The organism is Exiguobacterium sp. s152 (assembly GCF_018618335.1).
Classification (GTDB): Bacteria; Bacillota; Bacilli; order Exiguobacteriales; family Exiguobacteriaceae; genus Exiguobacterium; species Exiguobacterium chiriqhucha.
The window spans coordinates 170048-227035 of the sequence record NZ_JACSLX010000001.1; the positions used below are offsets into that span (position 1 = coordinate 170048).

Sequence of the window (56988 nt, forward strand, 5' to 3'; positions counted from 1 at the left end):
GAACTGGCTGCGCGAACGCGACATCATCTGAATCCGCTCCTCTGCCATCTTCTCGGCGGCGACATGCGTCGGCACCCCGTCGCGCTCGGCGATCTCGAAGACGCGCTGCATGTTGTCATAGATGAGTTCGACTTTCTTCATCGCCCGCTCACGGTTATAGCCTTCGAGCTCGTCGGCCACGTTGATGACACCGCCCGCGTTGATGACGAAGTCCGGCGCATACAGAATGCCGCGCTCTTCGAGCACATCCCCGTGACGATCCTCGGCGAGCTGGTTGTTGGCCGCACCGGCGACGATTTGAGCCTTGAGCATCGGAATCGTCTTGTCATTGATGATCGCACCGAGCGCACACGGGGCGAAGATGTCACAATCGACCGCATAAATCTCGTCCGGTTTGACGACCGTCGCTCCGAAGTCCGTCTCAGCGCGTTTGAGCGCCTCTTCGTTGATGTCGGTGACGACCAAGTGCGCCCCTTCTTCATGTAAGTGACGGCACAAGTTGTAGGCGACGTTGCCGACCCCTTGGACAGCGACTGTCTTGCCGGCGAGCGAATCCGAACCGAACTTCCATTTCGCTGCCGCCTTCATGCCGCGATACACGCCATACGCCGTCACCGGCGATGGGTTGCCGCTCGATCCGAACGCCGGGCTGACGCCGGTCACGTAATCTGTTTCCATGTGGATGAAGTCCATATCGGCGACAGACGTATTGACATCCTCGGCCGTGATATAGCGTCCGCTGAGCGATTGCACGTAACGACCGAATGCACGGAACAACGCCTCTGATTTGTCCGTCTTCGCATTGCCGATGATGACCGCCTTCCCGCCACCAAGGTTCAGTCCCGCCGCCGCGTTTTTGTACGTCATCCCTTTTGCGAGACGAAGGACGTCCGTGAGCGCTTCTTCTTCCGATGCATAGTTCCACATCCGCAGCCCCCCGAGAGCCGGTCCGAGTGTCGTGTCATGAATGGCGATAATCGCCTTCAGTCCTGACGCCTGGTCTTGGCAAAAGACGATTTGCTCATAGTCCTCGGCCTGCAAGACGTCGAAAATTCGAAAGCGTGGTTCCATGTTTGTTTCCATCATTGATGATTCCTCCATAAAATTTATTTTTTAGCGTGCAAGAGCGCGAATGCGAGTGAGTACAGTTTGGCCTCGGCCGTATCGGCCCGGCTCGTCAAAACGACCGGTGCGGCTGCGCCGACGACGATCGCCGCCACGCTCGCTTCGGCAAAGTACATCATCGACTTATAAAGGACGTTGCCGACCTCTATGTATGGGACGAGCAATAGGTCGGCTTGTCCGGCGACCTCACTCTCGATGCCTTTTTGTTTGGCCGCGACCATGTCGACGGCGTTATCGAGCGCAAGCGGTCCGTCGACGACACATCCTTTGATTTGGCCGCGACGGTTCATTTGGGCGAGCAGCGCCGCGTCTGTCGTGGCGGCCATCTGTGGATTGACCACTTCGACGGCGGCGATGGCAGCGACACGCGGTAGCTCGTACCCGATGTCTGTCATCGCATCGACCGCGTTGGCGATGATGTCCACTTTCTCTTCGAGCGTCGGCGCGATATGGATGGCCGCGTCGGTCACGCCGATTAATCGTTCCCGGTTCGGGATTTGAAATAAGGCGATATGGCTGAGCGTCCGATTCGTCCGGAGTCCTGCCTCGCGGCTGAGCACGGCTTTCATGAACGTCGACGTCGCGACCATTCCTTTCATGAGCACATCCGCTTCCCCTGTCTTGACCGCGAGCGTCGCCCGTTTGGCAATCTCTTTATCGCCTTTGACGTGGATGATATCGACCGCGTGATCTTCGATGCCGTGCTCGTCGCATAATCGTTTAATCTCCCGGGCATCTCCAATCAATTTAAATCGAGATAGACCGTGATCGGTCGCGAGTTTGACGGCGCGAATGACCTCCACATCGGCGGCCCCGGCAATCGAGACGGTTCGCCCGTCTAACTGCTTCGCCTTTTCGAGCATCCGTTCAAAATTCATGCATGTCCCCCCTTGCCTGTCTTCATCTACTAACAAGCAATTTTGTTTCCACTTTTGAAAGCGCTTTAATAGGTCGTTTAATCTGCACTTTTTTGCATGGCACGAAAAAAAGTGCAGGCAATTTATTGCATACGTTCAAGTTTATTATACAGTGTCCGAATCGAAATGTGTAATCGCCGGGCGGCCTCTGATTTGTTGCCGTCCGCCTCTTCGATGGCCCGTTCAATCAAATCACGCTCATAACGCGACACGGCATCCTGTAACGACAGCGCGTCGGTCGGTCGGGCCGATGCAACGCGCGGTGACAGCTGTAGGTGGTGCGGCGCGATCCACTGCTCGGAACTCGCCATATAGATGATCGCCCGCCCGAGGACATTCTCGAGCTCTCGGACGTTGCCTTTCCAATATTGATTCTTCAACAGCTCGGTCGCCTCGCGGTTCACCCCGCGCACGCTGCGGCCGTACTCTTGGTTCAGCTTGCGGACGATGCGTTCGCAGAGAGGCTCGATTTCTTCGAGCCGATCCCGGAGCGGCGGGATGTGGATCGGCATCCGGTTGATTCGATAATATAAGTCTTCACGGAACGTGCCGTCCGCCACTTTTTGTTCAAGGTCGGCGTTCGTCGCCGCGATGATGCGGACGTCGACCGGAATCGCATTCGTACCCCCGACCCGCACGATTTCATGCTCCTGCAGGACACGGAGTAGTTTGACTTGGACATCGACCGGCAGTTCGCCGATTTCGTCTAAGAAGAGTGAGCCGCCATCGGCCTCTTCGAAATAGCCGACCTTCCCACCACGTTTCGCCCCACTGAAGGCGCCGTCCTCGTAGCCGAACAACTCACTCTCGAGGAGCGTCGGGGAGATGGCCGCGCAATTGACGCGAACGAATTTCTTGTATTTGCGCGGGGACTCACCGTGGATGGCGTGGGCGAACAGTTCCTTGCCCGTCCCCGACTCCCCGCGAATAAGGACGGTGACCGGCGTGACCGCGGCGAGGCGGGCCTGTTCGATGACGAAGCGCATCGCGTCGCTCGACGCGATGATGTCGGCGAACTGGTATTTCGCCTCGAGGTTGCGGATGCGTGTCTTCGCTTCTTGCAGCTCGTCACGGAGCGCTCGGATTTGAGACACGTCCCGGATGACACCGACCGACCCGCGCAACTTCCCTTCGACGATAATCGGTTCGGCATTGACGAGAATGTCGCGCCGAGTCGCCCCGATTTGCATCCGGATATCGCGGACTCCTTGCCCGGTCGACAGCACTTTCAAGTGGACACTCTCCTGCATGCCGATGTCGGCCGTCGCCGGCTTGTCGACGACGTCTTCTTTCTTGAATCCCGTCAGTCGCGTATAGGACGGATTGATTAAAATCGTGTTCCCGTTGTGATCGGCGACCGAGATGGCCTCGCTCGTACAATCGATAATCGCCTCGAGCATCTGTTGATTTTGCTTCAGCCGTTCGACGACGATGCGGATGAACTCGCCGGGCAAGACGACCGCGTCGGCGAAATGTCCTTTCAACTCATCGAACGTCTCGGAGCGGCCCGTCGTCTCAATCACGAAATCGAGACGCTTGTCGGCACATGCCCGCCAATCCTCCGCCGTCATAATCCCCTGGTTCCGCGCGAGTTGCATCCCTTCGGCCGTCGGCTCCGGGTCGATGACGGCGACGACGGTGACGAGCGGCGAGTCGAGCAACATTTTCAGCACCTCGGTCCCGCCTTTCCCCGCACCGACAATCATCAATCGTTTATTCATTCAGACATCCCCCATTTTTACCGTTCTGCATTCATGCTACTGAACCTGAACTGATTTCGCAACCTCACAAAAAAGGCCGTGTCGAGCTATGTATTTTCTGGTAAACTTATGAGTGTTAAGGAGGAGATCTTATGCGTATCATCGCACTGTTGATCTTAATCATCCCTGGCCTCTTCGGTGTCTATGGCATCAAGTTACTTCGCGACAGTTTCTTCCTCAAGACGAGCGTCCCGTTCTCTTGGATCGAGTCGGTGGCAGCCGCCTCGATGTTACAAGGAACGTTTGGACTGTTGATCGCGATGGGCGGGATCGGTTTCGTGGCAGGTTATATCTTCAATCGTGACAAGAAAACAGGCAAAGTCCCACGAATAGATTCTTGAACACACAAAAAAGGTTCCCTAACTTGACTTCATTTCAAGTGCGGAACCTTTTTATTCGTATTGAATTGTGATCACTACGGATGATCTCCTCTCCTACTTGCTACAATCTTGTGACATGAGGCTCCAATGGTCTTCTTAATGAAGAAGTTTGAAAGAAAGTAGTAACTGCCGTCTTGCGTGAACGGAAACGTACCCATTCGAGTTACTAACGATTATTCATCGGGTCATGTCGAACCATCCATCGTGAAGTCGAACGCTTGCCATAAACTGTTCAACGGTTGACAACACTCCTTTTGGTCAACTGAACGATTCGTTTTCCCCGGACACGGTCCCTAGCTTCGAACTCGATGCCGGAATCGCCTCGCGAATGAGCGTACGTCGCGACCTCTCGTCGGGACGATGACGATTTGAGATGTCGTTCCCACCTCTGAGCTATTGACGGATAGCGGTCCGAGATGATTTCTTGCTCTAACACGTTCCGGAACGCGTTAGAAAGCGTTCATCTGACGCTCGTCCAAGTAACTTGGTACACCTTTATTATAACAAGTTCTGCATGATTTGCAAGCGCTTTCTTTCACAGAGTAAAAGAAAATCAGGAGGAGGGTCTCCTGATCGATTATTGCTGTTTAAACGATTGATATGTGACGAAATACGAGATGAATTCCGAGTTTTTCGGACTGCGCTCGCGCTCAGGGCGACCGTTGAACATCTCGTGGTCCCGCATCCCGTTCTCCCACGCCGTCTTGATGGCGTGGCGCATCGCCCGCTCGACGCGGGACGAGGTCGTCTCATGCTCTTTCGCAATCATCGGATAGAGCTCCTTCGTGATCAATCCGAGCAGCTCCTGACGCTCTCGGACGTAGACGACGGCTTGGCGGATATATTTGAACCCTTTGATGCGCGGCGAGATGCCGAGTTGTTGCAGCAAGAGCGAGATGTCGAGTTCTTCCGGCGACATCGCTTCGAACTCACGGCTCGAACCGGCGGCGAGTTCGCGGATTTTCGTGATCAATTGTTGAATGTTGAACGGCTTGACCAAAAAATAAGAAGCGCCGAGTTGAACTGCCTGCTTCGTGACTTCATCTTTCCCGAACGCACTGAGCATAATCACTTCTGGTTTAGCGTGCGCCAATTCCGTCTGTAACCGTTCGAGGACGCCGATGCCGTCTAAGTGAGGCATGATGATGTCGAGCAGCAGCACGTCCGGCTGGTGTGTCTTGACGACGTCTAAGCATGCCTCGCCGTCGTAGGCGGTCCCAACGACTTTTAAGTCGTCTTCGGACTCGAGTTGGCGGGTCAACAAATCGACGATTTCTCGATTGTCGTCCGCGATGCATAATGTGATCAATTAAGACACCCCTTCGATAAACTTCCGTTTTAATTGGAGAGACATAGTGAGCAGTTCCTCCACGTGTTGTTTCGTCAATTCCGTCATCTGCGCCCCGGCAATCATCCGTCCGAGCTCATCGACCCGTTCGGCATGCCCGAGCGGCGAGACGTTCGTCTTCGTGCGCTCATCCGTCTCCGTCTTCGTGATATACAAATGCTGGTCCGCCATGGCGGCCACTTGGGCCAAATGGGTGATGCAGAGCACTTGCGATCCGACCGATAACCGGAAAATCTTCTCGCCCATCGCTTGGGCAACACGTCCCGACACACCAGTGTCGACTTCGTCGAAAATGATGGATGCGACACCGACAGTGCGCGAGAAAATCGACTTCAACGCGAGCATAACACGGGACAGTTCTCCGCCTGAAGCGACTTTGGCGAGCGGCTTGAACGGTTCGCCGACGTTCGTCATCATATAGAACTCGACTTGGTCAAGTCCGTCCGCTTTGAACGACCCTTCTTTGAACCGGACTTCGAACTGGGTCTTCTCCATATACAATTCCTTCAATTCACGTTGAATCGCTTTCTCGAGCTCTGTTGCCGCTTGTTTGCGTGCCGCCGATAACGCCAGTCCGGTCGTACGCACTTTTTGTTCGAGCCGGGCGAGCCGGTCCGATAGTTCTTGCAAATGTTCTTCCCGATTCGTCATCGATTTTAACTCGTCGGCGATTTTCTCCCCATACGTGATGACCTCGTCGATCGTGGCCCCGTATTTCCGTTTCAACTGTTGAAACAAGGCGAGCCTCGTCTCAATCTCATCAAGTCGAATCGGGTCAAATTCGAGTGAATCGAGCTGGTCACGCAACTGGAATTTGGCGTCCTCGAGCAAGAAGTAAGCGTTCGAGATCGTCTCGGACATCGGCGCGAGCGAAGTCGACAATGAGGAAGCTTCCTCCATCTCGCGCATGGCGATTCCGATTTGATCGAGACCTTTCGCCTCATCCGCGACGGCCTCATACGATAACCGGACGTGCTGATGAATCCGCTCGAAGTTGGCGAGCTCGTTCCGTTCCTCGGTGAGCGCCTGTTCTTCCCCGACCTTCAGTTCGGCCGCCTCAATCTCATTCGTCTGGAACGCGAGCAGGTCCATGCGCTGGGCCAGCTCTTGTTCGCTTTGACTCAATCGTTTCAACTCGTCGGCGACGTTCTTCCAATCGACGTAAGCCTCTCGATAACGTTCGAGGAGCGGGGCAAGCTCGGTTTCGGCAAAACTATCTAAAATGCCGAGATGGTATTCGGCATCCATCAAGTGCTGGTGTTCATGCTGGCCGTGAATATCGACGAGCAGCCGTCCGAGCTCACGAAGCGTCGACAGCGGCATCATCTTGCCGTTGACACGGCAAACGCTCTTTCCGCTGCTATGTAGGTCGCGGCGCAAAATGACGGTCCCTTCTTCAATCTCGATGCCGTATTGGGTCGCCGCCTCGATGATCGGATGGTCTGGTTCGACGTTGAACAGCCCTTCGATCTCCGCCTTGTCTTGGCCATAGCGGACGAACTCGCTCGAACCTCGGCCCCCGACGAGCAGGCCGATCGCATCGAGCAAGATTGATTTTCCGGCTCCGGTCTCACCCGTCAATACGGTCATCCCACGGTTGAACGTGATATTCAGTTCATCGATGATCGCAAATTGTTTGATCGATAGTTCTGCTAACATACGATAGTTCACCTCATAACATTCCGAGTAGTCGTTCGATGATTCGCTTCGCCTGGTCTTCGTCGCGGGCAATCATCAAGATTGTGTCGTCCCCGCACACCGTTCCAATCAATTCATCCCATGACAAATGGTCAATCAAGACACCAATCGCATCCGCATTGCCCGGTAATACTTTCATGACGACCAAGTTTTGGGCCGAGTCGACCGAGACGAAACTGTCGCCGAGGATTCGTTTCATCTTGCCGTACGGATTGAAGCGTTGATCGGCCGGCAGACTATACTTATAGCGGCCGTCATTGAGCGGCACTTTCACGAGATGAAGCTCTTTAATGTCTCGTGACACAGTTGCCTGCGTCACTGGATATCCAGAGCGATGTAGCTCATCGACGAGCTCGTCTTGTGTCTCGATTTCACGATTGGTCACGATTTCTCGAATTTTAATCAAGCGCTGTCCTTTGTTCATACTCGCTGACACCTCATTTTATGTTTCGCATACTCAGTATCATTCTAAAGTATTGTCGAAAAAAGGTCTAGCTTTCGCGGGATGAATTCCCTGGATCGGCGAGCGGACACAAAAAAACTGCAGACAAGACGTCTGCAGCTCAAGCGTTCTTCTTCAATTGCGCGTGGGCGGCGTCGATGACCGCGTCCACGTCGATGGCTGGGTCGACACTGCCGACGCCGATGAAACGGGCGAACAATAAGAACTCGATATTCCCATCCCCACCGGTGATCGGCGAGAAGTCGAGTCCCGCAACTTCGAACCCTTCCGAGGCGAAGTAACGGACCATGTCGTCGACGACCCGTTCATGGATGGCACGGTCCCGGACGATGCCTTTCTTGCCGACATCGGCCTTCCCGGCCTCAAATTGCGGTTTGACGAGCGCCATGACGATGCCGTTAGGCTTCAAGATCGTCTTCAACGGCGGAATCATGAGCCGAAGCGAGATAAATGAGACGTCAATCGTCGCAAAGTCCGGCGCCACCGGAAACTGGTCCGCGGTCGCATGGCGGAAGTTCATCCGCTCCATGACGACGACACGGTCATCGCTCCGCAGCTTCCATGCCAATTGGTTATAACCGACGTCGACGGCATACATCTGCGCAGCGCCGTTTTGGAGCGCGCAATCAGTAAACCCGCCTGTCGATGAACCGATATCGATGCCGATGTTACCAGCCACATCGAACGGGAAGACTTGGAGCGCTTTTTCAAGCTTCAGTCCCCCCCGTCCGACGTATGGCAACACTTGGCCTTTCACTTCGAGCGGGATGTCGTCGAACACTTTGTCGCCGGCTTTCTCGAGCCGTTCAGTCCCGCTATAGACGAGCCCGGCCATGACAGACCGCTTCGCCTTCTCTCTCGTCTCCGCTAAGCCGCGGTCGACGAGGAGCACATCTAATCTAGTTTTCTTTCGTTTTTCCATAGTTCCTCACACATTCTGTCGATTTGTCACTTGAACGAACTGCTGAACCGAGTCAGCGATTTGCGTCGGACGGAGCCCGATTTCTTCGAGCAGCTGATTGACGCCGCCGTGTTCGATATAGCGGTCCGGAATGCCGAGTCGGAGCACACGCGGGAACTGCCCGGCATCGCTCGCATGTTCGAGCACACTGCTACCGAAGCCACCGGCGAGCGCCGCTTCCTCTAACGTGACGAGCGGGATGCCTTCCGCATATAAAGCGGAGAGCATAGCGTCGTCGAGCGGTTTAATCGTCCGAGCGTTGATGACGCGGACGCTCACTTGTCCTTCAAGCAGTGCGCGTACTTCGAGCGCGTCTTGTACTTGTGGACCGAACGTCAAGATGGCGACGTCCGTTCCGTCTGCAACCGTCTCCCAGACGTCGAGCGGCAATTCGCGAAGCGTCTCGCTCATCGGTGTGCCGATTCCTTCACCACGCGGGAAGCGGACGGCAATTGGACCGTCGTCATACTTCAGCGCTGAATAGACAAGATGTTGCAACTCTTCCTCGTCTTTCGCCATCAAGATGCGAATGTTCGGGACATGACGCATAAAGGCGATATCGAATACCCCTTGGTGCGTCTCCCCGTCCGCTCCGACGAGACCAGAACGATCGATTGTGAAGACGACGTTCAAGTTTTGACGGCAAATGTCGTGCACGAGCTGATCATAGGCGCGTTGGAAGAACGTCGAATAAATCGAGACGACCGGCTTCAATCCTTGTGTCGCCTGTCCTCCGGCCAATGTGACCGCATGTTGCTCGGCGATGCCGACGTCAAACATCCGCTCCGGGAATTGCTTGTTGAAGCAATCGAGTTTTGAGCCGACGCTCATCGCTGGTGTGATGAGTGTCACGCGCTCGTCCGTCTCGGCGACTTTCGTGATCGTCTCAGCGACGACCTTCGAATAGCTCGGTCCTTTGACCTTGCCTTTGATGACTTCTCCCGACTCGATTTTATACGGTCCGAGACCGTGCCACGTGCCGACACCATCGAGTTCGGCCGGACGATAGCCCTTGCCTTTTTTCGTGATGACGTGAACGATGACCGGTCCATCGATTTTCTTGGCGTACTCGAGCGTCTCGAGCAGGTCGCGTAAATCGTGACCGTCCGTCGGTCCGAAGTACGTGAATCCGAGCTCTTCGAAGAACGTCCCTGGGATGAGCGCTGATTTCAGCATATCCTTCACGCGTTCCCCGCTCCGTTCGAGCGAGTTGCCGACGATCGGGATATGTTTGATGAGCGTCTCGACTTCCTCACGGGCGTGTTTCAGTTTACGTGACGACCGCATCCGGCCGAGCATGTTGTGCATCGCGCCGACGTTCGGCGCGATTGACATCTCGTTATCGTTCAAGATGACGATGACATTTTGTTTCTCGGCGCCGATATGGTTGAGCGCTTCGAGCGCCATTCCCCCAGTGAGCGCCCCGTCCCCGATGATGGCGATGGCCCGGTCGTTCGAGCGTCCTTTCAACTCGTTCGCGATGGCGATTCCCATCGCGGCCGATAAGGACGTCGAGCTGTGCCCCGTCTCCCAGACGTCATGATCGCTCTCACAACGCTTCGGGAATCCGCATAAGCCGTTGTATTGACGCAGCGTATCGAACTGACTCGTTCGTCCTGTCAAGATTTTGTGGACGTACGCTTGATGCCCCACGTCCCATACGAGTTGGTCTTTCGGACTGTCAAATACACGGTGCAAGGCAAGCGTCAATTCGACAACCCCTAGGTTTGGTCCCAAGTGCCCTCCCGTTTCAGCCAATTTTTCAATCAAAAACCGTCTGATGTCTGCGCCGAGCGCTTCTAACTCGGGTACCGACATCTTTTTTAAGAATGACGGGTCTTGAATGGATGTCAAGTCCATGATGACCATCCTTTCTCCTGTCTTATTACTGATTCGTACCTTACATTTTACAAGAATGTGTCCATAGATGCTATACATTCACAAAAACAAAGGTGACACGATGTGCTCATCGTGTCACCGAGATTAATGATTGCGTCGTACGACGAAGTCGAGAAGCTCCCGTAAAAGCGGGGCCTCGACCGAAAGTTCGGCCAGTGCGGCCTCACTTTCCGTGACTTCTTGTTCCAGCGCTTTTTTCGCTCCATCGAGACCGAGCAGTTTCGGATACGTCGCTTTATCGTTTCCTTCGTCCGAACCGACTCGTTTCCCGATGAGCGCCTCGTCTCCTTCGACGTCTAAAATATCATCTTGGATTTGGAAGGCGACCCCGAGATGTTTTCCGAACCGTGCGAGCGCCTGACGATCCGTCTCGGAAGCGTCCGAAAGGATGGCCCCCGCTTCAAGGGCATACACGAGAAGCGCCCCAGTCTTCCGCTCATGGATTGATTGCAGAGTCGACAGTGTCACACCGCTCCGTTTTTCAGCGAGCATGTCATCGAGCTGACCGCCGACCATGCCGGCGCTACCTGCCGCTTCACTGAAGCGGGCGATGAGTGCGACGCTCTTCACTGGTTCGAGCTCCGCATGGGCCAGAATCCGAAACGCGTCCGTCAATAGGGCGTCGCCTGCGAGAATCGCGGTCGCCTCATCGAACCGACGATGATTCGTCGGACGCCCACGCCTTACGTCGTCATCATCCATCGCCGGAAGGTCGTCGTGGATGAGGGAGTACGTGTGAACCATCTCGAGGGCGACGGCCGCTTCATGACCGAGCGCCCGCGGACGTCCATATGTATCGAGGACGGCATAAAGGAGAGCCGGACGAATCCGCTTCCCCCCTGCCTCGAGTGAGTACGTCATCGATTGGAATAAACGTTCCGGCATCGACGACGCGTCAATGAGACGGCGTGTCGCCGTCTCGACTTCCTGTTTCCACTCTTGAAGATAGGCTTGCGCGCTCATACGGTGCCACCCTTTTCACGGAGCGTCCCATCGAGTTCGAGAATCTCGTCCATCTTCTGTTCCGCGGCCGTCAGTTTGGCCTGGCAGAGTGCCGACAAGCGGACACCTTCCTCATAGAGGGTCATCGCTTCTTCAAGGGCGACTTCTCCTGTCTCGAGTTGCGTCACGATTTCCTCGAGGCGGGCGAGTGCCGCTTCAAACGTCTGTTCTGCTTGTTGTTTCGCCATCATGTCTCTCCTTCACTTCCGCAACGGCTTGGCCATCCCGAAACCGGATTGTCACCAGGCCGTCATGTAGTTGTTTGACATCTTTCACGTACGTCCCATCCTGCTCAATCAACGTATATCCTCGAGCGAGCACGGCGAGAGGACTGACCGCGTTCAAGCGACCGACTTGGGCTGCAAAGCGGTCCGTCGGTCGTTCGAGTGGCCGGATGCGCTTGAGGCGACCGTCGAATTGTCGGTGTGTCTCCTCGTTGCGACGAAGCGTCTGCGCCAGCTTTCGGACATCGAGCTGTTGTCGGGACTGGGCAAGGCGATGTTTGGCATGTGTCACTTGTTTCGTGACACCTTGTTCGAGCCGAATCTCGGCTTGTTCGAACCGCTCCCGCTTTTGTGTGAGCGTGAAGCGGGGCGACTTTAAGCCGTAACTGTTCGTCGCCCGACCGAGCCGTTCCCGAATCGACGACATCTGATTCGTGACGGACCGGGTCAACTGGGCCGTCAACCGTTCGACGTCTTTTCGTTGCGCCTCGATCGTCGCTGTCGCGAGCTCTGCCGCCGCCGTCGGAGTCGCGGCTCGCACGTCGGCGACAAAGTCAGCCAACGTGAAATCGGTTTCGTGCCCGACGGCCGAGATGACAGGAATCCTAGATTCGTGAATCGCTTCGACGACGACGTCCTCGTTGAACGCCCATAACTCTTCAATCGACCCGCCACCTCGGCCGACGATTAACACGTCGCAATCGGTGCGTTCGTTCATCCATCGAATCGCGCTCGCCACTTGCGGGGCGGATTGATCGCCTTGGACGGCGACGGGCGCAAACGTGATGGCCACGTGCGGCGCACGACGCCTGAGTGTCGTGGCAATATCGTGGAGGGCCGCTCCTTTCGGCGAAGTGATAATCCCGATTCGCTCCGGGAAGGCCGGCAGTGGACGTTTCCGTTCCGTTGCGAACCATCCCTTCGCCTCAAGCTCACGTTTTCGTGCCTCATACCGTTCGAACAACATCCCGATGCCGTCCTGTCGCATCAGTTCCACGTAAAGCTGGATGTCGCCTGTCGATTCGTACATCGTCACGCGGGCGACGACGATCACATTCATCCCGTCTTTCGGTTCGAAGTTGAGCGTCCGGGCGTCACGAGAGAACATGACCGCCTTCATCCGCGACGATTCGTCTTTGAGGGTGAAATAACAGTGCCCGGAGGCGTAACGTTTGAAGTTCGAAATCTCGCCGATGACGGCAAGTTGTTGCAAAATCGGGTCATCGTCGAGCTGTCGCTTCACGTAACGGACGACTTCGGAAACTTGAATCGGATTATCCACGAGAGGCGACCTCGACCGTGTTGTGCATGAGCATCGTAATTGTCATCGGGCCGACACCACCCGGAACAGGGGTGATTGCGCTCGCGACATCACGGACACCTGCAAAGTCGACGTCCCCGACGAGACGGCTGTCGACGCGGTTGACACCGACATCGATGACAATCGCCCCGGGTTTGACCATGTCAGCTGTGACGAGACCGGCCCGACCGACGGCGACAATCAAAATATCGGCCTGCCGTGTCATCGACCCGAGATCATTCGTCTTCGAATGGCAGTAGGTCACCGTCGCGGATTCGTTCAAGAACAGCATCCCGACCGGTTTCCCGACGATTTGGCTGCGACCGACGACGACGACGTGCTTGCCGACCAAGTCGGTCTGCGTCTTGACGAGGTGTAGAATCCCGTGCGGTGTACATGGCAATAGCGTCTCGAGACCGAGCATCATCTTCCCGACGTTCGTCGGATGGAACCCATCCACGTCTTTGTCCGGTGAGATGCGCATGATGACGCGATTCTCATCGATATGCTTCGGCAACGGCAACTGCACGAGAATACCGTGCAACTCGTCGTCCGCGTTCATCGAATCAATCAGTTCGAGCACTTCACGTTCTGAAATCGTGTCATCGAAGCGAATTACTTGCGAATCGATGCCGATGTCAGCCGCTGCCCGCTCTTTCCCCCGGACGTAGCTGTGGCTCGCCGGATCATCCCCGATTAAAATGACTTTCAGTTTCGGTACGATGCCGCGCGCACGGAGCGCACTGACACGTTCTTTCAACGTCTCCCGATATGATGCTGCGATTTGTTTCCCGTCGATCACTACTGCCATCTCTCTCATCCCCCGTTGTCTTAGGTTTCTCTGTAGTTGGTGTGGTGTCTTCTCTATTTGTTTAACAGACCGTATTCTTGTCTTCGCTTACGCTTTGATGATGTTACCGAGCACGCCGTTGACGAGCTTGGCCGCTTCCTCATCGGCGAACGATTTGGCGAGTTCGACCGCCTCGTTGATCGTCACTTTGTCCGGAATCGTCTCGACGTAGAGCAACTCGTACGTCGCCATGCGGAGAATCGTCCGCTCGACATTTCCGAGACGATCGAGTCTCCAGTTTTTCAAGTTTTCGATGAGCAATTCGTCAATCTCATCTTTCTTTTCTAACGTCTCAACGACGAGTTGTTCGTAGAATGGATCTGAATCCATGCCATCGAGGGCAAATTCAATGGCCTCGTCTACCTCAAGTTTTGATACTTCGATTTGAAAAAGCGTTTGGATCGCTTTTTCCCGTGCTTCATGACGTTTCATTCAGATACTCTCCTTTTGCATGCTTTCATTGTGATAGTTTAGCATAAAGCCTCCATAAATTCAGTACAAAAAACCAGGAAGCCCAAATAATGTTCGGGCTTCCTGGTCAAGGTCATTTCGTGAGCGTCATTTCTTTTTCGACAAATTTCGTGTCGAACGCCCCTGTTCGAAAACGTTCATGGGCCATGACTTGTTGATGGAACGGGATCGTCGTGTGGATGCCCGATACAGTGAACTCGTGGAGTGCGCGAAGCATCTTCGCGATTGCCTCTTCCCGAGTCGGGGCATGGACGATCAGCTTCGCCACCATCGAATCATAGAACGGCGGGATGACAGCACCGGCATAGAGACCGCTGTCGACTCGGACGCCCATGCCGCCAGGAACGATATACTGATCGATTTTCCCGGCCATCGGACGGAAATCTGCAAACGGGTCTTCCGCATTGATGCGGCATTCGATCGAGTGACCACTAAATTTGATGTCCGCCTGGCTAATCGCAAGCGGATGGCCAAGTGCGACTTCGAGTTGTGCTTGGACGAGGTCGAAGCCGGTAATCATTTCGGTGACCGGGTGTTCGACTTGGATTCGCGTGTTCATCTCCATGAAATAAAACTCGTTCGATTCCGGCACGTAAATGAACTCGATCGTACCCGCACCCGAATACTGAATCGCTTTGGCCGCTTTCACGGCTGCGTCGCCCATCGCTTGACGGGTCGTCTCATCGATTGCCGGGGATGGCGCTTCCTCGACCAACTTCTGCATCCGGCGCTGAATCGTACAGTCCCGCTCCCCGAGGTGGATGACGTTGCCGTATTGATCGGCGAGCACTTGCACCTCGACGTGGCGGAACGACTCAATGTATTTCTCCAAATAGACGTCACCGTTGCCGAACGCCTGCTTCGCTTCTTTACGTGTGTCGGTGAGCCCTTTCAAAAGCTCAGACTCGTCAAAGGCGACACGGATTCCACGCCCTCCGCCCCCGGCCGTCGCCTTGATGATGACCGGATATCCAATCTCGCGGGCGAGTTCGATCGCTTCCTCGTCGGTGACGACACCGCTCGACCCCGGGACGACCGGAACGCCCGATTCAATCATCGTTCGTTTCGCCTCGTCCTTGATGCCCATCTTCCGAATCGCATAGCTACTCGGTCCGACGAACTGAATGCCGCACGCCTCGCTCATCTCGGCGAACTCGGCGTTCTCGGCTAAGAAGCCATAACCTGGATGAATCATCGTCGCATCGACCGCGCACGCGACCGACAAGACGTTCGGGATATTCAAGTATGAGTCTTTCGACGGGTTCGGTCCGATGCAGTATGCCTCATCAGCAAGACGGACGTGCAACGCCTCGCGGTCCGCTTCCGAGAATACGGCGACCGTCGGGATATTTAACTCTTTCGCGGCCCGGATGATACGGACCGCAATCTCTCCACGGTTAGCAATGAGTAGTTTCATACATACCTCACTTCACGCTGAAGAGCGCTTGGCCGTATTCGACTAAATCGCCATCCGCGACGAGGATCTCGACGATCTCCCCGCTGATTTCCGTCTCGACATCATTGAACAGTTTCATCGCTTCTAAAATACAGACGACCTGTCCGGCTTCGACGCGGTCGCCGACTTGTACGTAAGCGTCTTTGTCCGGTGCCGGACGCGAATAGAACGTCCCAACCATCGGTGACGTGATCGTGCGCAAGTTGCTCGGCGCAGGTGTTGGTGCCGCTTCTTGTTCTGTCTCGACGACTGGCGCAGGTGCTGCGACCGGGGCCGCGTGCACGATCGGTGTATGAGTGGCGGCGAATTGTGGAGCCGCTTCTTTTTTCAATGAAAGTTTAAACTCCGGCGTCTCGAGTTCCATCTCGTGAACGGACGTCTGATCGAGTAATGTGATCAGCTCTTTAATGTGTTCGATTTGCATGAAATAACCCCCTGTTTATACCTGGTACTAATCTCTACTCTACTATAACTGGTCAGACCAGTGAATGCAACGACAAAAAAGGGCCCATTCCGAAGAATGGACACCCTTGGTTTACCCGTTATAGCGGCCCGTGAACTCGCCTGTGCGCGTGTCGACCGTTACTTTTTCGCCTGGCTCGATGAAGAGCGGCACTTGAATGATGTGGCCCGTTTCGACCGTCGCGTTTTTCTTCACGTTCGATGCCGTGTCGCCTTTGACGCCTGGATCGGCTTCGACAATCGTCAAGACGACCGTCGTCGGAAGCTCGATTCCGAGAATCTCACCGTCGTAGTCAGCGATACTTACTTCCATGTTCTCGAGCATGTACGGGAGCGCCGCTTTCACTTGCTCGCCCGTCAATTCGAGCTGTTCATACGACTCTGTGTCCATGAACACGTACGTATCGCCCATCGGATAGAGGTACTGCATGCGTTTCCGTTCGATGTGCGCACGTTCGATGCGCTCGCCACCACGGAACGTCGTCTCTTGAATCGCACCTGTGCGCAAGTTACGCATTTTCGTGCGGACGAAAGCCGCGCCTTTACCTGGCTTGACGTGTTGGAATTCGATGACTTGCCAAATCGAACCGTCAGACGTCTTGACCGTTAAGCCTGTTTTTAAATCGTTAACTGATACCATGTTGATTTCCTCCTAAAATGAGCTGAGACTCAAGCCTCAATCGTAATTAACTCTTTTGGCGACTGCGTGAGACGGATGTTCCCCGTCTCCGTGACGACCACGTCATCCTCGATGCGGCAACCGCCGATCCCAGCAATATAGATACCCGGTTCGATCGTGACGACCATCCCCGGCTCTAGCACCGTCTCCGAACGGAATGACAAGCCTGGTGCCTCATGCACTTCCATGCCGAGACCGTGGCCTGTCGAATGTCCGAAGTATTCACCGTAGCCCGCGTCTTTAATCACGTCACGCGTCAATGCGTCCGCCTCGATTCCCGTGATGCCAGCTTTCGTGCCCTCGACACCTGCGAGTTGAGCCCGGAGCACCGTATCGTAAATCGTCCGCAACTCGTCCGAGATGTCCCCGATAGCGAGCGTACGTGTGATATCCGAGCAGTATCCTTGATAGTAGGCACCGAAATCGAGCGTCACGAGTTCTCCCGCTCCGATGACCTTGTCGCTGGCCACACCGTGCGGCAATGCCGAACGATGCCCTGACGCAACGATCATATCGAACGAAGATGAGTCCGCACCTTGGGCCCGCATGAACATTTCCAGTTCATTCGCGACTTCTTTTTCGGTCCGCCCTGGACGGATGAACGTCTGGATGTGCGCAAACGCCGCGTCCGCAATCGCCGCGGCTTCCTTCATTATCTTAATCTCTGACTCATCCTTAATCAAGCGTAGCTTTTCGACGATACCTGACGTCTCGACGAGCTCGGCTGCGACTTCTTTTTCATACGTCCGGAACTGGCCGACCGTCATGTCATCTTGTTCGATGCCGAGGCGCTTCACCGCTTGCTCTGTCACGACTTCCGCCACCGACTTGATGAGCGACGTCTTATGCTCGATGATGTCGAAGCCTTTTACTTGGCTAGCGGCTTGTTCCGTGTAGCGGAAATCCGTGATGAAGCTCGCCGACTGCGCCGTGATTACGAGGACACCGCTCGACCCGGTGAAACCAGATAAGTAGCGGATGTTTTCCCGTTTCGTCACGAGCAATCCGTCGATGCCGTTCGCTTCTAGCTGACCTTGCAGTTTGTTGACCCGTTCAATCATGTCGATTCCTCCAATGTACGAGCAATGCCTGCAACGCGAGCGTATAGCTCGTCAAGCCGAAACCGCTGATGACACCGAGACAAACGGCGGCAAGTTTCGATTCATGACGAAACGACTCCCGTGCATGCACGTTCGAGATATGTACTTCGACGACCGGGGCTTTGATGGCGGCGATGGCATCCCGGAGCGCAATCGACGTATGCGTGTACGCCCCCGCATTAAAGATGACCCCCGCATAATCGTACGCTTCATGGAGCGCATCGATCAGTTCGCCTTCATGGTTGGAGTGGACGAACGTCAACTGAACATCCTCCGGGGCGGCGAGCAATAGCTCCGCCGTCAATCCCTTCAACGAGACGTCCCCGTATACGTCCGGTTCCCGCTTCCCGAGCAGATTCAAATTCGGTCCATTTAAGACGAGTATATGCACAAGTCTTCCCCCCTGTTCGTCAAGTCGCCTCTATTGTAACAAATTTAACGGTTCGTGCGACAATCGACGTTCGTGAGGTTTCGTTTTTTACGTGAATCACGGTATAATTCAACTATATAACTGTAGGAATCGAGGAAATGACATGAAAACTAAACCAATGATTCCCGTCGGTGGCCAGGCGCTCGTGGAAGGCGTCATGTTTCAAGGACGCGCCGAGAGCGCTTCGGCGATTCGACGGAAAGACGGGTCGATCGAGACGTTCCAGCAGCCCCGCATTCTCGTCCCGTGGGTCCAATCGTTAAAAAAAATCCCATTCCTGCGTGGTGTGGTCGCGCTATACGAATCACTCAAAAATGGTTCGGCCCATATGACGTTCGCAAGCGATCGTTATGACGTCGACCCGAGTGAGGACGAGGCAACGAAACCAGAAGAGAAAAAACAGAACATCTTGATGGTCGTCATGATCGCCATCGTCGGCGTCATCTCATACGTGTTCGGGAAGCTGATTTTCAACGTCACCCCGGCCCTTCTCGCCGCCATGTTCCAAAGCGTGCCCGCATTGTCCGGTCATGTGATTCAAAACCTCCTCGAAGGGGGAATAAAATTAGTATTGTTGCTCAGTTACCTTTATTTGATTTCCTTGACGCCACTTATCCGGCGCGTGTTCCAATATCACGGGGCCGAGCACAAGGTGATCAACTGTTATGAGTCCGGACGACCGATTACCGTCGATAACGTTCGGGCAAGCTCACGCCTCCACTATCGCTGTGGATCGAGTTTCATCCTATTCACCGTTTTCGTCGGCATCGGCGTTTACATGATCGTCCCGATCGACCCCCTCTGGGTCCGACTCGTCAGCCGCATCGCTTTGTTGCCAGTGGTCATCGGCATCTCGTTCGAGGTGCTCCAATTCACAAACCGCTTCCGTGAACATCGCTTCTTGTCCGTTCTCGGCAAGCCTGGGTTGTCTTTACAATTGTTGACGACGCGCGAACCGAATGACGAACAAATCCGTGTCGCCATCGAGGCGTTCGAGACATGGGAACGTTCAGAACTAGGTCAACCGGCCGTGCAAAGAGAGGGATAAAGAGGAGGAAAGCACCATGATCAGACAAAGAATCGGCTCGACCGCAGCCACGATCGTGTTCATCTTAGGCTTCATCGGTGTCGGACATATGCTCGCGACCGACCCTGGTCGATTGTTCAGACAGTTGCTCTTCATCGGGATTTTCGGGTTAATTTTCTATGTGATTTATCGAGTTTTCATGGCGCCGAAAATTTCGGCTGAGGATATGCGTTACCGGAAGACCGCTCAAGCCTCGAAAAAACGGATGCAACGCCCAGGTGCGAATCCGAAAGTCAAGCCGTCCACTGCGGCCAAGAAGAAAGTGAAACCCAGTTCGAACGTGACGAAACTGTCGAAGCGTCCGACCCGCTCGGCGCATCGCAGTGACGCCCCTCACTTGACCGTCATCGAAGGCAAGAAAGGCAAGAAGAAAAAGAAAGCCAATATGTGAAAACGAACCAGGCCATATCCGGCCTGGTTCGTTTTTCATTCTGTCTCGACGAAGCCGATGTACGGCAGATTGCGGTACTGTTCGGCATAATCGATGCCATACCCGATGACGAATTCATCTGGAATCTCGAAACCGACATAATCCGCATCCAACGTGACGAGCCGGCGGGCCGGTTTATCGAGAAGTGTACAAATCTTCAATTCTCCCGGTTGATGTAACGTCATGTGCTGGCATAAGAATTTGAGCGTCTGTCCCGTATCGATGATGTCCTCGATGATGACGACGTACTTTCCTTCGACATCGAGATCTAAATCTTTACGGAGTTGGACGTTCCCACTCGAGACCGATTTCTTCCCGTATGACGACGTCGCGACCGTGTCGAGTTGGACACTGCCCGTCATCTCGCGCATCAAGTCGGCTGCGAAGACGAGCGACCCTTTTAAGACGGCCACGAGGACGATCGGTGTCCCTGCCGCATCGCGTTCGATTTGTTGGGCGAGTTCCGCCACACGTTGTTTAATCTGCGCTTCGTCAAACAGTTTCCCTTTGATTTGAATATCCATAATGTCGGCGATTGTTCGCCGTCACCCCCTTATCTTTCTTACCAGCACCCATTCTATCATAAAAACGGCTTAAAAATAGACTTTACTTGAAAAATATGAAGTCATCGTTCGGTTTTAGGTTAGATTTACGTATAAAACGACCGTTTCCGATTCGATTCATCGGTCGCGGTCGTTTACATTCACTCGTCTTCAGAGCGGTTCACCTCTTGAAACGCACGAAACTGTGCCATCAGTTCCGGTTTGTCTTCGAAAAATTCGACGAATTGGGTCATACAGTCGAGCGTATTTGAGCTTAAGTGGTGCTCAATCCCTTCGACATCCTCATAGACGTGAGCTTCGTCGACGCCAATCAAGCGTAGAAATGACTCGAGCATCGCATGCCGTTCGACAAGCCGTTTCCCGATTTTCTGGCCTTTGTTCGTCAGCATGAGACCTCTATATTTCTCATAAATCAAATAGTCTTCCCGGTCGAGCTTTTGCACCATTTTCGTGACAGAGGAGGGATGCACCCCTAAATGTTCGGCGATATCGGATACGCGAGCGTATCCTTTCTCCACCATCAGCAAATAAATTCGTTCTAAGTAATCTTCCATACTCGGTGTCGGCATGGGCATAGCCTCCCCTTATGTTCCGTTCTGCAATCTCTATTTTAACGCAACCATTTAGAAACCGAAAGCAGAACGGGGAAATCCATCAGTCAATCATTGTCTCATGACCTTAAATTCTTTATAATGGATGTTGGTGAAACTTAATAGAGAAAGGGAGAACATCAATGGGAATCGAAACTATCCTCGTCATCATCCTATGGGCTGCGCTCATCGCATACATCGTCTGGCGTTTCTTGCCGGCTCGCGGTTTGAAGAAAATGAAGCAAGAAGAGTTCCGTGCATCGCTCCGTAAAGGTCAATTGATCGACGTCCGTGAACCGAACGAGTACAAGGGAGGCCACATCGTCGGCGCCCGTAACATCCCGGTCGGACAAATGAAACTGCGCATGAAAGAACTTCGCAAAGATCAACCGATCCTCATGTATTGCCAAGGCAAGTCACGTACGAACCAAGCGGCCAAGCTGCTCATGAAAAATGGTTATACGGACATCTACATGCTCGACGGCGGCTTCAAAAACTGGAAAGGGAAAGTCAAAAAAGACTGACCCGCTCACTACGTCCACTCCTTCTAGCGGAGATGGACGTTTTTTTGCGCCAAAAAACCCGCTCGCTTATAGCGAACGGGTTCGGTTTCAATTGATGGACGACGGTTGGCGTCGTTCGTATTTGAGCACCGGCTTGCGAGCAGCGAGCGTCTCGTCGAGTCGTTTGACGACCGTGGTATGCGGGGCCGTCTGAACGATTTCCGGATTCTCTTCTGCCTCTTTGACGATTTGGAGCATCGCGTCGCAGAATGCGTCGAGCGTCTCTTTCGATTCCGTCTCCGTCGGTTCGACCATGATGCACTCCTCGACGTTGAGCGGGAAGTAAATCGTCGGCGGATGGTAGCCGAAATCGAGCAATCGTTTGGCGATATCGAGCGTACGCACGCCGAGCGCTTTTTGACGTTTTCCAGACAAGACGAACTCATGCTTGCAGAACGTATCGTACGGCACATCGAACGCATCTTTCAAGCGGGCGAACATATAGTTGGCGTTCAATACCGCTTCGCGTGAGACGCGCGTCAACCCTTCCGCGCCCATCGTCTTGATGTAGCTGTAGGCACGGACGTTAATCCCGAAGTTGCCATAGAACGGTTTGATGCGGCCAATCGATTGCGGACGATCATAATCGAGTGTGAAGCCCGTTTCGGCACGGCGCGCAATCGGCGTCGGCAAATACGGAATCAAGTCGCGCTTCACTCCGACCGGTCCAGATCCTGGACCGCCACCACCGTGCGGGCCCGTGAACGTCTTATGCAAGTTCAAGTGGACGACGTCGAAGCCCATATCCCCAGGACGGGCGATGCCTAAAATCGCATTCGAGTTGGCTCCGTCGTAATAAAGCTTACCGCCGGCCTCGTGGACGACTTTGGCAATCTCCAAAATGTCGGCCTCGAACAAACCGAGTGTATTCGGGTTCGTCAGCATGAGCGCTGCCGTATCGGCCCCGACTTTTGACTTCAAGTCTTCCAAATCGACGAGCCCACGCTCATCTGATTTGACGGTCACCGTCTCGAAACCGGCAACGACGGCCGAGGCCGGGTTCGTTCCGTGTGCCGAATCCGGCACGAGTACTTTTGTCCGCTCCATATCACCGTTGTGATGGTGGAACGCCTTGATGAGCATGAGACCGGTCCATTCTCCATGGGCCCCGGCTGCCGGTTGAAGCGTCACTTCATCCATGCCGGTGATTTCGGCAAGTTGTTCTTGCAGGTCGACCATGAGCTCGAGCGCCCCTTGAATCGACTCGACCGGCTGCAACGGATGGATATGGGCGAAGCCGGGGAGGCGGGCCATATCTTCATTCACTTTCGGGTTATATTTCATCGTGCACGAGCCGAGCGGATAGAAGCCGGAATCGACACCGTGGTTGCGTGTCGACAGCGACGTATAATGGCGGACGACATCAAGTTCCGATACTTCCGGAAGCTCGGCCGCTTCTTGACGGATCATCGAAGCCGGTAAGAGCGTGTCCAAATCGACTTCCGGCACGGTCGGTGTCGGCAAGTTATAGCCCGTTCGTCCTGCACGTGACACTTCGAAAATTAATGTTTGTTCGTGTTGCATCACTTCATCCCCCCAACCACTTCAACAAATTGATCGATTTCTTCTTTCGTCCGAAGCTCCGTCGCACAGAGCAACATTTGCGTCTGCCGTTCTGTCTCATACGAGCCGAGTGGCAAGCCGCCGATGATGCCGGCCTCGAGCAGATGACGCGACACATCTTCCGCATCGACTCCGAAGTCGACGACGAACTCATTGAACATCGGCCCTTCATCGATTACCGTGTATCCAGCAGTCTTGAGTGCTTCTTTCATGTAATGGGCCGTTTGAATGTTACGGACGGCCATGTCACGAATCCCGTACTTCCCGAGGGCAGACATCGTGATTGATGCCGCGAGCGCATTGAGCGCCTGGTTCGAGCAGATGTTTGACGTCGCTTTGTCACGACGGATGTGTTGTTCCCGCGCCTGAAGCGTCAAGACGAAACCGCGCTTCCCATCCTCATCGACCGTTTGACCGACGAGGCGGCCTGGAAGTTTGCGCATGAGTGCTTGTTTGACGGCGAAGTATCCACATGAAGGACCGCCGAAGCTTTGCGGGATTCCGAACGGTTGGGCGTCACCGACTGTGATGTCGGCACCGAGCGCACCCGGTGATTCCAGAATACCGAGCGCGAGCGGATTGCTCGACACGACGAACAAGGCGCCGGCGTCGTGCGCTGCTTTCGCGAGGGCTGACAAGTCCTCGACACGACCGAAGAAGTTCGGATATTGAACGACGAGGCACGAGGCATCCGTCAAATCGATGTCAGATATATCGGTCACTCCCGCACTCACGTCCGTATATTCGACCGTGAGCCCTGGCCCACCTGCGTATGTTCGGATGACATCCTTCGCTTCCGGATGGACCGCTCCTGATACGACGACACGTTTTTTCTTTGTATGGGCACTCGCCAGATACGTTGCTTCAGCGAGGGCAGTGATGCCGTCATACATTGACGAGTTGGCCACGTCCATCCCCGTCAATTCGCAAATCATCGTTTGGAACTCGAACATCGCTTGGAGTTCACCTTGCGAGATTTCAGGTTGATACGGCGTATAAGCAGTATAGAACTCGGAACGGAGAAGCATATGGTTCATGACGCTCGGAGAGAGGTGATCGTACATCCCGGCCCCGAGGAAACTCGGAGTCGATTTCGTGTGCACGTTTTTTTCAGCCAGCTTCGTCATATGACGAACGAGGTCAACTTCCGGAAGCGGCGCACCGATGGCCGCTAAAGAAGCAGTCTCCCGGAGCGATGCTGGGATATCCTCGAGTAGGTTTTCAATCGACTCTACGCCAATCGTCTGCAACATGTCACGCTCATCTTGCTCTGTCATCGGTAAATAACGAAACTCCATTCTATTCATTCTGAATCCCCCTGTTTCATTTACGTTTATAAAACGGTGTCGGTACACGTTCGGCTTCTATTTTTTTACCCCGAACTTCAACAATAAAGTGTGTCGCCTCCGCGAAACGGCGATCGACGCGCGCCCAGGCAATTGATTCGTTCACCGTCGGCGGCATCGTACCAGTCGTGACAACACCAATCGTCTCTCCGTCAACTTCGACCGTCGCGCCTTGACGAGCGATACCGCGCCCGAGCAAACGCAAGCCGATCAATCGGCGCGGGATGTCTTCTTTTTGCTTCACGAGGGCGTCCTTACCGATGAACTCAGTATCGAGTTTGACGGCAAAGTTCAAGTTCGCCTCGAACGGAGTGACCGTCTCATCAAGCTCGTGCCCATAGAGCGGGAGGCACGCTTCGAACCGGAGCGTGTCACGCGAGCCGAGCCCGCATGGCGTGACGCCTTCAGCTTCTAACGCTGACCAAATTGCGGCTACGTCTTCGGCGCGGGCATACAATTCAAACCCGTCCTCCCCCGTATAGCCGCTGCGTGAAACGATGGTCGACACGCCGGCCACGTCGCCGGTCATGAACCGGAAAAACTTGATGTCGGCCAGCGGCAAATCCGTCAAACGGCCGAGCACTTGTTCAGCCATCGGTCCTTGGATGGCGATTTGACCATAGGCGTTCGACTCATCCGTCACCGTGACGTCCCCTGTGACATATTCACGGACGTGCGCCACATCTTTTTCGATATTCGAGGCGTTGACGACGAGCCAAAATGCGTCTTCATCGAGTCGATAGACGAGCAGGTCGTCGACGACACCGCCGTTCGGTAAACAGAACAGATTATACTGCGCCTGACCGATCTGTAATTTAGACACATCGTTCGTGACAAGACGTTGCACGTTCTCGAGCGCATCCGGTCCTTCGATGCGAATCTCCCCCATGTGTGACACATCGAACATCCCGACGTTGTTGCGAACCGCTTGATGCTCTTCTTTAATCGATGAGAACATGATCGGCATCTCAAACCCCGCAAAATCCACCATCTTCGCCTTAACGGAAATCAAATCATATAAAGGCGTACGTTTTAACGATACTTTCTCCATATTATCCCCCAATCCCGAACGTAAATAATGTATTTCGTGAAATATTTCGTTTTCTATTCCACTTTATCAATTTTTTGCGGCTCTGCCTAGCCAAAATGGGCAAAAATAAAGAGGATGGAAAACGAAAACGTTTTCATCCTCATTATTTCATATTTTAGTCTCAGTGGAAACGTCTGGGCGTTCGATTCCAGCGGTCCGTTTAATTTCTTTCGTCAAGCCGACGGTCGCTTGTTTCAGCTCCATCGTCTCGTCCTTCACTTTCACCGAATAGGCTTTCATCTGTTTCACCGATGCATTGACCGTATCCACGTGTTGTTTAATCTCATTGACGAGCCCTTGGATGACGTCGGCACGGATTTGGAACCGTTCCGTCAAGCGCTTCACGCGACGAAGGTCTGCCTTCATTTTATTACGGTACAATAAGAAGCCATACAAGCCGAGCCCGACAAGTGCGAGTACGATAATCCCAAGATTAATCCAAATCATCCTTCTACCTCCTTCAACTGATTCAATGTATGCGCGATGGCCTCTGTGCAGAGCGAAGCGTCAAGCACGTGATTTGCGCGCGCATAGAGCGGTCGACGACGTTCGTACAACGTGTGAACGGCCGCTTTTCCGTTACGAACGAGTGGACGGTCCGAGTCTTTAATCCGTTCCCAACAAGCTTCAAACGGCAAGTCGAGCGTGATGATGACACCTTGCTCTCGCATCCATTCCATATTCGCTTCCCGTTCAACAATCCCTCCGCCCGTCACGATATAGTCAGCGCGCGCATTTTGTAACAGTCGACTCTCTTGGAGCCGAAACGCTGCTTCGCCGTAACGATCGAAATATGCCGGGATGTCCATACCGGTATGTGTTTCAAACAACTCGTCCAAATCGATGACGTGATTCGATTTTGCAAGATATTGTTTTAAGCTTGATTTACCTGTACCCATAAATCCAATGATGTAAAACGGTTTAGTCATCGAAATAAATCACCTCTTTATGTCGTTCACCGGTCTGAAGACGTACGTCGACCTCAATCGTCCCAGTGCCGAGCGGACGGCATTGGATTGTGCCGGTCGGTCTCGTCAACGCGACCGCGGTCGACCCGCACGTCCGCTCCGCCACCATCACGTGAGCCTCGAAGCGAATCGCCAAGGCATCGAGCGCCAATTGTTCAGTGCTTCGTTCGATATCAGTATACCAAAACATTGCCCCGCCGAGTAACCACGTCAGTACGATTAACGTCGACATCACAAAGTATCCGCGCGCATGCACATCACGTTCTTCTCGCGCGGCCCGGTCGCATCGTTCCATTGAATTCGAAAACCTTCTCCTACCGGTTCGACCCGGTACGCCTCGATTCCTCTTAAAAATAGCAAATTCCCTCCCCCGTCTCCGACCATGACCAAGTTCCGGTCGATTTGTTTGAGCGTCCACGTCCATGTCGTCCCGTCCGGGCGCACATGCGTACCGACGAGACGGCCCGACACGACGTCACAATCGCGGCTCTCGAACAGTTTCCGCACCATCAGTTGCGGCGTCGTCTGGACTTTCGCCCGAGGTTGTTCATAAAATGCTTGTCCGAGGACGAGGAAGTGGACCATCAGCCCGATGAAGAGCGGGATGATCAAGATCGTGAGACTCACTTCGAGCAAGGTGAAGCCCGAATCAAAGCGTCGGCAGGCAAAGGTCGCCGTCACAGATTGTTTGGCGTCCGCTCGGGTTCGCGGCATCGCGCAGCACCTCCCCTTGGAGCCGTTCATACGTACGGACGGTCGTCTCGAGGCGCTCGACCCGTTCCGTCGCCGCCTCGATGAATGGGGCAACGACACCGACCCAAGCCAGTAAGAGCGCCAGACTGAGGCAAATCTCCCAAAACGTGACTCCTTGCTCATTTCCCTTCAACGCGCAACACCTCCGGCTCGTACGTCCCCATCCTGAATTTTAACGTCACCATCGTCGTTCCTGAATAGAACTTCCACTGTCCCGCATACGTCGCTGCCGTGCGTGAAAAGACGATTTCACTATTGGTCGGCAAACTCAGATCGACCCCTTCCGGCACCACGCGGGACACGATTGGTGTCGTCCCGCAAGCGATTTGGTAGCGCCGTTCTTTGAGATACCAACGTAAACGCGGCACACACGAGCCGTCGGAGGCGACGTAGGGCGCTTGTCCCACTTCGGCGATGTCACTCACGAGCGCCTCCGTGAAATCGAATAATGCCAACCGGTCCATCGACCGGACGACCGGGGTCGCCATGAGGAGCAGGAGTGCCAAAATGACGAGGACGGCCGCCGTCTCGATTAACGTATAGCCGTCTCGCCTCACTGTTTCGTCAACGTACCGGTCGTCGGCGCATACGTGTACACGAGCGACTGACAACTGTATTCGAGCGGACTCTCAGTCGTGGCACGGTCGATCGCCACTAACGTCTCAGGGTACGCTTTATGTTCCGCGTAATACAAATTGATTTCGGACTCGACGATGCGCACACTGCCCTCGCAACTGACGCTGTCCGCTCGTGACTTCCCGTCTGACATCGACGGGACGAGGAGCAAGAGCAACACCGAGATAATTAGCAAGACGGCGGCCATTTCGACGAGCGTGAATCCTTGTTCTGATTTGAAGTGTGTCATAATCAGATTCCTCCTTGTCATAGTTGAGACATGATTAGTTTGACCGGCAAATAAATCGTATAAAAGATCATCGTGACCATCACCGTTAAAAATCCGTATAACATCGGTTCGGCCTTGGCGATCAGCTGCTTCCAATACAGCTCCATCTCTTCGAACACGAGATCCCGATGAATCATCATGATTGATCCGAGCTCCCCGCTCACCGTCCCGACGCCGAACAGACTGACGACTTCATGCTCGAGCAAACGCTCTTGCCGCGCCGCCGCCTCGAGTTCGCACCCGGCCGACATGCGCTCATGCATCCGTCTCGCGATGCTCGCCACTTCACCGTCTCCTCGTGACAGCCGCTCGATGATGTGACGGACCGAACCCTGTCCTTCACTCAACAAGGCTAACTCACTGACGAACAAGTACGTCACATACAGCCGTCTACCTCTCTCGACGACACGTAGCGGCACGAGTCGGCCGCGTCGGCCGTTCCAATAGAGGCCGGCCCCAGTCACGAGCAATCCGACGAACAGACCTGGGAAAAACCATCGCGACAGAAGAATCGCGTTCAGCCCATCGAGCGTATCGACCTCTACCATCGTCAACAGCTTTGGGAAGATATACAGGGCGTAAATCGCACCGAGCCCGAGCAGCATCGTCAAAATCACGAGCGGGTACCGTGCCAACTGGCTGAGTTCTTGCCGTAGATTGCGGCGCATCGTCGATAAGACGAGCACTTGCTCAAGCCCTTCCAAAAAATGATGACCCCGTTCGGCTGTGACGAGCATCTCTCGCATCCTCGGGTCGATGACGAGTCCCTCGAACACGTTGGCGAGCGGGCGTCCTTGCTCAAGTTGATTCCGCATCTCACGGATGACTAGTTTCATTTTTCCACGTTCATGCAGTTCGAGTGTCTCGAACGTCTTCTTCAACCCGACTCCACGTGACTGGAGTCTGAGGAAGCGGCGAATGATGGCCAACTCCTTGCTCAATTGGTCTCGGACCACGTACAGCTCACCTCGTCTTCCCGGTGCAGGATGCACCAATGCCGTGTGACTTCCATCTTCCCCGTGAGCTGTTCGAGTCGCCGTTCGCCATCGGTCACACTCGCCGTATGGAACGTCGCAATCGTCATATGACCGCTGAGTGCCGCATCATGCGCCACCCTCAACTCCTCACTCGTCCTGATCTCTCCGATGACAATTACATCCGGATCGGCCCGGAGCGTCTCTTTCAGCAACGTGCGATGGTCGAGTCCCGCTTTCGGATTGACTTCGAGTTGAATCACGCCCGGCACTTGCTTCTCCGGAGGGTTCTCAATCGTGACGATGCGTCGACCGGCCAAACTTTGTAAAAACGCATATAGGACGGTCGTCTTCCCCGCCCCGGTCGCGCCCCCGATTAAGAGCAGACCTTGCCGCAACGTCGACCATTCGTTGAACCGATGGACGTCCTTGTCATCTAACAACTCCGCTAAGTGGAACGAGGCGTTCGGAAGCCGCCACGACATGAGCGTACGGTCGAACGATGGTAGGAAAGTGACCCGGATTGCCTCAACTGACCCGGTGTACATACCAGACTGGGGCACGCGATGATCTGTTTCCGTCAACGAGCACCAATACTTCATATGTAAGGTCAATCGTTCATAGTCTGTATGTGTCATCGTCTCCAATCGTTGCAAGTGTGCCCCATGCCGTACTTGAATCATCACCTCGTCCTCTAACGGCATGAAATGGACATCACTTGCCTGCAACGTACGTGCCGCATCAATCACTCGCTCAACTATTCGCATCATCTCCGCCACCTCAACATGAGCATAAAAAAAAGCCCACTCGTTGGAAAGTGGACTTGCGTCATGAAACGTTTGCAGTTGTCGATTCGAAACGGCGGGCATACGCTTCGATTGTCGCCTTGTCATAACCGACAATGACTTCGTTGCCATCCGTCAAAATTGGGCGTTTCAATAGTTTCGGATTTTCGCTCATCAACTTGAGCAACTCGCTCAGCTTTAAATCTTCGACGTCAATATCTAATTGCTTGAACGCCTGACTTCTCGTTGCGAGAAGCGAGTCGACTCCGTTTTCGCTCAGTGCCAATAGCGTCTTCAATTCGTCCACGGTCGGAGCGTTGCGGAAGATATGGCGCTCGCTTACCTCAAGGTGCTGCTCCTGTAAAAACGCTTTCGTCTTACGGCATGAAGTGCAGCTCGGGTACGTGTAGAACATCAATTCATTTGCCATTTCAATACCTCCTCTATAATGTGTGGAACGATTCGTTCGATGTGTGTAAGTTGATTATACAACCTTATACCCGTTTTGTACATATTTTGTACAAGTTTTTTTATTTTTTTGTACAACCTTGCCCAACGTTTTTATTTCACATATTTTTCACGATTATTTTGCTCAATTCACACGTTTTCATAGCATTTTTCTGAATGTGTTGGTAAAATAGTGAATGAGAATGGAATAATGCACGTATGGGGGGATTAACATGGCGAGAATGTTCCGTGTCCTAGGCTTTTGGACTGGGTTGATCGCGGCGCTTGCTTTCGTAGGCGCACTCGGTGGAGATCAAAGCAGTAGCGAACATAGTGGTGACTTCGTCGTAATGGGTCTTGTCTTTTTAGCTCAAACTATTTTCTTCGTCGCACTAGGCTACTTGAAACTCACTGAAAAAACGTATGTATACGTGTTCGGCGCTTATTTGACTGTCTTCTTCGTCGTCTTCACGTATTGGAGTAACTTCCAAATGTAAAAAAAGATTGTCTCCTCGTGAGACAATCTTTTTTTAGTTATCTGTCGAAAAACGGATTCGTCCGAATCTCGGCCTCGAGCGTCGTCTTCGGCCCATGACCTGAATAGAGCACCGTTTCACCCGGTAATAACTGACGCATGCGATCGATCGATCCAAGCAACGTCGCTTGGTCACCACCGTACAAATCGGTCCGTCCGACCGACTGTTTGAAAATCAAATCCCCACAGAAGGCGATGCGTTCGGTCGGGAAGTGAAGCGTGACGCTACCCGGCGAATGACCCGGCGTGTGATGCAACTCGATGGTGAACGCACCGATTTCGAGCGTCTTGCCTTGATAGATCCGTTCGGCCGGTCGCATCGCCGCACTTGGCAGATGAAACTTCGCCGCCCCGTTCTTCTCGTCGTCCATCAGCCACGTCCGTTCCGCTTCATGGACGTAGACCGGGACGTTGTAACGGTCACGCAAGGCATCGATTCCCCCGATATGGTCAAAGTGGGCATGTGTCAACAGAATGGCGTTCAAGCCACCGAATCGTTCCACTGCCTCGAAGAATTTCGGGTCATCCGTGCCCGGGTCGACGATGAGGACCGTACCTTCTTTTTCGAGTACGTATCCGTTCTCTTGGGCCAGGCCCGATGTGATTCTTACTATGTTCATCCAGAACACCTCCCCCATCATTCTAATCGATATTGTGGCAAAATTGTAGCGGAGGCTTTCTTTTCTCGACAGCGTCTACATTATCGGATAAAATAATAATGATATTTCAGTGAAATTTTTATGAATTTCATGACGTATAATAAAGGGGGAACTCGTCATGCATTTGTATGAACCATTTGGATGGATCTCGCTCATCGTTGCACTCGTTGCAATCTGGGGAATGGCCCGTTCGTTTAAGAAGCGCCAATTCTTTCCACTTGCTTTCGCCGCGGTCACTGTACTCGTATTCGGATTTTTCGGCGTCGCGACATTGATTTACGGTGGAATCCCAGGCTAATGAGCACGAAGACGACTCTGGTCGTCTTTTTTTGTATAACCAATAGCGCCGTCCCGGCTAAGCGGGACGGCGCTATTGGTTATTGTTCGGTCTGCTCTTTGAAGCGGAGCAAATCTGAGTAAATCAAATCATCGTTCATTTGGAGAATCTTCTCTGCTTCTGCACTATCCGGTCCACAGAGCGAGACGTCCTCGACGACTTCACCGCTCGAAGCGTCATAGCATGTCGATTGCGTCCAGACGTATTCGTCGGTGATGACGGTACCGTCCCGGAAGATGGCGCGGCTCGTCCGGTCTTCCGATAACAAGTCACTTCCGAAACCTACCGTGTCCGACGTGTCGATCCCGAGCAAGTGCAAGATTGTCGGCTTCATATCGACATGACTGCCGATTGTCTCGTGCACTTCACCTTTGTCTTGTCCCGGTAGATGAACCGCGAACGGGACGGACTGGAGCTTGGCGACGTCGTATGGCGTCAACTCGTCTTTGCCGAGCAAGTCGGCCATCGCGTCATTATGGTTCGTCGAGATTCCGTAATGGTCACCGTAGACGACGAAAATCGTGTCGTCCCACATACCGTTCGCCTTCAACTCGTCGATGAACAAGCCGAGCGCGTAATCTTGATACGCAAGCGCCTGCGGGAAGTTGTTAAGCGTCGTCGAACTCGTCTCGAATTTCGGCACGAGTTCGTAGTCCTCGCTCGGCATCGTGTACGGGAAGTGGTTCGTGAGCGTGATGAACTTCGCATAGAACGGTTCTGGTAGCTCCTCGAGCATCGGAATCGACTGTTCGAAGAAACTGTCATCGAGCAGTCCCCATTCAGTCATGTCCTCGGGGTTGCCGAGGTCATAGCTCTTCTCATCGAAGAACTGGTCGACGCCGATGTTTTTATACATCAAGTCCCGGTTCCAGAACGATTTGTTGTTCGCATGAAACACGGCCGAGTAGTAATTATCTTCCTTTATCAATTCAGGGAGTGCCTGATACTCGTTATCGGCGTTCGTGAAGTAGACGGCACCACGCGGAAGTCCGTATAGCGAGTTGTCGAGTGCGAACTCGGCATCCGACGTCTTCCCTTGACCGACCGTATGGTAATAGTTCGGCCAGTAGTGGGACTCTTCGATCAGTTTGTTCAAGTTCGGTGTGATGTACTCACCGTTCGACGCTTTCATGTTGTGCGTGAAGTTTTGGGCCGACTCGAACGAGACGACGATGACGTTCTTGCCTTTATATTTCCCGAAGTAGTCCGGGTTCGGTGCTGCATAGTGTTGACGAGTGTACTTCTCAATTTTGGCGAGTTCTGACCCGTCAGCCATCGCCTTCTGGGCCGACGTTTTCGTTTGGAGCATCGCATCGTAGACGTGGAAGTTGAACGTCCCGATATTCTTGACCAACAGTTCTCGGTCGAACGAACGAGTCAACAGTTCCGGACGCTCTGTTTCAGCGAGCGACAAGTTGAACAAGAACACGACGACGGCCGTCGCGAACGTCACGAGCGCTCTCCGATGAGAGGCCGCCGTCGCTGTCGCGTTGATGCGCCATAGAATGAACGGCAAGACGAGAACGTCCCCGAGGATAATCAAATCTTTCCATTCCAACAGTGACGTGAACGATGTCGACAAAGTCTCCATGTTCGACGGTTGCAAGATGACCGGCATCGTCAAGTAGTCGGTAAACTCGCGGTAATAGACGGCATCCGCAAACAAGATGAACGATGCTGCGGCATACAGCACGTACAAGACCCATTTCTGCTTATTTCCTTTAAAGAAGAAACTGAACGCGAATAGGAATAGAGTGGAGCTGATCGGGCTGATCAGCAAAATGAATGCCTGAGCGGTGTTTTCAATCGGGATATTGAAGAAAAATTGGTAAACTACGTACGTCTTCGTCCAAAGTAATAGCGAGAAAATCCAAAATAACCGATATTCATGAAACGAAGCGCGGACCGTATCATTCAGTCGCATAGTAAGCTTCGAGAAGCTCTGAGATGACTTCATCTGACGGCCTCCTCCTCTGTTCAACGGGCGACGATATGAACTGATTCGCGTCCCCCTATTTTTTATAAGTCCAATTGGCTTGTTATCCATTTCACGTACGATAACAGTCCGGTATCAAGTCCAAATCTTACCCCTTTTTTAACAAAAAATCAACTCCGTCATTACAAATTTTACATTATCCCATACCCGTTCCAAATAAAAAACACGCCTGCGTCAAATCGCAGGCGTACATGGACAAACGTTATACACGAGTCGGGATAAAGTGTTTACGAGCGAGCCACGCACAACCGATGACACCCGCATCGTTCTCGAGTTCCGCGATTTTGAACGCCGTCGACGCATAGACGCGCTCGAGGGCGAACCGTTTGAATTGCTCATCGAGCGGCTTGAGGAGTGCTTCGCGTGCTTTCGAGACGCCTCCGCCGATGACAATCATCTTCGGATTCAACGTGTTGGCGATATTCGAAATCGTCAATCCGAGATATTCGGTCATCTCGTTCACGACTTCTGTCGCAACGACATCATTCGCTTTATACGCTTCGAATACATCGCGTGCCGTCACTTCGTTTAGTTCGTTCAATGACGTCGTCCGACCTTTACGTTTTTGGAGCGCCAGACGGGCGACACCTGTAGCCGAAGCAATCGTCTCGATGCAACCTTTACGGCCGCAGCCACACATGACGGCTTTCGACTCGTCACGCTCAACCGTGATATGGCCAATCTCCCCAGCCATACCGGCAGCCCCGTGGACGATATTGCCGTTCGTGATGACACCGCCGCCGACGCCTGTGCCGAGCGTGATGGCGAGCAATTCTGACGCGCCTTCGCCTGCCCCTTTCCACATTTCACCGAGTGCGGCAGCGTTGGCGTCATTTTCTAAGACGGCCGGCAAACCGACCGCTTTCTCGAACTCGCTGACGAGCGCAAAGTTTTTCCAGCCGATATTTGGTGAATATTCGACCACACCCTCTGAAAAATTGACGAAGCCTGGTGCCCCGATGCCCGCTCCTGCGAAATCTTGCTTCGCTTTGCCCGACGTTTCTAAATAGGCTTCGAATGAAGCGGCAATATCAGTCGGAATATGTACCCCGTTCTCACGAATATCCGTTGTAATCTCCCACTTGTCAGAAATAATCCCGTTCATATCGAGGACGGCCATCTTCACCGTCGTTCCACCAATGTCGATTCCTAATAACCACTTCATGTGTTCCACTCCTCGTCTCGATTAAATCGCTTTCATCCCATAGTTTACACTATTAAACCCCTAGTGCAAACCTTTGCACTAGGGGTTTTCTGTCAATCTCTTGAATTTTTCAATTCATGGGTCAAAATAATCTTGGCCGTGTCATATTCCCGTTGTTCAATCATTCCGCCCGCATGCAACTCATCGAGTTCCATCATCATGAGCCCGATCTCGGCATCGCGCTCCCCGATATAAATGATCGTGCCGAACGATTTCAAAAATTGCTGGACGTCATAAAAATTCTTCATCGTTCGTCCTCCATCGTGGTGAGCACGAAACGGTACAGCAGTTCCCGCGTCGCTTCGAGCGATTTGAGATGCGTCCGCTCATAGCTATGGCTCGACTCGATGCCTGGTCCGACGAGCGCGTGGCGCACATCGTAGCCGGCTCCGATTGCAGCCGATGCGTCCGATCCATAGTACGGATAGATATCGACTTTATGGGCAATGTCATGTTCCCGACATAACGCGGTGAATTGACGGCGCAACCCGAGATCATACGGGCCTGACGAATCTTTCGCACAAATCGAAACTGTATACTCGTCCGAGTGTTGGCCGTCCCCGAGCGCACCCATATCGACAGCGATATATTCAGTCACCGCTTTGGGAATCCCGGCATTGCCCCCGAACCCGACCTCTTCATAGTTCGAGATCAAGTAATGGACCGGGTGCGGCAACTCCGCCCCGACCAGATCTTTCGCCAAATCGAGCAAGATGGCAACGGACGCCTTGTCATCGAGATGACGTGATTTGATATAACCGGCGTCGGTCTGACGGAAGCGCGGGTCGAACGAGACGAAGTCCCCGACCTCGATACCGAGGGTCCTCACGTCTTCGGCTGTATGGACGTCCGCGTCCAAGCGCACTTCGATCGTTGACGCCGTCCGTTCGGCGCTATTCGTGTCCTTATAGACATGAACGCTCGATTGATGAATGAGAATCGTTCCTTCAATCGGCGCACCCGTCTCGGCATGAACCAGACAGTTCTCCCCTTCGATTGCGGTCCAGGCGTATCCGCCGACTTGCGTCAAGCGCAAGCGGCCGCTCGGCAAGATTTCTTTCACCATCGCGCCCAGCGTATCGACATGGGCCGTCAACAGACGGGCACGATCCGATTTGCCCTCAAATGTCGCCAGAAGCGCTCCTTTGTTCAAGCGTTTCGTGGGGATCCCGAGTGCAGTCAGTTCTTGTTCGACGAATCCGATCGCCTCGTCCGTCATCCCGGACGGACTTGGAATTTCAACCAATTGCTTCAACGTTTCAATCATACTCTTACTCCTTTGTCATCGATTGTAGCCGAGCCAAAATAATGCGCCGGACGCCACGAACACGAGCCCAGCAAATAGCAAGCGACGTTTCTTCACGTGTTCATCCGGTAAGCCGACCACTCCCGCCATCAGAAAGCCCCCGACGAGTCCACCCGCGTGTGCGGAATGGTCCAAACTAGCGCCAAGGACGAAAGCGAGTCCCACGTTTAATCCTAACATAATAAACAGTGGAGGGCCGAGTGTCTTCATAAATAAGGAGCGGTCGCGAAGTCCGAAATAGAGCAGTGCGCCGACAAGCCCAAACAATGCCCCGGACGCGCCGGCCGAGATGGCTTCGCTGAACGCATACGACGCGACCGTGGCGATGACACCTGCCAACAGATAAATGGTGGCGAAACGCGTCGACCCGTACATTCGTTCCACGAGCGGGCCGAGTGACCAGAGCGCGAACATGTTGATGGCGAAATGGAACCAACCGATATGAAGGAACATCGGTGTGATCAGACGCCACCATTCACCTTCGTCGATGAGAGGATTCACTTTCGCACCGAAGCGGATGAGCGTGTTCGGATCGAGCGTCGAGCCGATTGATTCGGCGAACCACATGACGAGGAACGTCACAAACATGAGTGCATAGACGAACTGAGGCTTCCCAAAGGCGAACCGTTGCTTCAGTTCATTTTTTCGTTGTTGGTCGAGAGCGACTGCACGCGGGCGATATGACGTTTCCGTTTCGGCGCACGGCCGCATCTCGAGCTTCACTTTTGCCGCAATCGGGAACGTGAGCGACGACAGACGCTCTTCATCGACGAGCGGGTCCCCATAAATGTGGACATGGAGCTTCTCGCGGCCGATTCGGGCCAAGCGAAACGAGTTCATGACCGCCTCGACGTCCAAGGCGACATGGTTCGCCCACGCCTTATCTGTCCGTATGTAGAGGTGATAGACATCCCCCGCTTTCGTGTCAAACAATAAAAGTGCCCGCGACGGCTCTAAGACGCCCTCGATGCGTCCTCCTGCTTCGACGGCACGATATACATCTTCCCAAAAACAAGCTGGTTCTGTCATGTTGGCTCACCTCCTTCCATACTTTCATTCTAAAGGAATTTAGGTGGGACGACAAAATCGAGCATCGCCCCAATCTGCCCCGCTCTTCCGTCAGCCCAAAAAAAACCGTAGTGGCGGGAGCCAACTACGGTCATGACAGAACGAGTAATCGTTTTTATAAGACAGGCTGCATCGTTTTCAATAACACTTCTGCCGAATGATGCATCTTTTGTTTTTCTTCGTCTGACAACTCGATTTCCACGACTTGACGGACTCCTTGGCGGTTGATGATGGCCGGTACACCGATATGGATATCGTTCAAGCCGTATTCACCATCTAAATGTGCGCCGACCGTCAACAACGTGTTCTCGTTACGGAGCACGGCCTTGACGAGACGGAGCAAACCGAGGCCGATGGCGTAGTACGTCGCGCCTTTGCGCTCGATGATGTGGTACGCCGCGTCCCGAACGTTGACGTAGATGTCTTCGAGGTCTTCCCATGTATACTCGTCGTTCTCTTCAAGCAACTGCTCGACCGACTTCCCGTAGATGCGGGCGTTGCTCCAGGCCGCGAATTCCGTGTCTCCGTGCTCACCCATGATGTAGGCGTGGCAGTTGCGTGGATCGACGTTGAAATAGTCACCGAGCATGTATCGGAGACGTGACGTATCGAGTACCGTTCCTGATCCGAACACGCGGTGCTTCGGTAAACCTGAGTATTTCCAAGCCAAATGTGTCATGATGTCGACCGGGTTCGAAGCGATGATGATGATGCCGTCAAATCCAGATGCCATGATATCCCCAATCATCGATTTCATGATTTTGGCGTTCTTCTCGACGAGGTCGAGGCGAGTTTCACCCGGTTTTTGTGGTGCACCGGCAGTGATGACGACGATATCTGCTGCACCACAGTCCGTATAGTCCCCTGCCCAGACGCGCATCGGTGAAGAAGCGAACGAGACGCCGTGGTTCAAGTCCATCGCTTCGCCTTCCGCCTTCGATTTGTTGATGTCGATAATGACGAGTTCCTCACAAAGACTTGCTGTCGTCAATTGGTACGCAAAACTGGCACCGACCGCTCCGGCCCCGACGAGCGCGACGCGTGTTACTTTTGCATGATTTAATGTTTCCATATTGATTCTCCACCCTTCGAACAATCTGTTTCATGTTTTTGTTATGTCTGTTACATAAAGATTGTAACATCATTCACAAACACTCACTACTAAGGAAACCGTTTTCACTTTGGCGATATTGTGACAAAATTCACATTCATTTGAAACATCTACATTTTCTGTACTACCCTCATCGTAACAAGAGGAAACTAATCGTCGCGGCCGCGGCAATCGACAAAAAGTTGACGGCGTCATTGCCGAGAAAACGCCAGCCCGACACGTATACTGTCGGCTCACGATGATGCACTTTCTTCTCGGTCAACTTGCCGCACACGCGACATCGATATTTCCGTTGCACCGTGGCCCCAAGCAACGTGTCGACGACGCTGCCGCTCAATCCGAGGGCGATCAAGACGAGTGCGAACGTCACATCGATCGCGATAAACGGAAGCGAGGCGAGGATGATGACCGTGGCCCCGACGACCGACATGACCGTTCCGAACACGGACACCCCGCCGCTCGTGCCCGGTTCGACTTCACGGAGCGTCCGAATCGAGCGCGGCTTCTGCTTGGCGAGCACCCCGAACTCAGATCCCCACGTATCGCTCGTCGCCGCGGCGATTGAGGCGATATAGGCGAACAACCAGGCGTCGTTCGGCGCGATCACCATACCGAGCGCCGTCACCATGCCAATGCCCCCGTTGGCGAGCACTTGGACGAAATCACGGGGGCCCGACTTTTCAACAATCTCATCGACCGGTGCCTTGTCCCGGGCACGATATTTCGAGGCGAGCGACGATGTCGAAAAGAAGACACCGAGTAAATAGAGCCCGAACCACCCGAAGCCGTAGCCGATGACCGTCCCCGTCACGACCGTCAAGACGGCCCCGGAGCGGGTTAAGGAATGCAATCGATAGCCGGCAAAGGCCACCAGACAAGTTACAACGAAGATGGCGAACATAAAATCGTTTCCCTTTCCGTCACGATGAATTCGACAGGAATGTCGTGTGGCTCAATCGGGATCTCATCGAGCAGTTGGACGTCATAGGCCAACGCGATGGTCGTCCCTTCGTACGTGGCGAGATAGCGATCGTAATAGCCGCCTCCCCATCCAATCCGGTAACCAGCCCGGTCAAACACGCGGCCGGGCACGATACAGACGTCAATCGAGCGCGCCGTCGCTTCCGTCGTCGGCTCTAATATGTTCATGACGCCCGGCTCGAGGTCTTCTAGCGAGTGAATCTCATGGAACGTGAGTCCCTGTTTCGTAACTTTCGGCACGAACACCGCTTTTCCTGCCTGCCAGGCCAAGCGGATGAGCGGCAACGTGTCAATCTCTAAATCGAGGGCGAGCGTGACGGCCACCGTGTCCGCCTCTCGCCATGCCTTCAGTTCGGTCAATGTATGTATGATGACGCGGTCGCGGTCCGACCGATCGCCGAGTTCACGGATTTGACGGTGTACGTCTTGCCGCAATTGTTTTTTTTCAATCACTTCGATTCCCCCTTGTTCAAAAAAAAGGCCGCCACATGAGTGACGGCCAGTCTCATTATTTCACTTCGCGGTAAAGCGTGTGACGACGGAGACGTGGGTTGTATTTGCGCAATTCGAGGCGCTCTGGGTTGTTACGTTTGTTTTTCTTCGTGATGTACGTGCGATCGCCTGTTTCTGTGCAAGCTAGTGTGATTTTAACGCGCATTTCTTTCACTCCCATCTTACTAAATGTTGTATCAAGTGCTTTTGCTTTACAGTCTAAGCATACTCAATTATCCTACCAATTTTTATTTGAAAAAGCAAGGTTATTTCGTGTTCTTTTTCAAACGTTTTTGCCCGTATGGCGAAGCATCGAGCGGCAGGCAGGTTTTTACGTTATCGCCTATCGCATAGCGCATTCCGACTTCCTCGGTCGATAGTTGTTCGCAGATGTACACCGTGTCGGCTTCAGCGAGGACGCTGTTCTCGATTCGGTGAATCGCGTCGAACAGACCGCCGTGTCCGTGCGGATTGCGGGTCGTTTCAAAGGACAACATAGTTGAGTATAACGGAACGTGTAGTGCTTTCGCAAGCGAACGTGCCGCAGGAATCGTCATCCAATCAAATTGATGGATCGCTTTGAACGTGACTTTGGCCACGAGCTCATGCGCAAGTTTGACGTATGCCACGTTTTGGGCTGCGACTTGGTTCATCACGTGCTCTAAGAACGGGCTCGTCAGACGGACGCGGTACACGTGGACGTGGTTGTGACGTTCATACTCCGGCAACCCTTCCTTGAACGGGGTCAAGACGTACACCGTCTCGCCTTCCGCCGCCCGGGCTTCGACCTCGTCGATGACACGGCGTCCGAGATCACCGACGACGTTGCCTGTATATTCTGGCGTCAAGACGAGAATCGCCTCGCCTTCACTGCCACGTTCCTCAGTCACGTAATAGTCGTGCGGAGACAGGAACGTGTCGATGTCAATGTCCACATCATCAAGGAACGGATACGCGCGATAATGGTCGGCGAGTAGTTCATCCGATAACTTGTCTTGATACAGGGCGGTCTCGAGCTCAGCGAACAGGCGTGTGTGCTCGCGGAAGCGTTCGGCTGCATATTGGGCCGTCGTCTGTCCGTCGAGGATGAAGGCCCAGTCACTCGATACGGCGAGGACATAATGTCGCACGAGTTGGATGAGCGCCCGGTCGACGAGCGGTGAAGCGTGACGATAATCGGCCACGTCTTTGACGAGTTGCGTCTCCATCATGTGTAAGTGGCGGAGCATCCACTCGTTGCGCTCGTTAATCCACACATCACCGTAGCCTTTGCGTCCCCACGTGTTCATCGAGACGTGGACCGTCTCGAGGTCTTGGAAGTGGCGCTCGAGGAACAGCGCTGGCGTAATCGTCTCAATCCCGAACTCTTCGAGCCGCTCGGCGACTTTGCCGAGGAATTCAGGTCCTTCAAACCACCAATGACCGAACAGCTCGGCGTCAAACGGTGCCGTCACGAGGAACGGCGGGAACATTTGTCCACCATGGGCCTCGAGATGCCCTTCGAGCGTCTGTGCGAAATCAAGGGCGTGGTTGTCGATTTGATGTTCGGCCCAGCCACGGACATAATAGTCTTTCTCATCCGTGTCGCCGGTGATGCGGTGCATCTTCAAGCCTGTATCAAAACGAATGCCTTCCGGGTGCATGAACTTTTCGATATACGTCCAGTCACGATCATAGGCGAGGTCACGATAAAACTCGCGATAGTCAGGATGGCCCGGATACCCGATCATCGAGCTCCAAATTTTCCCGGAGATGATTTGGTCACGCGGGAACAAAGCGACGCCATGCGGCGAGTAGACCGGTGCCCCGATGCCTTTGTCCGGCGTCGGATCGGCATCGAGCAAGGCGTGCTCATCGACGAACGTATAGCGGACACCTTCTTCATACAAGATGCGGTCGACACCCGGGGTATAGGCACACTCCGGTAACCAGATTCCGGTTGGGCGGAACCCGTAATGACGCTCGAAGCAGTTCAAGCCGGTACGGATTTCCGCGCGAGCGGCCTGTTCCGTGAACAAATGCGGGTTGAAGCCGTGTGTCGCCGTACACGTGACCATATCGATGAACCCTTGCTCACGATATGTACGGAACGCATGGTTCAAGTTTTTCTCCCAGTGAAGGAACGTCGTTTTCAAATCGTTGTAGCGCTGACGATAAAAATGGAGCGTCTCGATTTCTGGTTCGCTCCGCTCTTCAGCGAGTTCGATGCCAATCAATTCGAGCATCTCATCCAAATGTTCCACGTAACGGTCTTGGACGAGCGGATCGGCGAGCATCTCGACGACGGGCGGTGAAATGCTGACCGTCCAATGGAGCGGCTTTTGCAGACGCTCGACTTGCCAAAGAATCGGAATATATGTCTCGGAGATGGCTTCATACACCCATCTCTCTTCTAAGCGATGTTTCTCTTCATGTCGCACGTACGGAAGGTGGGCATGAAGGACGAGTGAAAAATAACCTGGTTTCATCAAATAAATCCTCCTCAGCGCACGAATCGGTATGCAGAATATTTAGGTAGCGTGTCGAGCAGTTCAGGAGACTCGACTTCCCCGTATTGCCAACGTCGAACCGGTTCGGCGAAACGACCATGGCCGGCCGGCTCCGCCCGTGGCGTGTCGATCGGTGAAGTTGCGAGCAACGGAAGGAACTCCCCTTCCATCGTCCGAATCCCAAACTCGAACACGTACGTCGTGTTCGGATCGAGCGGTCGAACGAACCAGCTGTTCGTCATCTCCGGCAATTCGAACGTATACGACCGGTTCGCATGTCCGCTCGCGTAATCGAGCAATGTCACGTCGAGGATCCGGAACGCCTTCGGCAAATCTTCCCACGGACGCATGAACTGCATCGACAACGTCTCTTTGACGCTGTCCGACACTTCCCAGAAGACGTAGACCGCGTTCGGCGATTGAACGACCGCATGCATCACATCTTGATCGTAGCGGTCTGGGAGCTTCCAGAATCCGTCTGGACCTTTATCTAACAGCGGTGATTGGACTGGCAGCTCATGTTGCAGCGTCGAAGCGACCTGCGTCCCAGATGAGGCGGGTACTTGCTTCGATTTCGGTGTCATTGCTTTCTTCCCTTCGGTCTTTCTTTTTGGAGCGGCGGCTACCGGCTTGGCTGGTTCACCGTGTTGGGAACGCCATTTGCGCCAAGCGTACTGGACTTTCCCGATTGGCATGTCTAATTGTTCTGCAATCTGTTTTAACGTTAGTCCTTGTTGTTTCAAGGAAACGATTTTCTCTTCCATCTATTGTGGCTCCCTTCCTAAAAAAAATCCATGTGTTCTACTATTCGCCTCCAACCCGTGAATTCCTGCACAAAAAAAAGTAAAGAACAACTGGTCTGTTGTTCTTTACCACTCTTCTTACTGGTTTAAATCATAATGTTTCCCTTTTTCGAGGAAAATGAGGTGTTCCCCGAAATTTGTCACGTGATCGCCCATGCGTTCTAAATAGCGTGCGATGTTCGAAAACTCATAGACATCGTTCGTCCCGACAGCCATCGTCGGCACAGATCCCATGTATTGTTTGATGACCTGCAAGTTCAAGTCATCGATGACTTTGTCCATCTCGTTCAAGTCACGCACCCGGCTGACCTCGCCTTTACGATAAGCACGAGTCGCCAGCTCGAGCATGTCAATCAATTGCTCGGCCATCTGTTTGAGCGGCTTGATATCTAACACGTACGGGACGTGCTCGATGCGCGCAACGGCTTTGGCGATGTTTGTCGCATAGTCCGCGATGCGTTCAAGGTCTGTCGCCGACTTCATCGTCACGATCAAGCGACGAAGGTCGGTCGCGACCGGTTGTTGTTTCGCAATCAACAGAATCGCCTCGTCATTGATTTCGAGCTCGAGGTCATCGAGTTCGTTATCGTTGTCGATGACCGTCTGAGCGAGTACGAGGTCATGTTTTTCAAGCACTTCGATAGCCGTAGCCGTTTGACGCATCGTCAAATTCGCCAAGCGAACGACCTTGTCTTCTAATTCGTTTAACTTCGTATCAAAAAATGTGCGATTTTGTGCCATGATTGTCTCCCCTTCTTAACCGAACCGGCCAGAAATGTAATCTTCAGTCCTTTTGTCCGTTGGATTCGAGAAGATTTTATCGGTCGCATCGAACTCAACGACTTCTCCGTTCAAGAAGAACGCCGTCTTATCCGATACACGAGCTGCTTGCTGCATGTTGTGCGTGACAATGATAATCGAGTACTGCTCTTTCAACTCTTGGACGAGCTCTTCGACTTTTAATGTCGAGATCGGGTCGAGCGCTGACGTCGGCTCATCCATGAGGATAACGTCCGGTTCGATGGCGAGTGTGCGGGCAATGCAGAGACGTTGCTGCTGTCCACCCGAGAGGCCATAGGCGTTCTCGTTCAAGCGATCTTTCACTTCATCCCAAATCGCGGCGCCGCGAAGCGAGCGCTCGACGATTTCATCGAGTACTTTTTTGTTTTTGATGCCGTGTGTACGTGGCCCGTACGCCACGTTGTCATACACCGATTTCGGGAACGGGTTCGGCTGTTGGAACACCATGCCGACCGACGTGCGAAGATCTTCGACTTTATAATCGCGGTCAAAGATGTTGCGACCATGATACAAGATTTCACCGTTCGTACGGACAGACGGCACGAGCTCTACCATCCGATTCAACGTCTTGATGAACGTCGACTTCCCGCAACCCGACGGACCGATGATGGCCGTCACTTCGTTTTTCTTGATGTCGAGGTTGACGTCGATCAACGCTTGATCGTCGCCATACCATAAATTCAAGTTGTTCACGACATAGGCACTTTCTTTTTGCATCACCGTTTCGTTCGGTTGAGTCGTCGTTGTATTCACTTCATGATCTCCTTTGAGTTCTTTTTGTTTCATCATCTCGAGAGTCCTCCTCGTTTACTGCTATGACTTAATGTCGGTTCGTGTACTTGTTACGGATATAGATGGCAGCCGAGTTCATGATGATCAACATCGTCATCAATACAATGATTCCGGCAGCGGCTAAGTTTTGGAATTCGGCTTGCGGACGGCTCGTCCAGTTGTAGATTTGAATCGGGAGCGCTGTGAAATCAGAGAACACATTGCTCGGCGTCGTCGAAATGAACGTCGCCGCTCCGACCATGATCAATGGGGCTGTTTCCCCGATTGCTCGCGATATGGCCAAGATGATTCCCGTGATAATCCCTGGAATCGCCGATGGCAAGACGACGTTGAACGTCGTCTGCCACTTCGAGGCTCCGAGTGCGAGCGACGCGTGGCGCAATTCCATCTTGACGGAACGGAGCGCTTCTTGTGACGCGACGATAACAATCGGTAAACTCATCAGCCCAAGCGTCAAGGCACCGGCCATAATCGAGTTGCCGAGTTCCATTACACGCACAAAAATCGTCAACCCGAGCAATCCGAAAACGATTGACGGAACACCAGCCAAGTTCGAAATATTCACTTCGATAAATGACGTGACACGGTTTTTTGGCGCGTACTCTTCAAGATAAATCGCGGCACCAACACCGACGATAAATACCATCGGCACGATGAGGAACATCAACCATAACGTCCCGATCAAGGCTGGATAGAGACCGGCCTGTTCCGGACGACGGGATGGGAAGTTGCGGAGGAAGTCCAAGTTCACCCAGCCGCCACCTTTAGAGACGACGTCATAAATCAACGTCGATAATACGAGCAGGGCAAAGACGAGTCCTGCTAAAAAGACGTACTTAAAGATTTCATTTAATTGGAGACGACGTTTAATCCGTTGTGAAACGGAATCACGGTCCATCAAGTTCTTCGTATTCTTGAACTCACTGTTCGGCAATGCCATATTAGTACTCCTCTCTGAAGCGGCGCGTCACCCAGTTCGCGAATAAGTTCATCACGAGCGTAAAGATGAACAACAATGCGCCGACCGCATAGATGCTATAGTATTCGATTGTTCCGTAGCCTGCATCACCTTTGGCGATTTGGACGATATAAGCCGTCATCGTTTGAATCGCGTTCAGCGGGTTGAACTCGAAGTTCGGTTGTGACCCACCCGCGATTGTTACGATCATCGTCTCACCGACGGCACGGCTCATCCCAAGGACGATTGAGGCGATAATCCCTGACAGCGCGGCCGGCATGACGACTTTGATGGCAACTTCCAAACGTGTTGCGCCAAGGCCGAGCGCACCTTCACGAATCTTTTTCGGAACGGCGCTCATCGCGTCTTCCGAAATCGATGCAATCATTGGGATAATCATAATCCCGACGACAATCCCCGGACTAAGCGCGTTATAAATCTTTAATCCAGGAATGATCGCTTGCAAGATTGGTGTGACGAACGACAAGGCGAAAAATCCAAAGACAATCGTCGGTACACCGGCGAGTACTTCAAGAATCGGCTTCAAAATCGTGCGAGCACGTTCAGACGCATATTCGCTCAAATAAATCGCTGACGCCAAACCAAGCGGTACAGCAACAATCATGGCAATGACCGTAATCTGGAGCGTTCCCATGACGAGGGCCCAGACGCCGAAACGTTGATCGGCACTAAGCGGATACCATTCCGTCGAGCCTAAAAACTCGGCGACCGGTACGCGCTCAAAAAACTTGAACAGTTCGAAACCGAGTGTGAACGCGATGCCGACCGTCGTGACGACTGAAACGAATGCGCTCAAGAATAATAAGAACGGCATGACTTTATCAAACACGTTCGTCGTACTGTATTTCTTTTTCTTATTGGTTTCAATCATCTCTCGAATTGAGAACCCTTTGTTTGGTTGATTCATCTCGTGTATCGCTCCCTACCTCTTCATACTAGAAAGCACGGCGAGAAGGCGAGAGCGACTCTCACCTTCTGCCTTCTGCGCTATTATTCGCCAGCAATCTCGTCGATTACTTCAGCGTTCTCATCATATCGTGCTTGTTCCATTCCGACATACCCGACTTCTTCAGCAAGTACCGCCGCATTTTCATTCAAGAAGCGTGTGTAGTCGGCGACTTGTGGCTTGTCTTTCAATGACGCATTGTTCACGTATGTGTAAATCTCACGTGAGAGCGGGTAAGACAAATCGTTGATCGTATCAGTCGTCGGCTCGATGCCTTCGACGTTCAACGCGCGAAGCGTATCTTGGTTTTCAATATAGTATGCGTAACCGAAGAATCCGATTGCACCTTTCGTGCCGGCGACACCAGTCACGAGGACGTTGTCGTCTTCTGACAACTGTGCGTCTTCACGGATGTCCGTGTCTTCAAGGACCGCTTCGTTGAAGAAATCGAACGTACCTGAGTCTTTACCTGGTGAGAAGAATGAGATTTCTTCATCCGGCCAGTCTGAGCGAACGTCTTTCCATGTCTTCACATTTGTATCTGTCCACATCTTGTTAAGTTCTTCAATCGTGATATCTTGCGCCCAATCGTTCTCTGGGTTGACGACGAGCGAAAGACCATCGAGTGCGACAGCGAGTTGCGTGTACTCGACACCGTTCTTCTCGGCTTCAGCCGCTTCTTCTTCTTTGATTTCACGTGATGCGTTCGAGAAGTCCGTCTCGCCTGTTACGAAACGTTTGAATCCGCCACCCGTACCAGAGACACCGACCGTGACTTCAACGTCTGGCTGTTCAGCTGAATATTCTTCGGCTACGGCTTCCATGATCGGGAAGACTGTTGACGAACCGTCCATGACGACTTTACCTGAAAGTCCTTCACCGTCGGCTGCGCCGCCCTCTTCATTGTTCCCACACGCGGCACCGATAACGGCCACCGAAGTAATTGAAGCGACTAAAGCTGATTTTTTCATCCAAGACATTTCTGACGTCCTCCTTGAGTTTGCTTTGATTTATGTTGTGGCTTCGTTGTTCTGTCCTACAATTAACATCCTAATAAACTACTATTAACGAGAAATAAACGGAACGTAAAAGAATTGTAAAGACGAAAAAAAGAAGCCACCGAAGTGACTTCTTTATTGAATCTGTGCTTGGACGTCTTCTAAGTCAAAATACGCCTTCATGATGTCGTGCGCGACACGGGTGTTGATCCCTTCCGCCTCGAGGCCTGGCATGATGATGGCCCAAGCGATTTCCGGGTCATCATATGGAGCCCAGCCGACGTGGTTCGAGTTGAGTGTCTTAATCGGTTCACCGTTCGCGTTTCGCTTCGCTTGACCATCTGGCCCTTCCGCGATCGCTTGAGCGGTACCGGTCTTACCGGCCGCCGTGATTCCCGTCTGTTGCAGGATACGAGACGTTCCACTCTCGACCCCTTGCCGGAATCCTTGGCGCGCCCGTTGAAGAAATTCATCACGAATATCGACTTTATTGAGCGCGTTCGGTTGGAACGTGCTGACGACTTGCTTGTTCGCTTCGTCGAGCGAGCCAGGTTCGATGATTTCTTTCAAGAGATGCGGTTGAATCCGGTATCCGCCGTTCGCAAGCGTCGACGTATACTGCGCCAATTGAATCGGCGTGTATGAGATGAACTGACCAATCGACATATCCATGAGGAGCGTAACACGGTCCGGTACGCTACGGAATCCGATTGATTCATATGGGAGGTCGATCCCTGTCTCAATCCCGAGTCCGAACTGCTTATAGTAATGTTCCATCGTATTGAATGCCTCGGTCACGTTCTCTCCGACGATTTGGCCGGTCGAGTAGTAATCGGCGAGCCGCAGGGCAATTTGGAACATATAAATGTTCGATGATAACGCGAGGGCATCAAGGTCGTTGATGTTCCCCATGTTCCGGTACGACGACTTGAGTGACGAACCGATACGAATCGGCGTGTCATAAATATATTCACCCGGTTGGATGACTTCTTCTTCAAGTCCGAACGCGACCGTCGCTCCCTTGATTGTCGAGCCGATTTGACTCGCCCGCAGGACCGTCCCGGTCGAGACGTCTTTGAATTCGTTCGTTTCATAGTCGAGCTCTTGTCCCGAGAGGGCGAGCAATTCACCCGTTTGCGGGTTCATGACGACGGCGAAGGCACGGTCAAAGTGCGGGCTGCCCGAGCGGCCGGCTCGAATCGCTTTCTTCAAAATCTCATCGATTTCTTTTTGGAATTCGATGTCCGTCGACAAGATGATATCTTTCCCTGGGTTCCCGCTAACGCGAGTCGGTTCTCCGACCGGTTCCCCTTTATACGTCGTGAAGACGTCATAGGCCGGGGTCCCGCGTAGCACGTCCTCATACTGTTGTTCGAGATAAGACGTTCCGACCCGATCATTCAAGCCATACCCTTTCGCTTGATACGAAGCGCGCTGCTCGGCTGGGATTTGACGATAACTTCCGAGGAAGCTTTGGAACGTCTCACCGAACGGATAATCCCGCTGATAATACGGTTCGACACTGACGCCAGGGAGCAGTTCCAAGTTTTCTTCAATCAGTGCCATTTCTTTTGGAGACGCCCCGATTTTAATGACTTGTGGGTCGAGCGCATAGCCTGACTCCATGTTATGTTTGATAGCGATGATTTCTTCGGTCGCATCATCAAACGTGATTTCCGCGTCCGTGATGGAATCGAGCAACAACTGGTCGACGTCTTGGTTCGACAAGGCGGCCCGTTCTTCTTCCGATAAATCAGCCAACAGGTTTTGGACCCGTTCTTGCGAGCGCTCCGGATCGATGGCAATCCAATAATCCTTGCGGTCCCGCTCCGTCACTTTACGGTCCTTCTCCGGCACGTCGACGATTTCCGCGAGCTTGATGGCGACTTCGAGCCGCTCTTCCGTCTTCGTCACTTGCGACCGGCGATACATGACCGAGTAGTTCGAGATGGTGTCGGCGAGCACTTGGCCGTTGCGGTCATAGATTTTACCGCGCGGTACCTCGTACTTGATTTTGCTTGATTCGGTCTTCTGAACTTCACGGGCAATCAACTCACCGTTGACGATTTGGACGACGCCTAAACGGAAAATGAGTGTCGCGAATAAGATGAAGACGATAAAGAACAATAAGTTCAATCGCAACGGAAGGTGGTTGCGCCGTTTCTTCGGCACTTTCACACGGTTTCTGGCCAATTCAGTTGTCTCCTTTCTGATTCAATTCCTTCTATAAGTATAGGTAACGTATATGTCAGTGTTATTTCTATTTTTCGACTCGATTTTCACTATATCATAATTTGTTTACAAAATAATGAAATGTAGAAAAAATCCCGAGATTCAATCGAATCCCGGGACAGTGTAATTATTTTGCGTCTGCGTAGAGCTTCGCGACGTAATCCCAGTCGATGACATGGAAGAACGCTTGAATGTAATCCGGACGACGGTTTTGATAATTCAAGTAGTACGCATGCTCCCAAACATCGAGACCGAGGATTGGCTGAACGCCTTCCATGATCGGTGAATCTTGGTTTGGAGTCGATGTGACTTCGAGTTTGCCGTTTTTCACGACGAGCCAAGCCCAACCAGAGCCGAAGCGTGTTGTCGCTGCTTTCGTGAACTCCTCTTTGAACGCGTCGAAGCTGCCGAACGCTTCGTCGATTGCAGAAGCGAGTTCGCCCGTCGGAGCACCGTTCTCGTTCTTCTTCAACAATTTCCAGAAGAATGAGTGGTTCCAGTGACCGCCACCGTTGTTGCGGACCGCTGTTTGAATGTCAGCAGGAAGTGAATCGAGGTTTTGAAGCAACTCTTCGAGTGAAGAGTAGTTCACGTCTTTTCCTTCGAGTGCATTGTTTACGTTCGTGACGTAAGTGTTGTGGTGTTTCGTGTGGTGGATTTCCATCGTGCGTGCGTCAATGTGTGGTTCAAGTGCATCGTATGCGTAATCAAGTTGTGGTAATTCAAATTTAGCCATAACTAAAATCCCCCTTTAAATTGGTTTGAACAACGTTCGTTTTAAATGTAACAGATTTGTGACGGTCGACTCAATTGTAATGCTTCACTCGACGTCTTGTTCAGGTAACGCCCAAACCGAAATCGAACCTGCCGCTACTTTAAATACCCCATGTCCGTCTTCATCAATCTCAACGACCTCATCGACGGTCTGTGTCAAATCGACCCATTTCTCGCCGGCACGGTGCTCGCCGACGAACATCTGTTTCTCGGCTGCTTCACTGTTCGAGATGAGGACAGCACAACCCGAACGCTCGATCTCCTCGACACCTTGACGGACCCAACCGATGACGTGTTCGTCATCGAAGTAGTCGTCCTGTTGACCGTACGCTTTCTCCCGGCGTGCATAAAGGAGCGGATCGATTGCCACTTTCTTCCCATCGGCCGGGTGCGGTCCGTTGATGCCGTAGTAGTCCCCATAGAACACACAAGGGTACCCGTCTTGGCGAAGCAAGATTAAACCGTAGGCGATTTGTTTGAACCAATCTTCGACCCATGACTCGAGTGCTTCCGCCGGTTGTGAATCGTGGTTATCGACGAACGTCACTGAGTGGAGCGGGTGGGACTGGACGAGCGTATCGTCAAAGATCGTCCGCATATCGAACGATTCTCCTTCTGTCGAGGCACGCTGCAAGTTGTAATGGAGCGGCACGTCGAACAAATCGACGTGATAATCGATGTTGTCGAGGAACTCACGGCATGCATCGAGCTCTGACTTCCAGAACTCACCGACCAAGTAGAAGTTGTCGCCTTTTTCAGCTTTCATTTTCTGGCTGAACTCTTTAACGAAATCATAGTTGATGTGTTTGATGGCATCGAGTCGGAACCCGTCGCACTGCGTCTCTTCGATAAACCACTTGCCCCAGCTAAGAACTTCTTCACGGACTTCTGGGTGGTGATAATCGATATTGGCGAACATCAAATAGTCATAGACACCGAACTCGTCATCGACGTTGTCGTTCCATTTTTTGTTTTCACCGAGGATGAAGAAGATACCGCTATGGTCGTTCGCAGCGTCATAATCTGTACCGTTAAAGTGATGGAAGTTCCATTTGAAAGAGGAATGTTTGTCGTTTCGACCTTCGAAATCAAACTTGGTCCAGCCTTCAATTTCGAACGGCTCTTCTGACAGCACTTTCGTGCGATCTTCCGGGTCGACTTCGAGCACATCGAACTTCTCGGTCGCATCGGCCCCGGCTTTATGGTTTAAGACGACATCCATATAGACTTGCATTCCAAGTTCTTGGGCATGCTTCGTCGCCTCGAGTAATTCCTCTTTTGTTCCGTATTTGGTCGCGACCGTTCCTTTTTGGTCAAACTCCCCTAAATCATACAAATCGTACACGCCATATCCCGTATCCTCGTCGCTCTGTCCTTTCGTGACAGGGGGCAACCATAATGCGGTAATTCCGACTTCCTTCAATTCAGAAGCTCGTTCTTTCAATCGCTTCCAATGTTTCTGGTCAGCCGGGACGTGCCATTCAAAAAATTGCATCATCGTATGATTTCGTTCCATCTCGCTTCGCCTCATTTCATATTTTTCAAAAAACAAAATGCTAACGGATATTTACCCAGGACTTCAAGTTTGAAAACTAAAAATGAAAACAAAAAACAGCTTTCATCAGAAAGCTGTTCACAAAATGGACCCTGTAGGACTTGAACCTACGACCGGACGGTTATGAGCCGTCTGCTCTAACCAGCTGAGCTAAGGGTCCTTTATTGGTAGCGGCGGAGGGAGTCGAACCCACGACCTCACGGGTATGAACCGTACGCTCTAGCCAGCTGAGCTACACCGCCACGTTGTTATACAGTAATAATATACTGAATGAACGCGTCACTGTCAATCAAAAGTCACATTGAACCAAAAAGTCCCTCCGTCTCAAATGAGCCGGAAGGACCGTTGGATTAGACTGTTGCTTCGTTTCTATCTTCAAGCGTGATTTCTGTGATGTTCATGGCGTGGTCACCGATTCGCTCCAAGTTCGAGAGCATATCGACGAAGAACATTCCGGCTTGGCCGTCACACTCGCCTGTATTCAAGCGGACGACGTGATTTTTACGGAACTGACGCTCCAGCATATCGAGTTTCGCTTCCATCTCGATGACTTGACGCGCTTCGACCATGTCTCCGCTCGCCAACGTTTGAAGTGACTTCTCGAGCGTGGCCCGTGTCAAATCGTACATTTCCGTCAACTCTTTCTGAGCACCGGTCGATAGTGTGACACGTGTCGCCGTCTTATAATCGATCAATTCGATAATATTCTCGACGTGGTCACCGATTCGCTCGATATCGTTGATGGCATGCATGAGTGTCTTATGTTCTTGTGATTCTTGCTCCGTCAAATCAACGGCAGCGAGTTTCACGAGGTAATCTGTGATTTTTGAGTTAAGCGAGTTGAGCGCCTCTTCAATGTGCGCTGACTTCTCGGCATGTTTCTTATCGCCAGTCGTCATGTAGTTGCGCGCTTCATCAAGGCCAAGTTTTGCGAAGTCGCCCATGCGGATGACTTCAAACTTCGCTTGTTCGACGGCAATCGATGGTGACTGTTGGATGAAGATTGGATCCAAATGCTGTGCTTTCGTATCGACGATTGAATCTTCACCAGGAACCATTTTCGTTACGATCCAAGCAATCGTTCCGATGAACCAAAACTGGATGAACGTGTTGACGACGTTGAACGTCCCGTGGGCGAAGGCGATTTGCATCTTGTCTTCAATCGCTAAAACATCTGTGATCCAGTAAATATATTGTGTGAACGGGATCAACAAGATCATGAAGATCGTCGTCCCGACAATGTTAAAGATGACGTGGGCTGCTGCCGCACGACGGGCTGCTACCGAAGCACCGATTGAAGCGAGTACCGCTGTAATCGTTGTCCCGATGTTGTCTCCGAACAAGACCGGAAGTGCCGCGTCCAAGTCGATTGATCCACCGGCATACAACTCTTGCAAAATCCCGATCGTTGCTGATGACGATTGAACGATGACGGTAAACACCGTACCGACGACGACACCGAGGAACGGGTTGTCACTCATCGATTGCGTCAAGTCGATGAAGTATTCGCTCGAACGGAGCGGCTTCATGCCGCTTCCCATAAGTTCAAGACCGTAAAACAGCATCCCGAAACCGAAGAAGATTTGACCCAAATGTTGCAATTTCTCTTTTTTAAAGAAGAAAAGAAGAATCGCACCGATAGCGATAATCGGCAACGCGTAGGCGCCGACATCGAAACCGATGATGAACGCGGTCACTGTCGTCCCGATGTTCGCCCCCATGATGACCCCGATTGCTTGACGGAGCGTCATGAACCCGGCGCTGACAAGACCGACCGTGATGACAGTCGTACCTGACGATGACTGAATCAAGACTGTTACAATGATACCAGCTAGTACTCCGAGGAACGGATTCGATGTATACTTATCAAGGATGTCACGCAGGCGGTTACCTGCTGACTTTTGGAGGCCGTCTCCCATCGATTTGATACCGAAGAGGAAGATCCCTAATCCTCCAAAAAACATGAATAACATTTCTTGCAAATTGTATTCCACGATTTTTGTACTCCTTTTGATTGTGAATTAGTTGTGTTTGCTTGGTTTTTAATGCCCTACTCATTATGCCCGCATCACCCATTCGATGTAAACAGGTTTAATGTTAAGGTTTTATTAAACCACTGTATGATTTTTGTTTGTTTTTCTAGTTTTGTACTATAACAGATTGGAGTTCCATTTATGTTCAAGACAACGATTCAGTTTATCCGCCATAGCCTTTACCCGTCCAAGCAGGCGTTACGTCTCCGCTTGGCCCCACTCCACGCCTATATGATGGCGAGTTTAGTGTTGACGTTGACCGTCACGGCACTCGATTACATCGTGTTACAACCAAATTTCTTTTGGCCGATGTGGTTGTTCTTACATGCGTTTGCGATTTTCTTCTTCTATATGGGACTCGTCGCCCTCAGTGCCCTCCTCGTCCAACTCGTCACGAAATGGCGTACGAAAAAGATGTGGCCGTATCGCCAAGCTTGGCCGTATGCGGTCGCGATGTCGCTCATTCCGACAGTCAGTCTCATCGTCCTGTATCACGTTTCGCCGTCCGCGTCGTGGTTCGGGATTCTTCTATTATTCATTTATGTAGTCGTTCCATTATCGCTAATCCCGATTAAACGAACATCATAAAACAAGGCCGGATGAACGCTTCTATGCGCTCGTCCGGCCTTGTTTATTGGAGTGGTGCCAAATCATGCAAGACGTCGTGAAGACGTTCGCTTTGATTGCCGAGATGGGTTCCTGCCATTTGTAAAGCTCGTTGTGTATCCGTCCATTCTTCGACACCGTCTTGTAAGTCATGCAGTTTTTGCTCGAGCATCATTCCGATTTCGGTCAATTGACCATTCGCTTCCGCCATTTCAAGCAACTGCTGTCCGGTCAGCGATGTCTGTTCCGTGATCGCTTGGAATTGGCTCATTTGTTTTGTGACCTCATGATCAATTTTCTCGATCCCCGCTTCGACATTACGCAATGCCGCCCCTAATGATTTAATGTCGGATTCGAAGCGTTCCATTTCCATGAACACTTCGCTTCGTTCTTGCCGAATGGCTTCAATCGTAGCCACAGCGGATAACGTCGATTCGTTCGTTATTTTCGCCAACTGTCCGACTTCGCTGGCGACAACGGCAAATCCTTTACCATGTTCACCGGCACGTGCTGCTTCAATCGAGGCGTTGAGCGCTAACATTTTCGTCGCAGCCGCGACAGAAAGGATTTTCTTTAGCGCATCATCCGCTCGCTCTGATGTCGCCTCGCTGTCTAATAATCGTTGCTGGACCGCTGCCGCTTTGATGGCAAACGATTCACTCGCTCCTTTGACGCTCGAGAACGATTCCATTTCTGACGCAATCGTTCGATTTAGTAACTCTGTCCGTTGATCGATTGCAGCGATATCTTTTTCGAATGAACGAACGTGGGCAGCGATATCGGTAAACCGATGGGTCGACTCGGTCGTGAACGACTGGTAAGACTGACTTGTCAGCGCGACCGTGGCCGCTACTTCCTTAAAGCCCACGATTTGCTGTTCATTCGCCTCCAGTTGTCTTCTGAACAGCGGCAAGCTTGATTCGAATGCTGTTGACGTCTCGGTCATCGTCACGAGCGAGCGCGTCCATAATCCAATTAACGTATTGTATGCCTGCTCTAGACTTCGCATTTCAATTGAGTTGGCGTCTAATGTGACTGCTGTGAATGAGCGCGTCGCCACCGACTCACGCAATCGTTCGGCAAACTGCGTCAACGGCTTGACCTCATGACGAATCATGACGGCAAACAAGCCAATCATGAACACGAGCATACTGATCAGGCCAACGAAGACGATTTCTCGTAGTGCCCACATCGAACCGAGTACCGACTGTTTCGTCACAACAATGATGTAATGAGCCTGAAGTTCAGGAATCGGCGTCGCAACGATAAACTCATCATGTTGATCACTGACACTCACGTCTTCCACTAAAATCTCATCTAGGCGATTGCTAAACCGGTCTTCAACTTTTTTCCCGCTCAATTTTTCGATATTATCATTGGTCACCAAATACTGACTCGCTTCGAGTCCGTCTGCAGCTAGGATCGAAGCCTGTTGCATATACGTCGACTTTAAAGAACGGGTTAACATCTTTTCGTTCGCGACATACGCCCCATACGTCGTCTTGATTGTCTCCCGCATCACAGTCGCTTCTCGATGCAACCGTTTTTCGATTTCGTCGGTCATCAACTGTTCGGCTTTCATGGCGAACCAACCGAATACAATTGAAAATGATATGAGCATGATTGGCATCAACGTCCAAGTCAACCGACTTGCCATCGTCCACTCGTTTCGACGCTTCATCCTCTTCAATCGTTTAAATCGC

62 protein-coding genes and 2 tRNA genes (1 of these 64 running past the window's edge) are annotated in these 56988 nt (G+C 52.6%); 7 read left to right on the plus strand and 57 right to left on the minus strand.

Annotated elements, in window-relative coordinates:
• From KNP72_RS00915 to KNP72_RS00925, 3 genes are all read right to left on the minus strand, one after another.
• A protein-coding gene (locus KNP72_RS00915; protein ID WP_214720377.1) for a Glu/Leu/Phe/Val family dehydrogenase crosses the window boundary here: on the minus strand, positions 1–1086 show its 5' portion. Its footprint begins 36 nt before the window's first position; 1086 of the gene's 1122 nt are visible here — the first part of the coding sequence; it begins with the start codon at positions 1084–1086; its stop codon lies beyond the left edge, outside the window.
• Between the two features lie 20 nt (positions 1087–1106).
• Positions 1107–2003, minus strand: coding sequence for a phosphate butyryltransferase (gene yqiS / locus KNP72_RS00920; RefSeq protein WP_214831840.1), 897 nt, complete (start codon positions 2001–2003; stop codon positions 1107–1109).
• 122 nt (positions 2004–2125) lie between these two features.
• On the minus strand, positions 2126–3763 hold the full coding sequence (locus KNP72_RS00925; RefSeq protein WP_214831842.1) for a sigma 54-interacting transcriptional regulator: 1638 nt from the start codon (positions 3761–3763) through the stop codon (positions 2126–2128).
• A 131-nt stretch (positions 3764–3894) separates the two neighbouring features.
• On the opposite strand from KNP72_RS00925, the gene KNP72_RS00930 reads away from it, so the two are divergent.
• On the plus strand, positions 3895–4143 hold the full coding sequence (locus tag KNP72_RS00930) for a DUF2627 family protein (protein ID WP_021067693.1): 249 nt from the start codon (positions 3895–3897) through the stop codon (positions 4141–4143).
• 616 nt (positions 4144–4759) lie between these two features.
• On the opposite strand, the gene spo0A is transcribed toward KNP72_RS00930, so the two are convergent.
• From spo0A to aroQ, 15 genes are all read right to left on the minus strand, one after another.
• On the minus strand, positions 4760–5491 hold the full coding sequence (gene spo0A / locus KNP72_RS00935) for a sporulation transcription factor Spo0A (RefSeq protein WP_021067694.1): 732 nt from the start codon (positions 5489–5491) through the stop codon (positions 4760–4762).
• Positions 5492–7189, minus strand: coding sequence for a DNA repair protein RecN (gene recN / locus KNP72_RS00940; protein WP_214831844.1), 1698 nt, complete (start codon positions 7187–7189; stop codon positions 5492–5494).
• A gap of 13 nt (positions 7190–7202) precedes the next feature.
• A complete protein-coding gene (gene ahrC, locus KNP72_RS00945; RefSeq protein WP_021067696.1) occupies positions 7203–7652 on the minus strand; it encodes a transcriptional regulator AhrC/ArgR in 450 nt (149 codons plus the stop codon).
• A 139-nt stretch (positions 7653–7791) separates the two neighbouring features.
• Positions 7792–8613 carry a TlyA family RNA methyltransferase gene (locus tag KNP72_RS00950; RefSeq protein ID WP_214831846.1) on the minus strand — a complete coding sequence of 274 codons (822 nt, stop codon included), beginning with the start codon at positions 8611–8613 and terminating at the stop codon, positions 7792–7794.
• A 6-nt stretch (positions 8614–8619) separates the two neighbouring features.
• Positions 8620–10512, minus strand: a complete 1893-nt coding sequence (dxs, locus tag KNP72_RS00955; RefSeq protein WP_214831847.1) for a 1-deoxy-D-xylulose-5-phosphate synthase — start codon at positions 10510–10512, stop codon at positions 8620–8622.
• A 123-nt stretch (positions 10513–10635) separates the two neighbouring features.
• On the minus strand, positions 10636–11514 hold the full coding sequence (locus tag KNP72_RS00960; RefSeq protein ID WP_214720372.1) for a polyprenyl synthetase family protein: 879 nt from the start codon (positions 11512–11514) through the stop codon (positions 10636–10638).
• Positions 11511–11741, minus strand: coding sequence for an exodeoxyribonuclease VII small subunit (gene xseB / locus KNP72_RS00965; protein ID WP_029595272.1), 231 nt, complete (start codon positions 11739–11741; stop codon positions 11511–11513). The genes KNP72_RS00960 and xseB overlap by 4 nt, the downstream gene beginning before the upstream one ends.
• The gene (xseA, locus tag KNP72_RS00970; protein WP_214720371.1) at positions 11710–13059 is read right to left on the minus strand and encodes an exodeoxyribonuclease VII large subunit; all 1350 of its coding nucleotides are present in this window, start codon (positions 13057–13059) and stop codon (positions 11710–11712) included. Before xseA ends, xseB begins: the two co-directional genes overlap by 32 nt.
• The gene (gene folD, locus KNP72_RS00975) at positions 13052–13888 is read right to left on the minus strand and encodes a bifunctional methylenetetrahydrofolate dehydrogenase/methenyltetrahydrofolate cyclohydrolase FolD (protein WP_214831848.1); all 837 of its coding nucleotides are present in this window, start codon (positions 13886–13888) and stop codon (positions 13052–13054) included. The genes xseA and folD overlap by 8 nt, the downstream gene beginning before the upstream one ends.
• Before the next feature lie 87 nt (positions 13889–13975).
• Entirely contained in the window at positions 13976–14359 is a 384-nt protein-coding gene (gene nusB / locus KNP72_RS00980) for a transcription antitermination factor NusB (protein WP_214720370.1), read from the minus strand.
• 112 nt (positions 14360–14471) lie between these two features.
• Positions 14472–15815 (minus strand): acetyl-CoA carboxylase biotin carboxylase subunit, encoded by a 1344-nt coding sequence (accC, locus tag KNP72_RS00985; protein ID WP_214831849.1) that lies wholly within the window; start codon positions 15813–15815, stop codon positions 14472–14474.
• A 7-nt stretch (positions 15816–15822) separates the two neighbouring features.
• Positions 15823–16278, minus strand: coding sequence for an acetyl-CoA carboxylase biotin carboxyl carrier protein (gene accB / locus KNP72_RS00990; RefSeq protein WP_021067705.1), 456 nt, complete (start codon positions 16276–16278; stop codon positions 15823–15825).
• 111 nt (positions 16279–16389) lie between these two features.
• Positions 16390–16956 carry an elongation factor P gene (gene efp / locus KNP72_RS00995; RefSeq protein WP_021067706.1) on the minus strand — a complete coding sequence of 189 codons (567 nt, stop codon included), beginning with the start codon at positions 16954–16956 and terminating at the stop codon, positions 16390–16392.
• Between the two features lie 29 nt (positions 16957–16985).
• On the minus strand, positions 16986–18053 hold the full coding sequence (locus KNP72_RS01000) for a M24 family metallopeptidase (RefSeq protein ID WP_286038421.1): 1068 nt from the start codon (positions 18051–18053) through the stop codon (positions 16986–16988).
• Positions 18049–18486 carry a type II 3-dehydroquinate dehydratase gene (gene aroQ / locus KNP72_RS01005; protein WP_214831851.1) on the minus strand — a complete coding sequence of 146 codons (438 nt, stop codon included), beginning with the start codon at positions 18484–18486 and terminating at the stop codon, positions 18049–18051. The genes KNP72_RS01000 and aroQ overlap by 5 nt, the downstream gene beginning before the upstream one ends.
• A gap of 142 nt (positions 18487–18628) precedes the next feature.
• Here aroQ and KNP72_RS01010 point away from each other — a divergent pair, with 142 nt between their 5' ends.
• Together KNP72_RS01010 and KNP72_RS01015 are read left to right on the plus strand one after the other, a co-directional pair.
• On the plus strand, positions 18629–19573 hold the full coding sequence (locus tag KNP72_RS01010) for a DUF1385 domain-containing protein (RefSeq protein WP_029595268.1): 945 nt from the start codon (positions 18629–18631) through the stop codon (positions 19571–19573).
• 16 nt (positions 19574–19589) lie between these two features.
• The gene (locus KNP72_RS01015) at positions 19590–20003 is read left to right on the plus strand and encodes an SA1362 family protein (protein ID WP_021067710.1); all 414 of its coding nucleotides are present in this window, start codon (positions 19590–19592) and stop codon (positions 20001–20003) included.
• Between the two features lie 35 nt (positions 20004–20038).
• Here the strand turns inward: KNP72_RS01015 and hpt are convergent, their stop codons facing one another.
• Both hpt and mntR read right to left on the minus strand, forming a co-directional pair.
• Positions 20039–20566: a hypoxanthine phosphoribosyltransferase gene (gene hpt / locus KNP72_RS01020; protein WP_029595267.1), complete on the minus strand. Its 528-nt coding sequence runs from the start codon at positions 20564–20566 to the stop codon at positions 20039–20041.
• A gap of 179 nt (positions 20567–20745) precedes the next feature.
• Positions 20746–21174: a transcriptional regulator MntR gene (gene mntR, locus KNP72_RS01025; protein ID WP_021067712.1), complete on the minus strand. Its 429-nt coding sequence runs from the start codon at positions 21172–21174 to the stop codon at positions 20746–20748.
• Positions 21175–21344: 170 nt separating this feature from the next.
• Between mntR and KNP72_RS01030 the strand changes: the two genes are divergently transcribed.
• On the plus strand, positions 21345–21719 hold the full coding sequence (locus tag KNP72_RS01030; protein WP_081637957.1) for a rhodanese-like domain-containing protein: 375 nt from the start codon (positions 21345–21347) through the stop codon (positions 21717–21719).
• Positions 21720–21806: 87 nt separating this feature from the next.
• On the opposite strand, the gene gcvPB is transcribed toward KNP72_RS01030, so the two are convergent.
• From gcvPB to KNP72_RS01095, 13 genes are all read right to left on the minus strand, one after another.
• Positions 21807–23282 (minus strand): aminomethyl-transferring glycine dehydrogenase subunit GcvPB, encoded by a 1476-nt coding sequence (gene gcvPB / locus KNP72_RS01035; protein WP_021067714.1) that lies wholly within the window; start codon positions 23280–23282, stop codon positions 21807–21809.
• Positions 23282–24619, minus strand: a complete 1338-nt coding sequence (gcvPA, locus tag KNP72_RS01040; RefSeq protein ID WP_029595265.1) for an aminomethyl-transferring glycine dehydrogenase subunit GcvPA — start codon at positions 24617–24619, stop codon at positions 23282–23284. The genes gcvPB and gcvPA overlap by 1 nt, the downstream gene beginning before the upstream one ends.
• Positions 24620–24644: 25 nt before the next feature.
• Positions 24645–25718 carry a glycine cleavage system aminomethyltransferase GcvT gene (gcvT, locus tag KNP72_RS01045; RefSeq protein ID WP_058763896.1) on the minus strand — a complete coding sequence of 358 codons (1074 nt, stop codon included), beginning with the start codon at positions 25716–25718 and terminating at the stop codon, positions 24645–24647.
• Positions 25719–25865: 147 nt separating this feature from the next.
• Complete coding sequence (locus KNP72_RS01050) at positions 25866–26204, minus strand: hypothetical protein (RefSeq protein WP_021067717.1); 339 nt, start codon at positions 26202–26204, stop codon at positions 25866–25868.
• Positions 26201–26686: a shikimate kinase gene (locus KNP72_RS01055; protein ID WP_021067718.1), complete on the minus strand. Its 486-nt coding sequence runs from the start codon at positions 26684–26686 to the stop codon at positions 26201–26203. Before KNP72_RS01055 ends, KNP72_RS01050 begins: the two co-directional genes overlap by 4 nt.
• Positions 26679–26957, minus strand: a complete 279-nt coding sequence (locus tag KNP72_RS01060) for a hypothetical protein (RefSeq protein WP_021067719.1) — start codon at positions 26955–26957, stop codon at positions 26679–26681. The genes KNP72_RS01055 and KNP72_RS01060 overlap by 8 nt, the downstream gene beginning before the upstream one ends.
• A complete protein-coding gene (locus tag KNP72_RS01065) occupies positions 26957–27439 on the minus strand; it encodes a prepilin-type N-terminal cleavage/methylation domain-containing protein (RefSeq protein ID WP_214831852.1) in 483 nt (160 codons plus the stop codon). Before KNP72_RS01065 ends, KNP72_RS01060 begins: the two co-directional genes overlap by 1 nt.
• Positions 27375–27611 (minus strand): hypothetical protein, encoded by a 237-nt coding sequence (locus KNP72_RS01070; RefSeq protein ID WP_021067721.1) that lies wholly within the window; start codon positions 27609–27611, stop codon positions 27375–27377. Before KNP72_RS01070 ends, KNP72_RS01065 begins: the two co-directional genes overlap by 65 nt.
• Positions 27598–28035 (minus strand): prepilin-type N-terminal cleavage/methylation domain-containing protein, encoded by a 438-nt coding sequence (locus KNP72_RS01075; protein ID WP_029595260.1) that lies wholly within the window; start codon positions 28033–28035, stop codon positions 27598–27600. The genes KNP72_RS01070 and KNP72_RS01075 overlap by 14 nt, the downstream gene beginning before the upstream one ends.
• The gene (locus KNP72_RS01080; protein WP_029595259.1) at positions 28032–28343 is read right to left on the minus strand and encodes a prepilin-type N-terminal cleavage/methylation domain-containing protein; all 312 of its coding nucleotides are present in this window, start codon (positions 28341–28343) and stop codon (positions 28032–28034) included. Before KNP72_RS01080 ends, KNP72_RS01075 begins: the two co-directional genes overlap by 4 nt.
• A gap of 17 nt (positions 28344–28360) precedes the next feature.
• The gene (locus KNP72_RS01085) at positions 28361–29338 is read right to left on the minus strand and encodes a type II secretion system F family protein (RefSeq protein WP_029595258.1); all 978 of its coding nucleotides are present in this window, start codon (positions 29336–29338) and stop codon (positions 28361–28363) included.
• Positions 29320–30123, minus strand: coding sequence for an ATPase, T2SS/T4P/T4SS family (locus KNP72_RS01090; protein WP_251128802.1), 804 nt, complete (start codon positions 30121–30123; stop codon positions 29320–29322). Before KNP72_RS01090 ends, KNP72_RS01085 begins: the two co-directional genes overlap by 19 nt.
• Before the next feature lie 61 nt (positions 30124–30184).
• Positions 30185–30571 (minus strand): Spx/MgsR family RNA polymerase-binding regulatory protein, encoded by a 387-nt coding sequence (locus KNP72_RS01095; protein ID WP_021067726.1) that lies wholly within the window; start codon positions 30569–30571, stop codon positions 30185–30187.
• A gap of 250 nt (positions 30572–30821) precedes the next feature.
• On the opposite strand from KNP72_RS01095, the gene KNP72_RS01100 reads away from it, so the two are divergent.
• A complete protein-coding gene (locus KNP72_RS01100; RefSeq protein WP_021067727.1) occupies positions 30822–31085 on the plus strand; it encodes a DUF2626 domain-containing protein in 264 nt (87 codons plus the stop codon).
• A 37-nt stretch (positions 31086–31122) separates the two neighbouring features.
• Here KNP72_RS01100 and KNP72_RS01105 read toward each other — a convergent pair whose 3' ends face one another.
• Positions 31123–31743, minus strand: coding sequence for an MBL fold metallo-hydrolase (locus KNP72_RS01105; protein ID WP_029595255.1), 621 nt, complete (start codon positions 31741–31743; stop codon positions 31123–31125).
• A gap of 157 nt (positions 31744–31900) precedes the next feature.
• Here KNP72_RS01105 and KNP72_RS01110 point away from each other — a divergent pair, with 157 nt between their 5' ends.
• Entirely contained in the window at positions 31901–32080 is a 180-nt protein-coding gene (locus tag KNP72_RS01110) for a DUF2759 domain-containing protein (protein ID WP_029595254.1), read from the plus strand.
• Positions 32081–32159: 79 nt separating this feature from the next.
• Here KNP72_RS01110 and KNP72_RS01115 read toward each other — a convergent pair whose 3' ends face one another.
• The 22 genes from KNP72_RS01115 to KNP72_RS01220 all read right to left on the minus strand — a co-directional run bounded on the left by KNP72_RS01115 (position 32160) and on the right by KNP72_RS01220 (position 54640).
• On the minus strand, positions 32160–34076 hold the full coding sequence (locus tag KNP72_RS01115) for an LTA synthase family protein (RefSeq protein ID WP_214831855.1): 1917 nt from the start codon (positions 34074–34076) through the stop codon (positions 32160–32162).
• 241 nt (positions 34077–34317) lie between these two features.
• Positions 34318–35280, minus strand: a complete 963-nt coding sequence (locus tag KNP72_RS01120) for an ROK family glucokinase (protein WP_029595252.1) — start codon at positions 35278–35280, stop codon at positions 34318–34320.
• 92 nt (positions 35281–35372) lie between these two features.
• Entirely contained in the window at positions 35373–35567 is a 195-nt protein-coding gene (locus tag KNP72_RS01125) for a YqgQ family protein (RefSeq protein ID WP_021065735.1), read from the minus strand.
• Positions 35564–36586 carry a M42 family metallopeptidase gene (locus KNP72_RS01130; protein WP_214717357.1) on the minus strand — a complete coding sequence of 341 codons (1023 nt, stop codon included), beginning with the start codon at positions 36584–36586 and terminating at the stop codon, positions 35564–35566. The genes KNP72_RS01125 and KNP72_RS01130 overlap by 4 nt, the downstream gene beginning before the upstream one ends.
• A gap of 15 nt (positions 36587–36601) precedes the next feature.
• A complete protein-coding gene (locus KNP72_RS01135) occupies positions 36602–37654 on the minus strand; it encodes a rhomboid family intramembrane serine protease (RefSeq protein ID WP_021065733.1) in 1053 nt (350 codons plus the stop codon).
• A gap of 154 nt (positions 37655–37808) precedes the next feature.
• On the minus strand, positions 37809–38765 hold the full coding sequence (locus KNP72_RS01140; RefSeq protein ID WP_021065732.1) for an L-lactate dehydrogenase: 957 nt from the start codon (positions 38763–38765) through the stop codon (positions 37809–37811).
• 169 nt (positions 38766–38934) lie between these two features.
• On the minus strand, positions 38935–39705 hold the full coding sequence (locus KNP72_RS01145) for a DUF92 domain-containing protein (RefSeq protein WP_214831856.1): 771 nt from the start codon (positions 39703–39705) through the stop codon (positions 38935–38937).
• Positions 39684–40238, minus strand: coding sequence for a 5-formyltetrahydrofolate cyclo-ligase (locus KNP72_RS01150; RefSeq protein WP_214753252.1), 555 nt, complete (start codon positions 40236–40238; stop codon positions 39684–39686). Before KNP72_RS01150 ends, KNP72_RS01145 begins: the two co-directional genes overlap by 22 nt.
• A gap of 55 nt (positions 40239–40293) precedes the next feature.
• Positions 40294–40458, minus strand: a complete 165-nt coding sequence (gene rpmG / locus KNP72_RS01155) for a 50S ribosomal protein L33 (protein WP_255313299.1) — start codon at positions 40456–40458, stop codon at positions 40294–40296.
• A gap of 85 nt (positions 40459–40543) precedes the next feature.
• Positions 40544–42745: a 1,4-alpha-glucan branching protein domain-containing protein gene (locus KNP72_RS01160; RefSeq protein ID WP_214831857.1), complete on the minus strand. Its 2202-nt coding sequence runs from the start codon at positions 42743–42745 to the stop codon at positions 40544–40546.
• Between the two features lie 14 nt (positions 42746–42759).
• Entirely contained in the window at positions 42760–43530 is a 771-nt protein-coding gene (locus KNP72_RS01165) for a DUF4912 domain-containing protein (RefSeq protein ID WP_029595247.1), read from the minus strand.
• Between the two features lie 117 nt (positions 43531–43647).
• Positions 43648–44310, minus strand: coding sequence for a phosphate signaling complex protein PhoU (phoU, locus tag KNP72_RS01170; protein WP_021065727.1), 663 nt, complete (start codon positions 44308–44310; stop codon positions 43648–43650).
• Between the two features lie 15 nt (positions 44311–44325).
• Complete coding sequence (pstB, locus tag KNP72_RS01175) at positions 44326–45087, minus strand: phosphate ABC transporter ATP-binding protein PstB (RefSeq protein WP_052013661.1); 762 nt, start codon at positions 45085–45087, stop codon at positions 44326–44328.
• A gap of 103 nt (positions 45088–45190) precedes the next feature.
• Positions 45191–46102, minus strand: a complete 912-nt coding sequence (pstA, locus tag KNP72_RS01180; RefSeq protein ID WP_214717374.1) for a phosphate ABC transporter permease PstA — start codon at positions 46100–46102, stop codon at positions 45191–45193.
• 1 nt (position 46103) lies between these two features.
• Positions 46104–47048 (minus strand): phosphate ABC transporter permease subunit PstC, encoded by a 945-nt coding sequence (gene pstC / locus KNP72_RS01185; protein ID WP_214717376.1) that lies wholly within the window; start codon positions 47046–47048, stop codon positions 46104–46106.
• A gap of 83 nt (positions 47049–47131) precedes the next feature.
• On the minus strand, positions 47132–48067 hold the full coding sequence (locus KNP72_RS01190; RefSeq protein ID WP_029595243.1) for a PstS family phosphate ABC transporter substrate-binding protein: 936 nt from the start codon (positions 48065–48067) through the stop codon (positions 47132–47134).
• 153 nt (positions 48068–48220) lie between these two features.
• Entirely contained in the window at positions 48221–50278 is a 2058-nt protein-coding gene (locus tag KNP72_RS01195; RefSeq protein ID WP_198662263.1) for a peptidoglycan D,D-transpeptidase FtsI family protein, read from the minus strand.
• Between the two features lie 166 nt (positions 50279–50444).
• The gene (locus KNP72_RS01200; protein WP_021065721.1) at positions 50445–51053 is read right to left on the minus strand and encodes a superoxide dismutase; all 609 of its coding nucleotides are present in this window, start codon (positions 51051–51053) and stop codon (positions 50445–50447) included.
• Positions 51054–51137: 84 nt separating this feature from the next.
• On the minus strand, positions 51138–52607 hold the full coding sequence (locus KNP72_RS01205) for an alpha-amylase (RefSeq protein WP_021065720.1): 1470 nt from the start codon (positions 52605–52607) through the stop codon (positions 51138–51140).
• A gap of 125 nt (positions 52608–52732) precedes the next feature.
• Positions 52733–52806: transfer RNA gene (locus KNP72_RS01210), tRNA-Ile, on the minus strand.
• Positions 52807–52811: 5 nt separating this feature from the next.
• A tRNA-Met gene (locus tag KNP72_RS01215) sits at positions 52812–52888 on the minus strand.
• Positions 52889–52996: 108 nt separating this feature from the next.
• Positions 52997–54640, minus strand: coding sequence for a Na/Pi cotransporter family protein (locus tag KNP72_RS01220; RefSeq protein ID WP_214714620.1), 1644 nt, complete (start codon positions 54638–54640; stop codon positions 52997–52999).
• Positions 54641–54820: 180 nt separating this feature from the next.
• On the opposite strand from KNP72_RS01220, the gene KNP72_RS01225 reads away from it, so the two are divergent.
• Positions 54821–55267: a hypothetical protein gene (locus KNP72_RS01225; RefSeq protein WP_251128804.1), complete on the plus strand. Its 447-nt coding sequence runs from the start codon at positions 54821–54823 to the stop codon at positions 55265–55267.
• A gap of 43 nt (positions 55268–55310) precedes the next feature.
• Here the strand turns inward: KNP72_RS01225 and KNP72_RS01230 are convergent, their stop codons facing one another.
• Positions 55311–56966: a methyl-accepting chemotaxis protein gene (locus KNP72_RS01230; RefSeq protein ID WP_251128805.1), complete on the minus strand. Its 1656-nt coding sequence runs from the start codon at positions 56964–56966 to the stop codon at positions 55311–55313.
• Between the last annotated feature and the right edge of the window lie 22 nt (positions 56967–56988).

Coding starts and splice junctions, on each gene's coding strand:
- yqiS (WP_214831840.1), bottom strand. CDS start 2,003: ATGAATTTTGAACGGATGCTCGAAAAGGCGAAGCAGTTAGACGGGCGA.
- KNP72_RS00925 (WP_214831842.1), bottom strand. CDS start 3,763: ATGAATAAACGATTGATGATTGTCGGTGCGGGGAAAGGCGGGACCGAG.
- KNP72_RS00930 (WP_021067693.1), top strand. CDS start 3,895: ATGCGTATCATCGCACTGTTGATCTTAATCATCCCTGGCCTCTTCGGT.
- recN (WP_214831844.1), bottom strand. CDS start 7,189: ATGTTAGCAGAACTATCGATCAAACAATTTGCGATCATCGATGAACTG.
- ahrC (WP_021067696.1), bottom strand. CDS start 7,652: ATGAACAAAGGACAGCGCTTGATTAAAATTCGAGAAATCGTGACCAAT.
- KNP72_RS00950 (WP_214831846.1), bottom strand. CDS start 8,613: ATGGAAAAACGAAAGAAAACTAGATTAGATGTGCTCCTCGTCGACCGC.
- dxs (WP_214831847.1), bottom strand. CDS start 10,512: ATGGACTTGACATCCATTCAAGACCCGTCATTCTTAAAAAAGATGTCG.
- KNP72_RS00960 (WP_214720372.1), bottom strand. CDS start 11,514: ATGAGCGCGCAAGCCTATCTTCAAGAGTGGAAACAGGAAGTCGAGACG.
- xseB (WP_029595272.1), bottom strand. CDS start 11,741: ATGGCGAAACAACAAGCAGAACAGACGTTTGAAGCGGCACTCGCCCGC.
- folD (WP_214831848.1), bottom strand. CDS start 13,888: ATGGCAGTAGTGATCGACGGGAAACAAATCGCAGCATCATATCGGGAG.
- nusB (WP_214720370.1), bottom strand. CDS start 14,359: ATGAAACGTCATGAAGCACGGGAAAAAGCGATCCAAACGCTTTTTCAA.
- accC (WP_214831849.1), bottom strand. CDS start 15,815: ATGAAACTACTCATTGCTAACCGTGGAGAGATTGCGGTCCGTATCATC.
- accB (WP_021067705.1), bottom strand. CDS start 16,278: ATGCAAATCGAACACATTAAAGAGCTGATCACATTACTCGATCAGACG.
- efp (WP_021067706.1), bottom strand. CDS start 16,956: ATGGTATCAGTTAACGATTTAAAAACAGGCTTAACGGTCAAGACGTCT.
- KNP72_RS01010 (WP_029595268.1), top strand. CDS start 18,629: ATGAAAACTAAACCAATGATTCCCGTCGGTGGCCAGGCGCTCGTGGAA.
- KNP72_RS01015 (WP_021067710.1), top strand. CDS start 19,590: ATGATCAGACAAAGAATCGGCTCGACCGCAGCCACGATCGTGTTCATC.
- hpt (WP_029595267.1), bottom strand. CDS start 20,566: ATGGATATTCAAATCAAAGGGAAACTGTTTGACGAAGCGCAGATTAAA.
- mntR (WP_021067712.1), bottom strand. CDS start 21,174: ATGCCGACACCGAGTATGGAAGATTACTTAGAACGAATTTATTTGCTG.
- gcvPB (WP_021067714.1), bottom strand. CDS start 23,282: ATGCAACACGAACAAACATTAATTTTCGAAGTGTCACGTGCAGGACGA.
- gcvPA (WP_029595265.1), bottom strand. CDS start 24,619: ATGGAGTTTCGTTATTTACCGATGACAGAGCAAGATGAGCGTGACATG.
- gcvT (WP_058763896.1), bottom strand. CDS start 25,718: ATGGAGAAAGTATCGTTAAAACGTACGCCTTTATATGATTTGATTTCC.
- KNP72_RS01050 (WP_021067717.1), bottom strand. CDS start 26,204: ATGATTTGGATTAATCTTGGGATTATCGTACTCGCACTTGTCGGGCTC.
- KNP72_RS01055 (WP_021067718.1), bottom strand. CDS start 26,686: ATGACTAAACCGTTTTACATCATTGGATTTATGGGTACAGGTAAATCA.
- KNP72_RS01060 (WP_021067719.1), bottom strand. CDS start 26,957: ATGTCGACGTTAATCGTACTGACGTGGTTACTCGGCGGGGCAATGTTT.
- KNP72_RS01065 (WP_214831852.1), bottom strand. CDS start 27,439: ATGCCGCGAACCCGAGCGGACGCCAAACAATCTGTGACGGCGACCTTT.
- KNP72_RS01080 (WP_029595259.1), bottom strand. CDS start 28,343: ATGACACACTTCAAATCAGAACAAGGATTCACGCTCGTCGAAATGGCC.
- KNP72_RS01090 (WP_251128802.1), bottom strand. CDS start 30,123: ATGCGAATAGTTGAGCGAGTGATTGATGCGGCACGTACGTTGCAGGCA.
- KNP72_RS01095 (WP_021067726.1), bottom strand. CDS start 30,571: ATGGCAAATGAATTGATGTTCTACACGTACCCGAGCTGCACTTCATGC.
- KNP72_RS01100 (WP_021067727.1), top strand. CDS start 30,822: ATGGCGAGAATGTTCCGTGTCCTAGGCTTTTGGACTGGGTTGATCGCG.
- KNP72_RS01105 (WP_029595255.1), bottom strand. CDS start 31,743: ATGAACATAGTAAGAATCACATCGGGCCTGGCCCAAGAGAACGGATAC.
- KNP72_RS01110 (WP_029595254.1), top strand. CDS start 31,901: ATGCATTTGTATGAACCATTTGGATGGATCTCGCTCATCGTTGCACTC.
- KNP72_RS01115 (WP_214831855.1), bottom strand. CDS start 34,076: ATGAAGTCATCTCAGAGCTTCTCGAAGCTTACTATGCGACTGAATGAT.
- KNP72_RS01120 (WP_029595252.1), bottom strand. CDS start 35,280: ATGAAGTGGTTATTAGGAATCGACATTGGTGGAACGACGGTGAAGATG.
- KNP72_RS01125 (WP_021065735.1), bottom strand. CDS start 35,567: ATGAAGAATTTTTATGACGTCCAGCAATTTTTGAAATCGTTCGGCACG.
- KNP72_RS01130 (WP_214717357.1), bottom strand. CDS start 36,586: ATGATTGAAACGTTGAAGCAATTGGTTGAAATTCCAAGTCCGTCCGGG.
- KNP72_RS01135 (WP_021065733.1), bottom strand. CDS start 37,654: ATGACAGAACCAGCTTGTTTTTGGGAAGATGTATATCGTGCCGTCGAA.
- KNP72_RS01140 (WP_021065732.1), bottom strand. CDS start 38,765: ATGGAAACATTAAATCATGCAAAAGTAACACGCGTCGCGCTCGTCGGG.
- KNP72_RS01145 (WP_214831856.1), bottom strand. CDS start 39,705: ATGTTCGCCATCTTCGTTGTAACTTGTCTGGTGGCCTTTGCCGGCTAT.
- rpmG (WP_255313299.1), bottom strand. CDS start 40,458: ATGGGAGTGAAAGAAATGCGCGTTAAAATCACACTAGCTTGCACAGAA.
- KNP72_RS01160 (WP_214831857.1), bottom strand. CDS start 42,745: ATGAAACCAGGTTATTTTTCACTCGTCCTTCATGCCCACCTTCCGTAC.
- KNP72_RS01165 (WP_029595247.1), bottom strand. CDS start 43,530: ATGGAAGAGAAAATCGTTTCCTTGAAACAACAAGGACTAACGTTAAAA.
- phoU (WP_021065727.1), bottom strand. CDS start 44,310: ATGGCACAAAATCGCACATTTTTTGATACGAAGTTAAACGAATTAGAA.
- pstB (WP_052013661.1), bottom strand. CDS start 45,087: ATGCAAAAAGAAAGTGCCTATGTCGTGAACAACTTGAATTTATGGTAT.
- pstA (WP_214717374.1), bottom strand. CDS start 46,102: ATGGCATTGCCGAACAGTGAGTTCAAGAATACGAAGAACTTGATGGAC.
- pstC (WP_214717376.1), bottom strand. CDS start 47,048: ATGAATCAACCAAACAAAGGGTTCTCAATTCGAGAGATGATTGAAACC.
- KNP72_RS01190 (WP_029595243.1), bottom strand. CDS start 48,067: ATGTCTTGGATGAAAAAATCAGCTTTAGTCGCTTCAATTACTTCGGTG.
- KNP72_RS01200 (WP_021065721.1), bottom strand. CDS start 51,053: ATGGCTAAATTTGAATTACCACAACTTGATTACGCATACGATGCACTT.
- KNP72_RS01205 (WP_021065720.1), bottom strand. CDS start 52,607: ATGGAACGAAATCATACGATGATGCAATTTTTTGAATGGCACGTCCCG.
- KNP72_RS01225 (WP_251128804.1), top strand. CDS start 54,821: ATGTTCAAGACAACGATTCAGTTTATCCGCCATAGCCTTTACCCGTCC.
- KNP72_RS01230 (WP_251128805.1), bottom strand. CDS start 56,966: ATGAAGCGTCGAAACGAGTGGACGATGGCAAGTCGGTTGACTTGGACG.